This is a genomic window from Streptomyces sp. IBSNAI002 (assembly GCF_052244475.1).
Taxonomy (GTDB): domain Bacteria; phylum Actinomycetota; class Actinomycetes; order Streptomycetales; family Streptomycetaceae; genus Streptomyces.
The window spans coordinates 4721278-4765000 of record NZ_JBQPXG010000002.1 but is presented as its reverse complement, the minus strand read 5'-3'; the positions used below and the strand labels follow the sequence as shown (position 1 = coordinate 4765000).

Here is a 43723-nt window from a genome sequence, read left to right as displayed (position 1 = left end):
TGGCTCCACTGGTCGCGGACCTGGCTCCGGAGGGCTCCGTGGGCCAGTACAACTCGGCCTTCGCGCTGGTCAAGCAGATGGCGCTGGCGCTGGGTCCGCTCGGTGTGCCGCTCGGCGCCGGGATTCCGATGCTCTACATCGGCGTGTTCATCGCCGTCTCGCTCGGGATCGCCTGGCTGGCGCTGCGGCTCGGCCGACAGCTGACGCCGGTGCAGGACAACCCGTCGCTGTCGCGGGTCGTGGCGCAGGGCGGTCCGGCGGGCCCGGCCGTCGTGGCCAAGGCCGCCGAGCCCGTGCACGCGTAAGTACCTGTTGACGGTGGAAGGCCCCGGTCCGGTGGACCGGGGCCTTCCGTGTGTCCGTACGTCCGGGTGCCCCGGCGTCCGGGGGTGCCCGGCGTCCGGGGGTGCCCCGGTGTCCGGGTGTCCGTCGGTTACTTGTCCGGCAGTGCGAACTCGCACCAGACGGCCTTGCCGCCGCCGGGGGTCCGGCGGGTGCCCCAGGACGAGGCGATGGTCGCGACGATCGAGATGCCGCGGCCCGTCTCGTCGGCCGGTTCGGCGCGGCGGCGGCGCGGGAGGTGGTCGTCCCCGTCGGTGACCTCGATGATCAGGCGGCGGTCGGTGCGGCGCAGCCGCAGGCGCATGGGCGGGGTGCCGTGCTGGAGGGAGTTCGCGACGAGCTCGCTGGCGGCCAGGACGCCGAGGTCGCACAGCTCGACGGGGAAGCGCCAGGAGGTGAGCACCCCCTGGGCGAAGGCGCGGGCGCGCGGGGCGGCCTCGATGCCGCCGAGGAGTTCCAGGGCGGCGTTGTGGAAGAGCTCGGCGTCCGCGCCGGTGCGGGCGGGCTGCTGGAGGACCATCACGGCGACGTCGTCGTCGTGGTCGGCGTCCACGCCGAGGGCGCGCATGAGGCGGTCGCAGATGACGGCGGGGGTGCCCTGGGCGCCGGAGAGGGCGCGTTCCAGGGCGGCGACGCCTTCGTCGATGTCCTCGCCGCGCCGTTCGACCAGGCCGTCGGTGTAGAGGACGGCGGTGGAGCCGGGGCCGAGGGCGATGGTGCCCGAGGTGTGCAGCCAGCCGCCGGTGCCGAGCGGCGGGCCGGTGGGGTCGGCGGCCCTGCGTACGGTGCCGTCCTCGTCGCGGACCAGGATCGGGAGGTGGCCGGCGGAGGCGTACGCGAGCAGGCCCTCGTTGGGGTCGTGGACGGCGTAGACGCAGGTGGCGATCTGGCTGGCGTCGATTTCGGCGGCGAGGCCGTCGAGGAGCTGGAGGACCTCGTGGGGCGGGAGGTCGAGGCGGGCGTACGCGCGGACGGCGGTGCGCAGCTGGCCCATGACGGCGGCCGCGCGGACCCCGCGGCCCATGACGTCGCCGATGACGAGGGCGGTGCGGCCCGCGCCGAGGGTGATGACGTCGTACCAGTCGCCGCCGACGGCGGCTTCGGTGCCGCCGGGCTGGTAGGTGGCGGCGACGCGCAGGTCGTCGGGCTGTTCGAGTTCCTGTGGGAGGAGGGAGCGCTGGAGGGTGACGGCGGCCTCGCGCTGGCGGCGTTCGCTGGCGCGGAGGCGTTCGGCGGCTTCGGCGTGGTCGGTGACGTCGGCGAGGTGGATCAGGATGCCGGCGTGGTGGGGGTCCGTGTCGCCTTCGGCGGAATTGGGGAACTCGACCGGGGTGCAGGTGACGGTGTACGAGTGGGTGCCGCCCGGTGTGGTGCGGTTCTTGGCGGTACGGGGCTTTCCGCTGCGCTGGACCTGGTCGAGGAGCGGGAGGAGTCCGAGCTCGCCGAGTTCGGGGAGTGCCTGGTGGGCTGGGGCTCCGGGGGTGCGGGTGCCGAAGCCGGCCACGTAGGCGTCGTTGACGTAGGCGACGCGGTGTTCGGGGCCGTGGACGAGGGCGACCAGGGCGGGGAGCCGGCCGAGGACTTCGCGTACGGAGAGCTCGTCGGGGGAGGGCACCGCGGCGATGACGGCGGGCCGCCGGGTGGGGGCGACGGCCGGGATGGTGCCGGACCCGCTGCCGGAGCCGGAGACCGTGGGGTCGGCGGGGGAACCGGTGGCGGCGGGCGTGGACCGCTCGGTTCCGGGGTCGGCGCGGCCGCCGCGGGCTGCCGGGACGGAGCCTTCACCCCGCTTGGCCTGAGCGGCGGCGTGTTCGGACCGGGCGGCGGCGCGGCGCTGCGTTCCGGGAAACCGGGCGCTCCAGCGCGTGAAGTTCACTGCGTTCAAGCCTCGTGGTGTCGCAAGTGGTCGCTGTGTCGCTCGTGGTGAGTCGCTGACTGGACGTTGTCACTCTGTGCAGGTGTGAGCCCACCTATGGTCACACGTCCAGTGTGGCCGACCGCACTGACAACGTCAGCCCTGGCTGTCCTGCGGGGGGTTGGGGGCGGGGTTCGGCGGGGGTTCCTTGCGGCCGCCGCCTGCGGCGAGTTCGAATTCTGCCCTGGGGTGTTCGAGTGAGCCTAGGGAGACGATCTCCCGCTTGAAAAGACCTGAGAGGGTCCATTCCGCGAGGACGCGCATCTTGCGGTTGAAGGTGGGGACGCGGCTGAGGTGGTAGGCGCGGTGCATGAACCAGGCGGGGTAGCCCTTGAGCTTGCGGCCGTAGATGTGCGCGACGCCCTTGTGGAGGCCGAGGGAGGCGACGGAACCGGCGTACTTGTGGGCGTACTCGGTGAGGACCTCGCCGCGCAGGGCGGCGACGAGGTTGTCGGCGAGGGCCTTGGCCTGGCGGACGGCGTGCTGGGCGTTGGGGGCGCATTCGCGGCCGGGTTCGGGCGCGGTGATGTCGGGGACGGCGGCGGCGTCGCCGGCGGACCAGGCGTGCTCCACTCCTTCGACGGTGAGGAAGGAGGTGCAGGCCAGGCGGCCGCGCTCGTTCTTCGGCAGGTCGCAGGCGCTCAGCACCGGGTGCGGTTTGACGCCGGCGGTCCACACGACGGTGCGGGTGGGGAAGCGGGCGCCGTCGCTGAGGACGGCGACGCGGTTCTCGCAGGATTCGAGGCGGGTCTCGAGGCGGACGTCGATGTTGCGGCGGCGCAGTTCGCGGATCGTGTAGACGCCGAGCTCGGGGCCGACCTCGGGGAGGATGTGGTCGCCGGCCTCGACCAGCACCCACTTCATGTCCTCGGGCTTGATGTTGTGGTAGTACCGCGCCGCGTAGCGGGCCATGTCCTCGAGTTCGCCGAGGGCCTCGACGCCGGCGTAGCCGCCGCCGACGAAGACGAAGGTGAGCGCGGCGTCGCGGATCGCGGGGTCGCGGGTGGAGGAGGCGATGTCCATCTGTTCGATGACGTGGTTGCGCAGGCCGATGGCCTCTTCGACGGTCTTGAACCCGATGGCGTAGTCGGCGAGTCCCGGGATGGGCAGGGTGCGGGAGATGGAGCCGGGGGCGAGGACGAGTTCGTCGTACTCGATCTCGGTGGGGCCGGCGCCCTCCTCGTCGGTGGCGAGGGTGGTGACGGTGGCCGTGCGCTTGGAGTGGTCGATGCGCCGGGCCTCGCCGATGACGATGCGGCATCTGCCGAGGACGCGGCGCAGCGGGACCACGACGTGGCGGGGCGAGATCGAGCCCGCGGCTGCTTCGGGGAGGAAGGGCTGGTAGGTCATGTAGGGCTCGGGGGTGACCACCGTGACCTCGGCTTCTTCGGCTCTCAGCTTTCTCTGGAGCCGTAGGGCCGTGTACATGCCGACGTAACCGCCGCCGACGACCAGGATGCGGGTGCGGGGCGGGGTACCGGGGGCCGCGCCCCGGGAGTTAGCAGCCTTCACCATCCCATGACGCAACGTGGCCGGGAGTTTGTCCACAGGCCCGGCAGATTGTGTGACCGGCGGTGGGGGTGGGGTGGGGTGCAAGCGGACCTTGGGATCGGCTGGAGATGTGCAGGTCAGGGGCTGCGGAACGAGTGATTCCGAGGGCACGGAACGGAAAAGTGGGGGTGAATGCTCCGATCGGGCGGTGCTCCGTCCGGGGCTGCCTCTTCTGAATTGACTCTGGCTCAACTATGTTCGTATCTCGTCGAGGAGTAGGACCGGGCCCCATGACCGTGGCCCCCTCGGCGTGAAGGCGGGGAGTGTCTCCGGGGGGAGACAGATGATTACCGGGGGAAACATATGAACATTTCCGATTTCCATGGCTCTGCGACCGCGCTCTCGGTCGAGACCAACGGCCGCGGCATCGCGGGCGGCAGCACCACGCACGGCATAGGGCGGTCGACGCCGCTGCGCGTCGATGCCCAGCGCAATCTGGAGCACGTGCTGCGCGCGGCGCGCGAGGTCTTCGGCGAACTCGGCTACGGAGCTCCGATGGAGGACGTGGCGCGGCGCGCGCGGGTGGGCGTCGGCACGGTGTACCGGCGCTTCCCCAGCAAGGACGTGCTGGTCCGGCGGATAGCCGAGGAAGAGACGGCGCGGCTGACCGAGCAGGCCGAGGCCGCGCTGGGCCAGGAGGAGGAGCCGTGGCAGGCACTGTCGCGCTTCCTGCGCACCTCCGTGGCCTCGGGCGCGGGGCGGCTGCTGCCGCCGCAGGTGCTCCGGGTGGGCTCGGCGAGCGAGGACGGCGTCGAGGAGGCCGAGGCGGCGCGGGTTCCGCACCAGCGTCAGGCCGTCACCGCCGGCGGGGCTCCCGATCTGCGCGTGGTGGGCACGCGGTCCGCGAGCGAGGACGAGCCTTCGGAGGACGCGGGCGCCGGTGCGCTGCTCGAGGTCGTCGGCCGGCTGGTCGACCGTGCCCGGGAGGCCGGTGAGCTGCGGACCGACGTCACGGTGGCCGATGTCCTGCTGGTGATAGCGACGGCGGCGCCCGCGCTGCCCGACCCGGCGCAGCAGGCGGCGGCCTCGACCCGGCTGCTCGACATCCTGCTGGAGGGGCTGCGGTCCCGGACCGTGTGACGGGTGCCGGCCGTGTGACGGCCCGGGCCGTGTGACCGGTCCCGGCCGTCTGACGGGGTGACCGTCGCCTGGGTGCGGTGTTCGCGGGTGCCGGCTCGACCGGGCGTCAATCCGTGCGTCAGTACGGGGTTTCGTCGAATCGTGCCCGGATGAGTGGATGGCGTGCGGAGGGGTTCGACGCGTGGCCGCCGTGTGACACGCTTGATCGGTGTACCGGTTGAGTGTGTCGTGCGGGGGCTTCCGCGATGAGCGTTGACGGGCGTGAAGAGTCACTCGGTGGCACCGGCGGCGAGGTCGGGGCGGGCAGCCTGCCCGCCCGGCAGGTGCCCGCTCAGCGCGAACCCGGTGGCCGGCACGCCGCCTCGGCAGGCATCGGCGGTGAGCTGCCGCCCTCCGACGGGGACTTGATCGCCCGGATGCGCGGCGGCGACGACGGGGCGTACGAGGAACTGTTCCGCCGGCACGCCGATGCCGTACGCCGCTACGCGCGGACCTGCTGCCGGGACGGGCACACCGCCGACGACCTGACCGCCGAGGTGTTCGCACGCACCCTTCAGGCGGTACGGGGCGGGGCGGGGCCGGACCAGTCGGTGCGTGCCTACCTGCTCACCACCGTACGCAGGGTGGCCGCGGCCTGGTCGAAGACGGCCAGGCGGGAGCACCTCGTCGAGGACTTCGCCGTCTTCGCGGAGCAGGCGGCCACGGGGACCGAGGGCGGAGCCGGGCTGTCGGGCCTGTCCGGGGACGACACCCTCGAACTGGGCGCGGACGTCCGGGCGATGCACGAGGCCGAGCAGTCACTGGCCATGCAGGCGTTCCGGAGCCTGCCCGAGCGGTGGCAGGCCGTGCTGTGGCACACCACCGTCGAGGAGGCTTCGCCGAGCGCGATCGCGCCGCTGTTCGGGCTCAGCGCGAACGCGACCGCAGTGCTGGCCAGTCGCGCCCGCGAGGGGCTCAAGCAGGCGTACCTGCAGGCGCATGTGAGTTCGGCGCTGAGCGAGGGCGGCGACTGCGCGCGGTACGCGGACCGGCTGGGCGCCTATGCGCGCGGCGGGCTGCGGATGCGGGCGGAGCGGGGGCTGCGCAAGCACCTGGAGGAGTGCGCGAAGTGCCGGCTGGCCGCCGGGGAGCTCAAGGACGTCAACGCGGGCATTCCCGCGCTGCTTCCGGTCGCGGTCATCGGGTGGTTCGCCGCCGGGTACGCGGCCAAGGCGGCCGGGGTGGTGGCCGGTGGGGCCGTCGCCGCGGGCGGTGCCGGGGCCGCTGCGGCCGCCACCGGCGGGTCGACCGCGGGGGCCGGGGCCGCCGGCGGTGCTGCCGGAGCCGGTGCAGCTGGTGCCGCCGGCGGTGCTGCCGGGTCGGGTGCTGCCGGTGGGGCGAGCGCCGCGGGTGGGGTGGGAGGCGCCGCCGGTGGTGCTGCCGGTGGAGCCGGGTCGGGTGGCGGGGCCGGGGGCGCCGTGGTGTCCGAGGGGCTCGGGATGCCGGCCAAGGCCGCCATCGCCGCCGGGATCGCGGTCGCGGCCGCCGCCGGGGTGGTCTTCGCGCTGGCCGGGGACGACACCGAACCGCAGGCCCAGGCGAAGCCCGCGCCCAGCGTGGCGGCTCCCGTGGTGCCGAACGCTCCGTCCTCGCCCGCGCCGAGCCCGCCCGAGGAGGAACCGCCGCCCGCGCGGAGCCCCGTACCGCCGCCGTCGGCCAAGCCGTCGCCGTCCTCGCCCGCCCCGCCCGCTTCCGTCGCACCGCGCCCCTCGCCTTCCCCGTCGCCCAGCCGGGAGAAGCCCTCGCCCAGCCCGTCTCCGAGCCGGACCTCCCCGAAGCCCACCCCGCCGCCCGCGCCGAAGCCCGCAGAGGCGTTCCAGCTGGCCCGGCTCGGGCAGTCGGCGTACGGGGACCACGACGGCCCGGAGATCCAGACCTGGCGCAGCAGCTGGGTGTGGCAGCGGTGGGGCCTCCAGTTGGGCGACCGGAGGTTCGGGCAGGGGATCACCGTGAACTCCCGGTCCTCCGTGGAGATCACCCTCAACCGGCAGTGCACCGCCTTCTCGGCGCGCGCCGGGGTGGACGGCCTGTCGATGCCCACCTGGGGGTCGCCCTGGACGGAACCCGGGGGGAGTTCGGTGCGGTTCTCCGTCTACGCGGACGGGCAGCGGCTGTGGCAGTCCGCGGCCCTCGGGTACGGGGATCCGCCGACGGCCGTGAACGTGTCGCTGGCCGGGCGCAAGACGCTGCGCCTGGTGACGGAGAAGTCCGGTCCGGGCCGGCTGCCCGTGCTGGCGAGCTGGGCCGACTCGGTGATCAGCTGCCGCTGACCGGCCGAAGGCGGGCCGGGTGGCCGGGGCTCGGCGTGGGGCCCGGTCAGGACAGGGCCGGGCGGTGCACGGGGACTCCTTCCGGTACCGCGCGGCGGCGGGCCGCGGACGTGCCCGTCCAGCAGGTGCCGCGGCGGGCCAGGAGGCGGTGCAGCCACAGTTCCATGGAGACGAGTTCCGCCAGCCCGTCGAGCGGGACCGGTCGGCCCTCGGCCGCGTCGAGCAGGGCCTGCTGGACGACCCGGGCGTCGATCAGCCCGGCGTCCGCGAGCAGCGGTGCGGCGAACAGGGCGAGCAGCTCGGTCAGGGCGGCGCGCAGCCCGAGCCGGGTCGCCGTCTCGTTCGGGCTGTGTGCGGTGGCGCCCCAGCCGGGCGGGAGCTCGCGCACCCCGGTCGAGGACAGGACGGTGCGCAGGATCGCGGCGCGGGCCCCGGGCTGGACGCGCAGGGACTCGGGCAGGGCGCGGGCGGCCCGGACGACCTGGTTGTCCAGGAACGGGGCGTGCAGGCGCTGGCTGCGGACCTCCACGGCCTGTTCGAAGACCCGGTGGTCGGCGGCGTGCCGGGCGAGGACCGCGCGGGCCCGGGCCTCCCCCGGGCGCAGGGACAGCGGGGGGCGGCCGGCCGCGGCCGCGAGACGGATCGATACTTCCGCCAGGGCCTCGCCCGTCAGCCAGCCCGCCGCCGGGCCGGGCCGGGACCAGGTCAGGGCGGCGAGGGAGGCGTCCACCGGACCGGAGGCGCGCTCGGTGACCCCGCCCTCGCGGAGCCTGGTCGCGGCGGCTTCCATGCCCGCGCGGTACGTCGTACGGGCGAGTCTTCGGGCTGCGGAGTACACGGTCAGCGGGACCAGCAGGGATTCGCCGGAGGCTCCGGAGGCCGATGCCGAGCGGGCCAGCGCCGCCACCGGGCGCAGCAGGTGGCGGCGGCGGCGGTCCATCAGGAGGTCTGCCATGCGGGCGGGGTGCGCGTCGAGGACCTGCCGGGCGCCGTGGCCGGTGAAGTGGTCGGCCGAGCCGGCGGCCAGCCTGCGCCGCTCGCGGGCGGCGAAGACCAGGGAGGGGCCGGGTTCGTCGGTCAGCGGGCCGTCGAGTTCGGCGTACGGGAGGGCCTCCGCGGCGGCGGCGACCACGACGTGGTGCAGGCGCGGGTCGGCGGCGATGGCGTGGGCCCGCTGGAGTTCGTCCTCGCGGCCCTGCGGGGTGGCCAGGTCGTTGAAGGTGACCGCCAGCAGCCGGGCCCCGGCGGGGCTGGTGAGGGTGCCGGGGGCGCCGGGCAGTCCGGCCGCCAGCAGGGCCAGGGTCGCGGAGGCGCTGCCGCCGGAGAGGTCGGCGCCGACCCCGGGCACCGGGCCGCCGCGGGCCGCGCGCCGGTCGGCGGGGCCCATTCCGGGGACGGGGCCGGGATCGTACGGCGGCGCGGTGTCGGGGGCATGGCGCGGCGCCGTGAGCCGGGCGCGCACGGCATCCACCAAAGCTTCCCGTACGCCCTCCACCGCCCGGTCGGGATCCGCCTGCGGCCCGGCCACCGCGAGCGAGGCGACGGGCTCGTAGCCGGTGATCTCGCGGGAGCCCTCGCGCAGGATGAGCGCGTGCCCGGGCGGGATGCGGCGGACGCCGGAGTACGGTGTGCCGTCGCCCAGTGCCTCCGGGCTGTCGGGGCAGGCCAGCAGGGCCGCGAGATGGCCGATGTCGAGCTGCGCCTCGATGAGGTCGGCGAGCGGGAGGGCGGCCGTGGCGTACGCGGTGCCACTGGCCCAGGGGGTGTAGAAGACGGGCCGCGCGCCCGCGAGGTCGCCGACGATCGTGATCCTGCGGCCCACCTGGACCACGGCGGTGTAGCTGCCGGACCACTGGGTGAGGTGGCGCAGGGCTCCGCCGCGGGCAGCGTAGAGGGCGCGTCTCAGCTCGGCGTCGGTGGCGCCGCAGCAGCCGAGGACGGCGAGCCGGGTGAAGGGGTCGGCCGGGTCGGCGGTGAGGGTGCGGATCTCGTCGGGGCGCCAGTCACCGACGGCCCAGAGCGGGTCGGGGTCTCCCCAGAGCAGCTGGGAGCCGACGGGGTGGACGGTGCGCTCGGCGTCCGCGCCGGGGTCGTCCGCGTGGGCCGCGTCCGCGATGCCGCCGTGCGGCGGGGCACCGCCGCCCGGGTGGCCTGCATCGGGGTGAGCGCGTCGGCCGGAGCCGTGTTGGGGTCCCTGACCTGCGACGCGGCCGGCCGTGCCGAAGCTCGCGGCGATACTGCTCCAACCCACCAACCAGCGCACCGCCGCCTCCCCAGCCTGTGGGCACATGACCGGGGCACGGGCAGCACGGTCGGCGCTGAGGGCGCGGTCGGCGGGACCCCGGGTGGCTCGGGTCCATGCTGCCACGGGACAGGCGTGCGAGAGTGGTTAAAGGGGGCGCACATGCAAACGAACACGCCCCCGCCACGCGGTATTTAGCGTTCCGTTCCTCCCGCCCCATAGGTCGCTTTCAGCCATTCTTCGGCTGCCCTGAGAGGCATCGGAGGCCGCCGGCCCCGGACGCGCGGGCGCGGTCCGGGAGGCGGAATCCGCCCCCCGGCCCGTTCCGCCACCCGCGGGGATTGAGGTAGCGGCATCCCCCGGCCCGTCCGATCCGCGCAGCGGGCCGACCCACGCACCGCACATCGAATCGCCGGGCCCGCGGACCGGCCAGAGCGCACGGGCGGGCGCACGGCCACACGGGCGGAGCACGCGAGGAGACGTGCGCCCCGGACACCGGGCCGGGGCGGACTGTGCAAACGGACAACAATCCCGCCATACGGAAGTCGGGGCCTTAACGCTTGGGAGGCGGGGAACTACGCTGGGTTTACGAAATGCCGGGAGCCTATGCCCCGGCTGTGTATGCGTTGTATGCGTTCCGCGTGTGACGAGGGGTGGCGCATGTCCAGGGAGCTCCGCGAGCCCAATGAGAAGCTCGGCGCCGTCCTCGCCCTCGCGGGCATCAGCAACGCGGGGCTGGCCCGGCGGGTCAACGACCTCGGCGCGCAGCGCGGTCTGACGCTTCGGTACGACAAGACGTCGGTGGCCCGCTGGGTGTCGAAGGGCATGGTGCCGCAGGGCGCCGCTCCGCATCTGATCGCGGCCGCCATCGGCGCGAAGCTGGGGCGGCCGGTGCCGCTGCACGAGATCGGGCTGGCGGACGCGGATCCCGCGCCCGAGGTCGGGCTGGCGTTCCCGCGGGACGTGGGGGCGGCGGTGCGGTCGGCCACGGACCTCTACCGGCTCGACCTCGCCGGCCGGCGCGGGGGTGGCGGGATCTGGCAGTCCCTCGCCGGTTCGTTCTCGGTGGCCGCGTACGCGACGCCCGCCTCGCGCTGGCTGATATCTCCCGCCGACGGCTCGGTGGCGCGCGAGCCCTCGGGGACGGGCGGCTCGGTGCCCGCTCCCGCGGGGCCCCCGGCCGGGGCACCCTCGGCGGGCGCCTCCGTCCAGGACGCGCCGGTGCACGATCCTCCGGCGGGCGGCACGCCGGTACGCAGGGTGCCGGGGGCTCCGGGGCAGGCCGCCTCGCCGAGCACCGGTCAGGCCGCTGCACGGACCGCTGCACCGACCGCTGCACCGACCGCCGGCCTGACCTCTGGACAGCCCGCGGGGACCGCCGCCGGGCCGACGACCGGACCCGTGACAGGTGCGGCGGGGAGCCTGACGGCCCCGCCGTCCACCGTTGTGCCCGTACAGCACGGCGCCGAAACGCCCCGTGACCACGGCCAGCGCGTGGGCCACAGCGATGTCGCCAAGCTGCGCGAGGCCGCCGAGGACGCCCGCCGCTGGGACTCCAAGTACGGCGGCGGGGACTGGCGTTCGTCGATGGTGCCCGAGTGCCTCCGGGTGGACGCGGCGCCCCTGCTGCTCGGCTCCTACACCGACGAGGTGGGCCGCGCCCTGTTCGGCGCGACCGCCGAGCTGACCCGGCTCGCCGGATGGATGGCCTTCGACACCGGCCAGCAGGAGGCGGCCCAGCGCTACTACATCCAGGCGCTGCGCCTGGCCCGGGCGGCCGCGGACGTACCGCTCGGGGGGTACGTGCTGGCGTCGATGTCCCTGCAGGCGACCTACCGCGACTTCCCCGACGAGGGCGTGGACCTCGCGCAGGCCGCCGTCGAGCGCAACCGGGGCCTGGCCACCGCCCGCACCATGAGCTTCTTCCGGCTCGTCGAGGCCCGGGCGCACGCGAAGGCGGGCGACTCCTCGGCCGCGGGAGCCGCGCTGCGGGCGGCGGAGGGCTGGCTGGAGCGGGCCCGGGAGGGCGATCCGGATCCGACCTGGCTCGGCTTCTACTCGTACGACCGCTTCGCGGCGGATGCGGCGGAGTGCTACCGGGACCTGAAACTCCCGCGCCAGGTACGGCGGTTCACCGAACAGGCCCTGTCCCGGCCCACCGAGGAGTATGTACGGTCACATGGGCTGCGCCTGGTGGTGAGCGCGGTCGCCGAGCTGGAGTCGGGCAACCTCGACGCGGCCTGCGCGGCGGGCACCCGGGCGGTGGAGGTGGCGGGCCGGATCTCCTCGGCGCGGACGACCGAATACGTGCGGGACCTGCTGCACCGCCTGGAACCGTACGGGGACGAGCCGCGGGTGGCGGAGCTGCGCGAGCGGGCGCGGCCGCTGCTGGTGGCGCAGGTGTAGGGGCCGCGTGGCCGCGTTGTCGGTGGCGGGGTGCAGTATGCAGGGGTGGGAGGTGTCAGCGTGGGCGGCGGCGTGGACTGCGATGTGCTGGTGATCGGTGGCGGGATCGTCGGCCTGTCGACGGCTCATGCCCTGTCACGGCTGGCTCCGGGGACCAGGGTGATCGTCCTGGAGAAGGAGGCCGGCCCGGCCCGGCACCAGACGGGGCGCAACAGCGGGGTGATCCACAGCGGGATCTACTACCGTCCCGGATCGCTCAAGGCGCGCTTCGCGGTGCGCGGTGCGGCCGAGATGGTCAAGTTCTGCGCGGAGCACGGTATTCCGCACGAGGTGACGGGCAAGCTGATCGTCGCCACGGAGCGCGAGGAGCTGCCACGGCTGCACGCGCTGGTGCAGCGCGGCCGGGAGAACGGCATTCCGGTGCGCGAGCTCGGCCCGGCGCAGATCTCGGAGTACGAGCCGGAGGTGCAGGGCCTGGCCGCGATCCACGTGGGCAGCACCGGCATCGCGGACTACGGCCGGGTGACGGCCCAGCTGGCCGAGTCCTCGGGCGCGGAGATCGTCTACGGCGGCGCGGTCGACCTGATCTCCCGCCGCCCCTCGGCGGTCGCGGTCCGCACCAGCTCCGGGCTGGTGGTCCGCGCCCGGGTGCTGGTGAACTGCGCGGGGCTGCAATGCGACCGGATCGCCCGCCTGGCCGGGGACGACCCGGGCATGCGGATCATCCCGTTCCGCGGCGAGTACTACGACCTGGCCCGGCCCGAGCTGGTCCGCGGGCTCGTCTATCCGGTGCCCGACCCCGCCTTCCCCTTCCTGGGCGTCCACCTGACCCGGGGCATCGCGGGCGGCGTCCACGTCGGCCCGAACGCCGTGCCCGCGCTGGCCCGCGAAGGCTACGACTGGTCCACCGTCCGCCCGCGCGACATCGGCTCCGAGCTGGCCTGGCCCGGATCCTGGCGGATGGCCGCCCGGCACTGGCGGTACGGGATGGGCGAGATCCACCGCTCGCTGTCGAAGCAGGCCTTCACCCAGGCGGTACGGCGCCTCCTGCCGGCCGTGACCGCGGCGGACCTCACTCCCGCCCCGGCCGGGGTCCGCGCGCAGGCCGTCCTGCGGGACGGCACCCTGGTGGACGACTTCCTGATCCAGGACGCCCCGCGCACGGTGCACGTGCTGAACGCCCCGTCGCCGGCCGCCACCGCCTCCCTCCCCATCGGCCGCGAGATCGCCACCCGCGCCTTGCGGACCCTCGGCTCGGCCTGAGCGGGCCGAGGGCGGCCTGGGGCCGGGAGGCGGCCGGGAGGCGGCCGGGGCGGGACGCGGGCCGGGGCGGCCCCCGGGGCAGCGAACGAGTCGCCGGAGCCGTGGGCAGGCCCGCCACGGGCCCCCGTCGTAGAATCTCGGCATTGTGTCTGAGTCCCTGAACCCCCAGCCGCCCAGCCTCCCGGACGCCGCGTCCGCACCCGCGCCGGAGGCGAACGCGTACGTGCCGCCCAAGTGGCGGACCGAGCCCCGCTTCCCCGACGGGCCCTCCCCGGACCCGGCCGGCTCGCACCACGAGCGGCGCATCCGCAGCTTCCAGCCCCGCCGCAGCCGGGTCACCACCGGACAGGGCGAGGCCCTGAAGCGCCTGTGGGGCACCTGGGGCCTGGACATCGACGGCCACGAGGTCATCGACCTGAAGGCCCTCTTCGACGGCCTGCCCGTGGTCCTGGAGATCGGCTTCGGCATGGGCGAGGCCACCGCCCAGATGGCCGCCGCCGACCCCGGCACCGGCATCCTCGCGGCCGACGTGCACACCCCCGGCCAGGGCAACCTCCTCGCCCTGGCCGAACGCGGCGGCATGACCAACGTCCGGGTGGCCAACGGCGACGCCATCATCCTGCTCCGCGAGATGCTGCCGCCCGACTCCCTGGCCGGGATCCGCGTGTACTTCCCGGACCCCTGGCCCAAGGCCCGCCACCACAAGCGCCGGCTGATCCAGCCCGAGTTCCTCACGCTGGCGGCGACCCGCCTGGCCCCCGGGGCCGTGCTGCACTGCGCGACCGACTGGGAGCCGTACGCCGAGCAGATGCTCGAAGTTCTCAGCGCGCACCCGGACTTCGAGAACACCCAGGCCGACGGCGGCTATGCGCCGCGCCCCGGCTTCCGGCCGCTCACCCGCTTCGAGGGCCAGGGCCTCGACAAGGGCCACCTCGTACACGACTTGCTGTTCCGGCGCCGGGAGAACTGACAACGTCACCGCGCGTGTCAGACCGGCTCTGTAGGGTCATGGTGTGTACCGAGCGCTCTCCGCTGTGCTCGCACGCACGCCGGGCCCGGTCCGCACGTGCGTGCTCCTCGTTCTGCTCGCCGCCACCGGGATCGCGATCCTCGAACTCGTGCGGGAGCAGACGGGCACCCCCGGCTTCTTCGTCGGCCTGGGTCTGGCCCTGCTGCCGGTGCCGCTGCTCATGGCGGCCTTCCGGTGGCTGGGCCGGGCCGCGCCCGCGCCCTGGCCGCAGCTGCTGTTCTGCTTCGGCTGGGGTGCCTGCACCGCGGCGCTGATCGCGATACTGGCCAACAGCTTCGCCACCGAGTGGATAGCCGCGGCCACCGCGGACCCCTCCGATGCCGACCAGCTCGGTTCGGTGGCGATCGCGCCGGTGGTGGAGGAGAGCGCCAAGGCGGCGGCCCTGCTCCTCGTGTTCGTCTTCCGCAGACGGCAGTTCACCGGCCCCGCCGACGGTTTCGTGGTGGCCGGCTTCACCGCCACCGGATTCGCCTTCACCGAGAACATCCTCTACCTCGGCAACGCCTTCGACGAGGACCTGGCCAAGGGCACCGGCATGCTCAACTCCGTCACGGCCGCGACCTTCTTCGTCCGCATAGTGGTGTCGCCGTTCGCGCACCCGCTGTTCACGGTGCTCACCGGGCTCGGTTTCGGCGCGGCCGCGCTCAGCACCGGCCGGTGGCGCAGGATCGGCCTGCCCCTGCTCGGGCTGGCGCTCGCCATGGGCCTGCACGCGCTGTGGAACAGCTCGTCGCGGCTCGGGGAGTACGGCTTCTACGTGGTCTACGGCTGCGTGATGGTCCCGCTGTTCGGGCTGCTGCTGTGGCTGGCGGTGCGGATAAGGCGTCGTCGCCTGCGGGCCGTCGCCGGGGAGCTCGCGGTGTACGCGGCCGCCGGCTGGCTCGGTCCGGCCGAGGTCCCCGCCCTGGCTTCGATGCCCGCCCGGTCACTGGCCCGCAGCCTGGCCCGGCGCAGCGGCGGCCGGGCCGCGGGGCGGGCGGTCGCCCGGTACCAGGCGGACGCCGCGGCCCTGGCCCTGCTGCGGAACCGGGCGCGCCGCGGCGGCCCGGGCGGCGAGCCCGATTTCGCCGGACGGGAGCGGGAGTTGCTGGACCGGCTCTGGATGCGCCGGGCGACGGCGGGTCCCGCGCTGGCCCGGGCGGCGGTCATGGAGGAGCTTCTTCCGCCGTGGTTCGATCCCCTGCCTCGGCCCGCCGTGGTGCCCGGGGCGGTGCTGACCGGCATGCCGGCGCCGCGACGGGCGGGCGATGCCGAGGGGCCGGGCCTCAGACGTTCAGGCCCTTGGAGGTCAGCCACGCCAGCGGGTCCACCGTCGAGCCGCCCTTGCGCACTTCCAGGTGGAGATGGGGTCCGGTGACGTTGCCGGTGGCGCCGACGCGGCCGATGGTCTCGCCCGGGGCGACCGAGCCGGAGGTCACCGACATGGAGGACAGGTGGCAGTACCAGACCTCCGTGCCGTCCTCGAGCTCCAGCACGATCCGGTAGCCGTACGCGCCGGACCAGCCGGCGGAGGTGATCTTCCCGGCGGCCACGGCCTTGGCCGGGGTGCCGGTGGGGGCCGCGAAGTCGAGGCCGGTGTGGTGGCCGGAGGACCACATGGAGCCGGCGACCCCGTAGTGCGAGGTGAGGGTGTAGGCGGAGGTGGGCAGGGAGTAGCTGCCGGCCAGTTTGGCGACGCGCTCCTGCTCGGCCTTGGCCGCGGCGGCCTGCTCGGCGGCCTTGGCCTCCTGTGCGGCCTTCGCCTCGGACGCCGCCTTCGCCTCCTCGGCGGCAGTGCGCGCGGCCTCGAGCTTGTCCTTGGCCTCCTGGGCGGCGGTCTCCCGGGCGGCCCGTTCGGCCTCGGCCCGGGCCTGGCTGACCGCGGCCGCCTGCTGGGAGTCGGCCTGCTGGAGGATGCGGTTGCGCAGTACTTCGCCGGGGTCGGCACGGCGGTCGGACTGCTGCGGGATGATCCCGGTCCTTGGCGCCGCCCCGGCCGCCTCCCCGGAACCGCCTTCCGCCTGCCGGACGTTGTCCCCGGTCATCCCGGCGGAGTCGCCGGGCACCATGTCGGGCAGCGAGGGCAGGGATATCGCGACCTGGGGCCGGTCCTGGGCGGTGGCGATGCCGCTCGCACCGACCGCCGCGATGACGCCGACGCCGAGCACGGTGGAACTGCGGGCCAGTCCGCCGCGCTGCTTGGCCACCCGGTGTTTGCCACGGACCGAACGGACCGAATCCTCGGTGGGATTCCACTCGCCCCAGGCGCCCGCGGTCGGCGGCTCCTGGTTCTCGATGCCTTCGGGGGCAGGCAAGTTGGAGGCCACCGGGGCACACTCCTCATTGACGCGATCGCGCACGGCGCCGTCTCTTGCGACGGCTGGGACGACCGCGCTGCGTTATCGAAAGGTAATAGACGGAGGGGAGTGATTCCAAGCTGTTGCGATGGATCGTTCATGCCAATCGGCCACTCCCTGACCTGCTCTGGCCAGGGCTTTTCACCTGAAACCCGGATCGACTCCGGCAAAATTCAAGTGATTCCGATATCACTTCAGCCACAACTGGATCATGACGATCCGTCAGCCACCTTGCAGAGAGCGGCCTGTCGCTCACCCACCGTCACGACCCCTCGTCCCGGGGCACCACTGGCACGGTCAGCCGCCGCTCCGGCTCCCCCTCTCCGGGCCGGCCCACCGCGAGCAGCGCCATGTCGTCCGTAGCCCCGCCCCCGGTATGCCGGCGCACATCGCTGCTGAGCGCGCCGAGCAGCGCCTCCGGCCCGGGGAACACCCGCCCGCGCAGCCGGTCCGCCGGATCGTAGAAGACGCCTGCCCGGTCACGGGCCTCGGTGACCCCGTCCGTGTACAGCAGCAGCGTGGAGCCCGCCGGGAAGGCCCACTCCTCGACCAGGCCCGGCCGCCCGTCGAGTTCCCCCAGGCCGAGCGGCACGGCGGGCTCCCTCGGCCCGAGCGCCACCAGCTCCCCGTCGGCGTGCAGCAGCAGCGGCTCGGGGTGGCCGCGGTTCAGCAGCCGCAGCATGTGCGCCTCCGGCGGGACCTCCCCGAGCACGCACGTCGTGAAGCCCTCCACCGCGTCCAGGCTGTCGCGCCGGATGCCCTCCCGGGCCAGGGCCCGTTCCAGCCGCTGCGCCAGCTCCACCAGCGTCGGCTCGGTCTCCGCCGCCTCCCGGAAGGCCCCCAGGACCACCGCCACCGCCTCCACCGCGCCCAGCCCCTTGCCCCGTACGTCACCCACCGCCAGCCGCACTCCGTACGGGGTCTCCTGGACGGCGTACAGGTCCCCGCCGATGAAGGCGTCCGCCTGCGCGGCCTCGTACCGGGCGGAGACGTGCAGGCCCCCGATGCGCTCGGCCGGCGTGGGCAGAACCGCCCGCTGCGCGGCCTCGGCGATGCCGCGCGCGGAGGCGAGCCGCTCGCCGCTGCGCCGCACCACGCGGTTGATCAGGAGCGCCAGGCCGGACACGGTCAGGACGGTGACCAGCTCGGTCAGCGCCTCCACCTTCCAGGTGGTGCCGTGGTACAGGTGCAGCAGGACCACCACGAGCGAGGCCAGCGCACCGGTCACGGCCGTGGCCCGGAAGCTGAACAGCGGGGCGGCGATCAGCGGGGCCGCCGAGAAGAAGGGCGATCCGGTGAAGTTGGGCGGGGTCAGCAGGTCGAAGACCAGCCCGACGACGATCAGCACGGCCGGCAGCACCCGGACCACCTGCCGGGCCAGTCCGCTGCCGGCACCGTCCGCGCCCTCGTGCCCGCCGTTGTCCCGCCGGCCCAGCCCCACCACGCTGCTCTCCTGCCGCCCGGTCGCTCGCACAGGTGCGGGCTGGCCACCGCCTCGCCCCTCAAGGGTGGCGCCAGGGGGACCCGTACGGCGACCCGGCTGCGGCCGATCGGGTGACGGGGCGTGAGACGACGGGCCGGAACACGACGAAGGCCCGGTTCCAGGGGAACCGGGCCTTCGTACTGAGTAGCGGGGACAGGATTTGAACCTGCGACCTCTGGGTTATGAGCCCAGCGAGCTACCGAGCTGCTCCACCCCGCGTCGGTAAACACAACTCTACGCCATCCGGGGAGACCCCTTCGCCAATTAACCGCCGCACCACCCCCGCGACTTCCATAACCCCAGGTCAGAGCGGGTAAATCGACCCAGAACCGGGCATGGCGAAGCGAAGATCATCTCTGTTGCACGCCGGTGACACAGCGGGGATCGTTCCGGGATCGGCCGCGGGCGAGGATTCACCTGTCGCCAAGGCCGCGGGGAACACGCACCGGCCGGAAGCACCCACCACACCGACCGGCTCGGCGCTCTGCCGATGCCCTTGTGATTCCCGGGGGGAGTCCACCATGTCCGTTCGCACCGCAGCCGCCATCGCAGTCGTCGCCGGCGTTGTCACCACTCTGCTGCCGCTCTCGGCAGCCGCCGCGTCCGCCGCACCCGCCGCCGACGGCAGTGCCGTGCTGCGCACGGAGATGGGCACCCCCGTCCCGAACGGTCCGCTGACCCGCGGCGGGGCCACCGAGACCTTCGACCTGACGGTGAAGAACCCGACCGGCAAGGCCGTCACGTACAAGCCGTGGATGCTCCTGGACCCGACCGGCCCGAGCCGGCTCCAGGACTCCGACGTCGTCTTCAAGGTCGACGCGGTGGACGCCCCGGCGACCAAGTCCTCGATCGGCCGGCAGGACGGCGAGTGGCAGGGCATGTTCTACCCGGCGTCCGGCGACGAGGGCGGCCAGGGCGGCTTCGACATCCCGGCGAACGGCAAGATGACCTGGAAGGTCACCCTCGGCCTCGGTGTGGACTACCCCACCAACAACGGGGACTTCAACCTCCGGGCCGCCAGCTACAACAACTCGGTCGCCGCCGACGGCATGGGCGCCCACCTCTTCAAGGTCGGCCCGCAGATCACGACGGGCGAGCTGAAGACCTCGTTCAAGCAGGGCCTCGCCGACATGGGTGGCCAGGAGCACCGCGCGTACTGGGACCTGAACTACCAGGCCACCGGCGAGGGCACGTTCGCCACCGGTCTCGCGAGCACCCTGAGCCTGTCGCACCCGGGCGAGGAGAAGGCCGACTTCCGCGTGCAGGCCATGATCGACGGCCGCTGGCAGGACCTGAAGGCCGAGGACGGCCGCTACGCGCTGCCCGAGATCCCCAAGGGCTTCGGCGCGGCGTCCGGTGTCCGCACCCTGCCGCTGCGGGTCAACCTGGGCCAGGACACCAAGATCAAGAAGAAGGCCACCGTCACGATGGAGGTCGAGGTCTCCCACGCCGCGGGCAACACCTTCCCGATCAAGTTCGGTTACGTGCAGTTCCCGCTCACCCCGATCACCGAGCCGGCGCCCGCGCCGTCGGGCACCCCGACCACGTCCCCGTCCCCGTCGGGCGCGCCCACCAAGGCCCCGGGCACCTCCACGGCAGTCCAGCCGGCCGCGGCCACCTCCTCCTCGGCCGCCGCCGCGGGCAACGCCCGCACGACCACCACGGGTTCGGGCTCGCTGGCCGCCACCGGCTCCTCGTCCACGGGCCTGTACGCCGGCCTCGCCGGAGTCCTGGTCGCGCTCGGCGCGGCCGCCGCCTGGCTCGGCGCCCGCCGCCGCCGGGTCACCTCCGCCTGACCGGCACACACCCCGCGTACGACGAAGCGCCCCGCCCGATCGATCCGGGCGGGGCGCTTCGTCGTACGGGCCACCGGGGTTGTCCCCCGCGGGCCCTGAGCAGTAGGCCATGTCGGACTCGAACCGACAACCAACGGATTAAAAGTCCGCTGCTCTGCCAATTGAGCTAATGGCCCTCGGCGTGCTCACCCCAGAGCATAGCCGGACAGCGCCCGTCAGCCGATCGGGTATCGGCTGACCGGCCTGTCGGGTTCAGCCTGCCGGGGGGCGCACCACGCGGGACGGGATGCCGGTGACCTTCACCGAGCCGCTCGTGCGCAGCTCAGGGGTCTGGCCGTCGGCCGGGCGGGCCGTCAGGGTCCACTCGTATTCGCCGGTGTAGAGGTAGCCGCCCGACTGGTTCTTGCCGTCCCAGGCAGGCGTGATCAGGCCACGCGCCTCGCCGCCGGAGCGGACCACCGTCGAAATGCCGGAGGTCTTGTTGCGGACCGTCAGCTTCCAGGAGGAGACCGGCTTGGACAGCCACCAGCGCGAGGACCAGCTCTTGGCCGTCTTGAAGTCCACCGTGGCCGGGATGTCCTGGTCGATGACGGCGAGCGGGGACGCGTTGCCGGACACGCCGAGGGCGTGCACGGTCTCCTTCGCGTCCGTGTAGGCCAGCCGTCCGCCGAAGCGGTCGACGGTCCAGTCGCTTCCGTACCTCTTCAGGGGCTGCGCGATCTCGCGCTCCCGCACCGGGGCGCCGGAGCGCAGGTTGTGGACCTCCAGGCCGGTGTCCGTCTGGTTCACGACGTACCCGTCGCCGAGCCGTACGCCGTCGCGGGCGCCGGTGAAGGGCAGCGGGATCCGCTTCTTGGACGGCAGGTGGAAGGCGGAGGCGCCGGCCCCGTTGGAGGAGCAGGAGAAGTACAGCCAGTCGCCGCTCGCCTGGAGCTCGTGCGGGCTGCAGCCGAGGTCGGCCCGCTGGGTGACCTGGCCGGTGCGCAGGTCGGTGCCGGCCACCACGGTGTTGTCCTCCCGGTCCCACAGCGTGGAACCCCACAGCGTGGCGGCCTGGGAGGGTTTGGCGTCCAGGAGCTTCCCGGCGTCGATGTCGGCCACCAGGGTCCGGATGATCTTGCTCGTGCCCTTGGTCTCCGTGGCGGTGAAGATGACGTACCGGCCCGAGGCGCTGTCGATCAGGTACGGCTCCAGCGCCTCGGTGCCCGCCAGGTGCGCCTGGCGGAACGTTCCGCCTGGGCGGGTCTCCCGTACGTTGACCACGGCCCCGCAGATCATGGTGCCGCAGGAGCCCTGGCCCATGGACGAGAGCGAGACGATCCGTCCGTCGCCGGTCGCGGTGGTCCAGCCGGGGATGTCACCGCGGGGCGCGCAGAGCCTGCTGTCGGTCGGCTCGTCACAGCTCCAGTCGGGTGTCTGGCTCGCCGGGGAGGTCCCGGTCAGCGGCAGCGCGTAGCCCTGCATGCTGCGGACGGGGTCCTCCTGGCCCGCGATGAGCCGGCCCTGGGCGAGGCTGAGCGTCACCCGGTCCGCGGGGTCCGGCGGCAGGTCCAGCACCGGCGTCGGCGCCGGGGCGCCGTCGGGGCCGGGCTTGATCCGGTACATCGCCCAGTGGCTGGAGTCGGTGCCTCCGGCCACATACGCGGAGCCGTCTGTTCCGGTCTTCATGCCGCGGTCGGCGGACCGGGCGAGCAGGGTGCGGGGGGCACCCCCGGCGACGGGCACCGCGGTGACCCCGCCGGTCGAGCTCTGGGTGTCCTGCGTGACCAGCCAGTCGCCCACGGGCTGGAGGTACCCGCGCGCGGGGACGGTGACGGTGCGGCTCACGGCCAGGTCGGCGCGCGAGTACACGGTCGCCTTGGTGGATCCGCTCTTGCGCACCGAGACCCACTCGGTGCCGAGGGCGACGTCGGCGAAGGTCGGGTCCGCCGCGTCGGCCGGCAGCGCCAACGGCGTCAGCGTCGCCGTCGCGAAGTCGAGCACGGCGAGGGTGTCCCGGTCGGCGCCGGGAGACCGGTAGGCGATCAGCGCGCCCTTCTCGTCGGAGGTGTACACCCAGAGCCGGTGGGACGCGATGCGCTCCGGCGCGGTGACTCGGACGTCCTTGCGCGGTTCGTTCTCACGGCCGATCAGGTGCAGGGTGATTTCGCCCGGCTCGTTCGGCGCGATGGCCAGGACCTGCGTCGGCGAGAAGGTGCTGGTCCAGGACCAGCCGGAGGTCGGGGCGGGGAGCGTCTCCCGGTGGCCCGTCGCCTGGTCGTGGAGGGTCAGCGGCCCGGCGGTGGAGCCGGGCTCGGGGCGGTAGTCGCAGCCGATGGTGTCGCCGAGGGTCATCCACTTGCCGTACTTCCCCGACGCGCAGTCCGCCTGCGGCAGTTCGCTGCCGTCCGAGAAGCGCTTCCAATACATCCCGCCGCCGGGCCGGGCGAACGTCGCACCGTGCGGGCCGGCCGCGAAGACCGGCTCGTGCGCCGGCTTCTGGTGCGGCAGCGGAGCGATCGTCAGTTCGTCGGCCGCCGTGGGTCCTGCGGCGGCCGGTCCGGCTGCCAGGGCGCCGATCCCCGTGGCCAGTGCGAGCGCGGCGGCGCCCAGCATGCGTGACCGTTTCATGTACTACCCCCCATACGAAGCGCCGGGGGGAGGCCGCGGTTCCGCGGTGCCGTGTCCCCGGCGCAAAGTCCGGATCGTAGCAAAACGCGACAGGGCCCCCACGGCCCGCTCGGATACGAGCAGTCGTGGGGGCCCTGTCACCCCTGTCAGGAGGGGTAGCTCAGCTGCCGTCAGCCGTTGCGCTTCCAGCGCGGCTTGTCGTCGCGGCGGCCGCCGAAGCCACCGGTGGAACCGGAGCCGGACGGACGGTGGTCGTCGCGGCGGCCGTAGGGACGGTCGCCGGCGCCGCCGGAGCGGAAGCCGCCGGAGGGACGGTCGTCACGACGGTCGCGGTTGAACGGACGGTCGCCGCCACCGGAGCGGAAGCCGCCGGAGGTGCGGTCGTCACGGTTGTACGTGCCGTTGCCCGTGGCCGGACGGTCGCCACCGGAACGGAAGCCACCGGACGGACGGTCGTCACGGCGGAAGCCGCCACGGTCGCCACCACGGTCATCGCGGTTGAAGCCACCGGAGGGACGGTCGTCACGACGGAAGCCACCACCGGCCGGACGGTCGCCACCGGAACGGAACCCGCCCGACGGACGGTCGTCACGACGGAAGCCGCCACGGTCGCCACCACGGTCATCGCGGTTGAAGCCACCGGAGGGACGGTCGTCACGACGGAAGCCACCACCGGCCGGACGGTCGCCACCGGAACGGAACCCGCCCGACGGACGGTCGTCACGACGGAAGCCGCCACGGTCGCCGCGGTCGCCACCACGGTCGTCGCGGTTGAAGCCACCGGACGGACGGCCGCCGCGGTCGCCGCGGTCATCACGGCGGAAGCCGCCACGGTCACCACCGCGGTCGCCGCCGCGGTTGTCGCGACGCTCGAAGTTGCCGCGGTCGTCGCGCTGGGCGCGCTGCTCCTCGCGGCGCTCCTGCGCGGCCAGTTCGGCGGCAGCGGCGGCGGCAGCAGCCGCGACCTCGGCCTCGGCGGCCTCGGCCACCTCGGCGACAGCGGCCTCCGGGTCCTCGCCGCGCTCACGCGCGGAACGGGCGACGAGGCGGTCGGCCTCTTCGCGCAGCTCCACGGCACGGCGCGACAGGCGCTCCAGCTGCTTGGTGAGCTCGGCGACCTCGCGCTCGGCCTGCTTCGCGGCGTTGTTCGCGGAGTCGGCCTGGACCTCGGTCAGCGAGCGGGCACCGGTGATCTCGGCGACCTCGGGCTCGAAGGCGCCGGCGCCCTGGACGATGTGGCGCGAGGCGTCGACGCCCGCGTCCTCCATCAGGCGGAAGATCTGGCGGCGCTGGTGCGGCAGGGCCAGGGAGACCACGACGCCGGACTTGCCCGCGCGGGCGGTACGGCCCGAGCGGTGCAGGTAGTCCTTGTGGTCGCCGGCCGGGTCCACGTTCAGGACCAGGTCGATGCCGTCGACGTGGATGCCGCGGGCGGCGACGTCGGTGGCGACGAGCGCGTTGACGTAGCCGTCCTTGAAGTCGGCGAGGACGCGGGTACGGGCACCCTGCGTCATGCCGCCGTGCAGCGCGTCGGCCTTCACGCCGGCCTCGACGAGCTGCTCGGCGATGCGGTCGGCGCCCAGCTGGGTGCGGACGAAGATGATGGTGCGGCCCTTGCGGGCGGCGATGGCGGCCGTGACCGGCGCCTTGTCCTTCGGCTTCACGACGAGCACGTGGTGCGTCATGGTCGTGACGTTGCCCTGCGCGCTGTCGACCTCGTGCGTGACGGGGTTGGACAGGTAGCGCTTGACCAGGGTGCCGATCTCGTTCTCCATGGTGGCGGAGAAGAGCATGCGCTGGCCGCCGCCGGGGATCTGGTCGAGCAGCTCGGTGACCTCGGGCAGGAAGCCCAGGTCGGCCATCTGGTCGGCCTCGTCGAGGACCGCGACCGAGACGTTCTCCAGGGAGCAGGCGCCGCGGTTGATGATGTCGCGCAGACGGCCCGGCGTGGCGACGAGGACGTCGACGCCGCGCTCGAGGGCGTAGATCTGGTTGCTCATCGAGGTGCCGCCGCAGACGACCTTCATCTTCAGGCCGAGCACGTCGCCGTAGGGCTGGAGGGCGTCCGCGACCTGCATCGCGAGCTCACGGGTCGGCGTGAGGATGATCGCGCGGGGCTTCTTCTTCTCGGTGAAGCCGCCGGCCAGCGTGGCCAGGGTCGGCAGACCGAAGGAGAGGGTCTTGCCGGAGCCGGTGCGGCCACGGCCGAGGATGTCCTTGCCGGCCAGGGCGTCCGGGATGGTCGCGGCCTGGATCGGGAAGGGGGTGGTGACGCCGTTCTGCGCGAGCTTGCGCACGACGCCCTCGGGCAGACCGAGGTCCGCGAAGGTGATCGTGGGCTCGGCGTCGGCGTCGGACTCGTCGTCGCCCTCGGCGTCGACGGAGTCGATGGACTGGTCGGTCGTCACGTCGGCCTCAAGGGCCTCGATGGCCTCGTCGACCACAAGGGTCTCTACTGCGTCGACGAGCTCGTTCGAGTCGTTCTCGGGCATGACGGCACGGTCAGAACTGGAAATGGACATGCGAAATGCGAAACCTTCCGGAGTCTCGGCACGCGCCCAAACTCCGTGAATCGCAAATCGACCGCCTCAATGCGGTCAGCCACGGCTAGGGAGAGTACGCGCCACACGGCGCTCTTCGGATTCGGCGCCGGGCAATGGGATCAAACGATCTATAACCATACGCACCCTCCCCCGGGTCTGGCAAGTCACTCCGGCAGAAACCACTCTGACCTGCGGAGATGACCGGAGCCCGGGGACGGGTCGGAGCAGGGGACGGAACGAGGACAGCGCGAGGAGGAGACGGGGACGGCACGGGGACGGAGCCTGGCGACGCACCCCGGAAAGGCCCCGGGCTACGAGCCAGGCGCGGTGCTCGGCTCCGGCTGCTGGCTCGGCGGCGGCGTGGGTTCCGTCACAGGAGGAGGCGTCGTGGCCGGCGGCTCCGGAGTCGGGCTCTGCGACGGCTGAGCGCCTCCCGGGCCGCCCGAGCCGCCCGCTCCGCCCGAGCCCCCGGATCCTCCCGAGCCGCCCGCACCTCCCGAACCGCCCCCGGAGGGCTCCTGCGGCCCCTGGCCGCCCGCCCCGCCGCCCGGTCCCGCCGACGGCGAGGGCATGCCCGGATGGCCGCTCGGCGCTCCCGGGCTCGGCGAGCCCCCGGTCGCACCGGACGCCTTGCCGTCCTCCTTGGGCCTGCCGTCCTGGCTCCCCGTACCGTCCTTCGTGCCGTGCCCGTTGCCGTGCACCCCGGAGCCCCGTCCGGTCGTGGACGCCCCGCCCGCCGCGCCGCGGCCGTCGGACGAGGAGGAGGGCCCGGGCTTCGCCGAGTCCTCGCCGACACTCATGCAGCCCGCCGTCGCCGCGACCGCGAGCGCGGTGACGGCCAGTCGGAGGGAAGCGGACAACTGGCGCACGAGGGCACCTCCGAGCCTGTGGGATGAGCGGTCCGCATGAGCGGGTCAAACAGCCCAACTCCCTTTGACCCGTATGGGACACGCCCTCAGCCGAACAGCTGCCGCGCCACCTGCGACCCGAGGTGCACGGCGCCCAGCCCGACCAGCACCGATGCCGCCACGTTCGCCGCCGCGAGGAACGTCAGGCCGCGCTCGGCCAGGCGCAGCGTCTCGTACGAGAACGTCGAGTACGTGCTCAGCGCCCCGCACAGCCCCGTCCCGATCAGCAGCTCCAGCCGGCCGTTCGAGCCGCCGGCCAGCAGCGCCCCGGTCAGCGCGCCCAGCAGCAGGCAGGCGGCCGCGTTGACCGCGAACGTGCCCCAGGGGAAGGGCGAGTCGTGGCGCGCCTGCACCGCACGGTCCGTCAGGTACCGCAGCGGCGCCCCGACCACCGCGCCCGCCACCACCAGCAGCCAGTTCACCGCGGCTCCCCGCCGCCACGGCCCGCGCCGGCCCGGGCCGCCCGGGCCCTGACCGCCCGGCGCGTCAGCGAGGCCGCCGCCCACACCGCGCCGAGCGCCGCGGCCACGGTGAGCCCCGCGTACGCCAGCGCGGTGCCCGCCTCCCCCTCGTCCAGGAGCCGCGAGAAGTCCAGCGCGTACGTCGAGAAGGTGGTGAAGCCGCCCAGGATCCCGACCCCGGCGAAGGGCCGCAGCAGCGGATGGGGCGACGTCCTGCCGCCCTCGCTGATCAGGACCATCAGTACGCCGATCAGCGCGCTGCCGACCGCGTTGATCACCAGGGTCGCCCACGGGAACGCCCCCGGCCCGGCCGGCCAGAGCAGGGCGATCCCGTACCGCGCCGAAGCCCCGACCGCCCCGCCCGCCGCCACCGCGGCGAGCACCCGGCCCTGCGGCTCGGCGGCCTGCGCGGGCACGTGCAGGTCGACGTCCGGGTCGATGGCCTCGCCGCCGGGGACGGCCGGCCGGGTCATCCGTAGCCCAGCGCGTGCAGCCGCTCGTCGTCGATCCCGAAGTGGTGGGCGATCTCGTGCACGCAGGAACACCCGCCAGACACCTTGTCCGACCACGGATTTAGGCTGGTCAGCGGGGTAAGGGGAGGTTTGTATGTCACCACGAGAGCCATTCTCGCGCGCCGCCGCCATCCTGCGCGCGATCCTGTACCTGCGGATCTCGGATCTCACGGACACGTCCACGTCCATTCCCCGCCAGGAGAAGGCGGGCCGGGGCCGGGCCGAGGACCTGGGCGCGGAAGTGACCAAGGTCTTCAAGGACGAGGACAAGTCCGGGTTCCACACCTACGTGAACCGGCCCGACTGGGAAGCCGCCCTCACCATGCTCCGCGAGCGCCTGGCGGACGTGTTGATCGTCTTCAAGGTGGACCGCGCGACGCGCCAGGGCATCCCGCAGGCATCGGAGATCATCCGGATCGTCTACGAGACCGGGTGCCGCTTCATCTCCATCGCGGACGGGATCGACTCGAACAACGAGGGCTGGGAGATCCAGCTCACATTGGCCGCGCACCAGGCCCACAAGGAATCCAAGAACACGTCCATCCGGGTCACGGACCTGCGGGCGGACGAGCGGGACGAGGGCCGCTGGATGGGCAGCCGCCCGTACGGCTTCGTCGTCACGCCGGAACGGAAGCTCACCCCTCACCCGGAGGAGTCGGAGATCATCCGCGCCGTGGTCGCGAAGCTCCTGGACGGCCAGTCCCTGCGCTCCGTCGCGAAGTGGATGAACGACCAGGGCTACGACTCCCCGCGCTGGGCGAGCCGGAAGCAACGCATCGCCCAGCTCGAAGCCAAGGGCGAACCTCTCAAGGCGCAGAAGCTCCGCGAGAAGCCGATCAAGACCCCGAACTCATGGTCGTGGCCCGTCGTCCGACAGCTTGTGATCTCGCCCACCCTGGCCGGGTACCTGCCTCACAAGGGTGAAGTCCACCGTCACACCGTGACCGGCGAGATGGTCCGGGTCAGCGAGGAGATCATCAGTTTCGCGGATCACACACGCCTGCGGTCGATGTTCGGCAGCCGGGTCCCCGTCCACTGGACCCGGGAGGCCACGCCCGGCAGCAAGTCCAAGGAGACGGGCCGGGCGGTCACCGGTCTCATGTCGGATTACCTCTACTGCGGCGAGTGCGGGTCCCGTATGTCCTACGACACAGCGTTCGTACGGAAGGGTGAAGTCTGGCCCCGCTACCGCTGCATCCGCCGACACTTCAGCGGACGATGCCCCGGCGTACTGATCAGCGGCACCCATGCCGATGCCCTGGTGACCGAAGCGATGATCAACCGCCTCGGCGCCCTCGATGACGACGACCCGGCGATCCTGGCCATCGCTCAGCGCTGGGCCGACATGAAGCACCCGGACCGCAAGGCCCGCCGATCCCAGCTTGAGGCCCTGATCCGGGAAGAGGAACAGTTCCTCGACCGCTTGGAGGACGAGAAACTGAACGGCCTCTTCCAGGGCACGCGCGGCGAAGCCCGCTTCAAGCGCCGCTACGACGTGAGCAACGGGCGGCTGGACGGGTACGAGAAGGAGCTGAGGGAGCTCCCAGAAGGACAGGCACTCGACATCACGTTCCTGCGGGACACGGAGCTCTTCAAGGAAGCGTGGGCGAACTGGCCGCTGGCCGAGCGCCGCGAGACCGTCGGTCTCGTGCTGGAACGCGCCTGGGTCTTCAAGGCCCGCAAGACCGGCGTCCGCCCGTCCTTCGACCGCCTCCGCTTCTGGTGGGTCGGGGAGGAACGCCCCGAAGGTCTGACGTTCCCCACAACGCTCGCTGAGGCTGCGGCCAAGCCGACGCCCGCCTAGCCGCTCAGAGGCCCCCGGCCGAGCGCACAGCCCCGGATGGTCCCCGCGGACCACCGGGGCTGTCTTGTGCCCACAGACAGGCGTAGGGGCGTTCCGTGGCTTTTCGCCTGCGAGCCCCACCGGCTCGGGGCGGCCCAACAGCGGGGCGAGAGGTGTTGGAGTGACGGTTACAACCGATTTTTTAGAACACACAGAAAAAATAAGAAAGAAGAGAGAACGGCGTCCCGAACAGCACTGCGCCACTGGCAGCCCGTCGGGCGCCCCTTGCGCTCCTCAACAAGTGGGGAGGCGGAGGAGAACCCTGAACACCGATGCGGCCTGGCAGGGTCCGGGAAACCTCCGGCTTCCACTATGGCAAACCCAAAAACCAACCGGACCCCCCGCGCGCAGGGCGGGCAAGGGTTGCTCTCCACTACTACGGAGAGAGAAACCGGCACGGCCCCGCGTACTGCGAGGGCGGGCAAGGGTTGCTCTCTACAGAGACCGGAGCAAGAGCGGCCAACCCCACTCCGGTGAGGCGCGGCAAGGCTTGCTCTCCACTACTTCCGAGACCGGGATTACCGCGCGCCCACCCAACACGGGGGACTCGGCGGACAGAGCGCCCGCTCTCGGAATCAACGTTGCCCGTGCACCACGCACCCTCCCGTTACGGGGGTGGCCGCTGGGGTCGTGAGGCAACGTGCGGGGACCGCACCGCCCATGAGTAACCACCCTGCGGGGTGCCGAAAGGGGGTGTAAGCGCGTGCGGTCCCCACCCTGTCCGGACCGGCCCCGAGCCGGCGAGGACATCGAGGACCAGGACCACGGCGAGCACCAGGGGGCCGCACATGCGCTGTATCGACTGCACCGAGCCCGCGACCCATCGGGGACGCTGTACGGCTCATCACGGCGCGTACGAGGGACGACCGAGTGTCCGTTCCCGACGAGCGCGGAGCCGGCGCCGAGCGGCCCGGTACGACGCTGCTGCCCGACTCCGCAGACGTGTGCAGGAACGGGGCTCGGCCTGGTGCGACTGGTGCCTGTCCGACTTTCCCGCGGACGGGGTGGACGTGGACCATGTGCGACCGCTGTCCCTCGGTGGCGAGGACACAGACAGCAACGTGCAGGTGCTGTGTCACGGCTGCCACCAGCTCAAGACGAGCACCGAGTTCGGGGGCGCGTCCTAGTGGTCGCCGGGGTCGTTCTGCTCGCCGTTCTGGGAAGTTCGCCAATTCGACAGTGCACAGACAGCCAGCACCCCGAGGACACAGGCTCCCGCCGTGCGGATGATCGACAGTTGGACCCGCTCGGACACGTTCGCGCCCCGTACGTGCAGTCCGTCCTTCCCGGCGTTCAATTCGAACGTCGTGCTCGCCGGGGTGGGTTCCGCGTCATCGGCACTGACCAGTTCAGACATGGGGGTAGGACACCGCATCCCCGGGGGCACGTCAAACCTGCATGTCCCTTGTCTGCGGAAGGTACCCCTCATGCCCCGACGACCCCGCCCACCGTGCTCGGTACCCGGGTGCCCGGAGTTGGCCGCCCGTGGTGGCCGCTGAAGACGTGAAACATGTGCGCCCGTTGCCCCTTGGTAGCGAGGACACAGACGGCAACGTGCAGGTCCTTTGTCACTGCTGCCACCGGCTCAAAACAGCAATCGAGTTCGGGGGTGCGGGCGCTCCGCTCTAGCGCTGCTCCAGCTACTCAGCGTCTCCGCCACTTGCCGGGCGGGACCAACGAGGCATCGGCCCGTAGTTGTTTAAATAGGGCCTTATCTGCCTCATCGGCTACTTTCTTTGCCTGTTCAAGAAGCTGCCAGGCGGCTGCCCTAGCCGCTTCCTGTTCCGATTCTTCGGTCGTGGATCCGATTACCGCCCAATTCCAAAGCGCCCTGACCCACTTGTCGTACGCCTTAGTGGAGGCATCATTGGCCGCGAGGAGTTCTGGCGACGCGTATAGCGCTAGCTTTGTTGAGAGTAGACGCGCGTGATCCTCATGGACCGAAGTGTCTCGGTCCGACGAACTCGATCCCGTGCTAGACAGCCGATCCCGGTGCCTCTGCCGCGCCAGTGTTACGCGGTGGGTCTCTTCGAGTGCGTCGGCCCGGCGTTCCCATACTTTGTGATCCCGTTCCCGCGCACGGGTGGCCTTTTGAGTGATCCATTGGCCGCCGATCGTAGCCAGGGCGCCAAGTACCCCGCCAAGCATGGTGGCTATCACCGGTGTGATCGTCATGGCGGCAGAGCTTAGGGCTAGCGGGCTCGGCTGCGTAGACCCCGACCGTGTGCGCTCCTCGCCCCTGGAGGCCCCCCATGCCCCGACGACCCCGCCCCCCTTGCTCAGTACCCGGGTGCCCCGAGCCGACTGCCCGTGGTGGCCGCTGCGCCGCTCATGAGCGCGAGGCGACTGCACAGCGGGTCACACCAGGAACGAGCGCGTACGGGCCTCGCTGGCCCTACATCCGCCGCACGTACCTGTATCGGAACCCGTGGTGCGTGCTGTGCGGGAAGCCCGCCACGGTTGCGGACCACTTCCCCGAGTCGCGCCGGTCGCTGGTGGCTCGGGGTGTTGCCGATCCGGACGTTGCCTCTCGTCTGCGTCCGCTGTGCCTGTCGTGCCACAGCAGGGAGACCGCGAGGCACCAGCCGGGTGGATTCGCTGCGGAAGCACGGTCACGGCGTGAGTCGCTGGAGCGTCCGCCGTTCTGACCCAGGGGGGTGCCCCCTGCCCCTCCCGAGACTGCACGGCAGGGAGGCAAAAAACTCGCATGGCTCATTAGAGCCTTCTTGTGGAGCGACACCGAGTTCACGGTTTCGCTCCTTTTCTGTATCCGCTATCTCTATTGGAGAATTCAATGACGCTTACTCTGGCCGAATCCGCCAAGCTGTCGCAGGACCAGTTGCAGCGCGGTGTCATCGAGACGTTCGTACAGGAATCGCCGATCCTGGACCGTCTTCCGCTACTGAAGATCGCTGGCAATGCCTACCGATACAACGAGGAGTCCACCCTTCCCGGCGTCTCCTTCCGTGCGGTCAACGAGGCGTACCCGGAGAGCACCGGCACGCTCAACCAGAAGATCGAGACGCTCGCCATCCTGGGTGGTGACGCGGACGTGGACAAGTTCATCGCGCAGACCCGCGGCAACCTCAACGATCAGCGGGCGGTTCAGATCATGATGAAGGTCAAGGCGGCATCCGTTCACTTCTCGGATCAGTTCTTCAACGGTGACGTGCTGGTGGACCCCAAGGGGTTCGATGGTCTGCGTAAGCGGCTCTTCGGCACTCAGGTGGTCGACGCCAAGGGGCTCGGACCGGTGGCGAACGGCTACGAGTTCTTCGATGCGCTGGACACTCTGACCGCGCGTGTCCGCGGCATCAACGGTGCCAACGGCGCGCTCTACATGAACGCCGACATCCGGGCCAAGATCGCGTCAGGGTTCCGCCGGCTCGGCGGTTCCGAACTGCTGACGTCGGAGATCGCGGGTAGGCGTGCCGTGATGTGGAACGGGATCCCGATGCTCGACGCGGGCCAGAAGCTCGACGGTACGGATGTCCTGCCCCTGACGACTGGGACCGGAGGCAAGCAGACCGGCGACATCTACGCGGTCCGCTTCGGGTCCACCGAAGCGGATGCAGGAGTCACCGGACTGACCAACGGTGGCGTGCAGGCCACCGACCTCGGCGAGTCCCACGACAAGCCCGTCTACCGGACCCGCATCGACTTCTACTGCGGCCTCGCGCTGTTCGGAGGGAAGGCAGCCGCCCGTCTGACCAACGTGCTGAACGGCTGATCGACCCACAGAGCCCCCGTGCTCGTCTCCCTTCACAGGGCGGCGGGTGCGGGGGCTTCTTTGCGTTCTCGCCCTAGGATCGCTGATCTTCCCCGCGTACCGCCCGGACGAGCAGCGTGCCAATCGTGCGCTTCTCATGGGCCGGGGCGGGGATCACGGCCGCCGTCGTTTCCACGAACCCGTACTCCTTGAGGAGCGCGCACCAGATGTCGGGTTCGTAGTCCCAACGCTTCACGATGGCGGGGTCCTGGTCGTCCCCTCGCGGGATGTACGAGGCCTGGCATCCGTAGCAGCCTTCCACTGGGGGCCGCTGTGAGAGGGCGAATACGCCCCCCGGCTTCAGCCCGGCGTGAACCTGCGGGATCAGCGAGCTGGGATCGGTGAACCAGGCCGCTCCGAACACGCTGTAGACCGCGTCGAAGACTGTGTACGTCGTGCTCAGGTAGGCGATGGCATCGCCTCGGTTCAGCTCCATGCCCTCCACGTCCGGCCAGCGCTCACGAGCTTTGGTGAGCTGAGCCGGGGACAGATCGATACCTACGGCCCTGATCCCCGTGGAGGCGAGATGGGCGAGGTTGCCGCCGGACCCGCAGCCCAGGTCGAGTACCGATTCCCCGGGCTTGACCGAGAGGACTTCGGCTCCGGGGCCGTGGTCCGCGTACTGGGTCCAGTTGAACCACGTGGTTTCACCCCTGGCGTTGGTCTGCCTCCTCTGGGGCTTGCTCTGCGAGTACGTGTCCCAGGCGGCACTGCGGGCGTCAGTCATTGCGTGTCCGTTCTCGTTCACGACAGCAGCCGCCCGGCACGGTACCGGGCGGCTGCGGCGCTCATGTGGCGGTTCGAGGGGTTGCTACTTCTTGCCACCGTTCGGGCTGTCGGTGCAGCCCGCGTGGCACTGCGAGCAGTCGGCGGCGCCCTCGTGGGGCCAGAACTCGGCGTCAATGGCGAACCCGGACGCGCGGATCACGGCGGTGGTCGCCGCCATGGCAGCCCGGCCCGCTTCGGGGTCGGCCCCGGTCGCTTCGTCCTCCGGGACGTGGTGGATGTAGTCGGCGCCGAGGGCTCGGGAGAACGCGACGTACGGCACGCTCCGCTGCACGAACGCGTGCCAGAACAGGTCCACTCGAAGTGACGGAGTCAGCGCCGCGTCCGTCTGGACGGAGGCAGCCAGGTAAGCCGCCATCTGGGCCACGCCGCGGGTGCCCATGTCGTCCGACAGGTCGGGCCAGGTCTTGCGCACGTCCTGGATGAGGCGGGCCCGGAGATCGGGGCTGATGAGGTTGAGAACCTCGGAGGGGTTCAGTCGGGTGATCGTCACGTCTGTGCCTTCCTTGTCAGGAGATCGGCTGAGCAGGCGACGGTGCAGGAGAGGGGGCGCAGCGGGAGCAGTCACACGGTGGCCAGCGTGCGGAGGCTGCCGGTGACAGGGGCTTCTCTGTAATGGCGCTGGGGTAGCTGACTTCGGCTCCCCAGGTCCGCCCAGAATCGCGGGAGACCCGGATGGTCAGGCTCACCGGGTGTTCCTGTGGTGCTGGTGGCTGCGGATCCTCACGTTCGCGTCCGAGACTGCGGAGTGGTCACCCCGCTTGAAGGCGGCACTGCGCAGTACGGCCTGCTCCCCGCAGATCTCGCAGCCCTCCACCGGGGTCGGGTGCAGTTCCGGCATGGACAGGGTCACGGCCCTGCCGACGCTGCCCCCAGGGAGCCCCTGCTTGTAGCCGGCCATCCACTCACGCCCTCTCGTCCGGTTGCCGTGTCCGTGCACCGATGTTCCCGCCGACGGAAGGACAGAACGACGGCATATCGGGCGTCGTCGGGGCGTCACTCGACGGGGCGTCAATGACGTCTGCGGGGGCGTCAAACCGGTGTCATTCGGAGGCTGTTCGTTCTAGCTTTGACGTCATGACGACAACCGCCGTGGTGCCGAATGATGTGCTGCGGGCCGTTCGAATCGGCCTGCGATTAAGCCAGGACGACTTCGCCAAGGCCCTTCGCCGAGCCGGCGAGGAGCTGGGCGAGCCCAACGAGGCGTCCAAGCGACTGGTGCAGCGCTGGGAATCAGGTACGAGCAAGACGCCCCGTGGCGTGTACGCGAGGGCGCTGGAGCGGGTCACGGGGCGTCCCGTGGAAGCTCTCGGGTTCTCCCTGCCGGTACCGACGGCACGGGTGCACGCGGACGGGATGGGAGGACATGACATGGACGCCGGGACGGAAGGGATCGCCGTGGCCACCGGGAGCCCGCTGGCAGCGCACGCGACCGAAGAGACGTTCTCGGGTGTGTGGCTCAGCCGGTACGAGTTCTACTCGTCGAGCCGGGACACCACCTACGAGTGCAAGCACTACGTGGTGATCGTGCAGCACGGGAACCGGCTCACCGCCCAGAGCCCGCCGGGCGCGAGCAGCAACCCCGAGAGCCCTCTCTCGCTGGACCTGACCGTGGACCGCAACGTGGTCACCGGATCGTGGGTGGAGCAGACCGCCTCGGACGGCTACTACAACGGCGCCCGGTACCACGGAGCCCTGCAAATGCTGATCGAGCCGACGGGCCGACGCATGGCCGGGAAGTGGGTCGGGTTCGGCAAGGATTTCGACGTGAACACCGGACCGTGGGAGCTTCGGCTGGTCGACCGGTCCACCAGCAAGGCGACCCTGGAGCAGTACGCCCGAGCGCCGGAGTGATCGTGTACTCGCAGTAACAGCAGAGCCCCCACCCGCGTGCCTGTCCGGTCCGCTGGTGGGGGCTTTCTTCATGCGGCTTGTGGTGAGAGCGGGAGATCGCCCGTTCTCGCACCACGACGAACATATGTGATGTGGGCCACTCTGGTGCCCTCCAGCGGCAGCGGGCAGAGCAGCCGAGCGGGGTTCTCTGCGCCCGCCCCACTCGGGAGTGACGGTCGTCACGGAGAATGGCCGTGTGCTGGAGATGACGCGAGACGCCTTCGAAGAGCTGGTGGCCGAAGCCCTGGACTCGATCCCGCCTGAGCTGACGCGGGTCATGGACAACGTGGCGGTCTTCGTGGAGGACGAGCCGCCGGCCGACGACCCCGAGCTTCTGGGGCTCTACGAGGGGACTCCGCTCACGGAGCGGGGCGAGTGGTACGCCGGGGTCCTCCCGGACCGCATCTCGATCTACATGGGGCCGACGCTCCGGATGTGCGAGAGCCCCGAAGACGTGGTTCACGAGGTCGCCGTGACCGTGGTCCATGAGATCGCCCACCACTTCGGCATCGACGACGAGCGCCTTCACGAACTCGGCTGGGGCTGATCCAGAACGGCCAGCTCAGGCCGCGACAGTCACCTGAACAGGGGAAACCTCACCCGAAGAGGTGTACGACGGGATACCGTGCACCACGGTGACCTCCGTCTCGGCGACCACGCTCTCCCGGTCCTCGCACATCCGCAACGTGGGGTTCCGGTAGATCGTGATCCGGTCCGGCAGCACCCCGGCGTACCACTCGCCGCGGTCCGTCAGCGGGGTCCCCTCGTACAGACCGAGCAGCTCGGGGTCGTCGGCGGGAGGTTCGTCCTCGACGAACACCGCCACGTTGTCCATCAGCCGCGTCAGCTCCGGCGGGATCCGGTCCAGGGCCTCTGCGACGAGCTCTTCGAACTCCTCGCGCGTCATCTCCAGCACCGGGTCATTGTCCCCCCGGTGGGGGCCCCTTCCGCTTGCCGGGGGAAACCGTTTTGGCGATAGCTCCCCGGATCCCATATGCTTCTCACGTCCCCGACGCGCTGGAAAGTGCCCGGCGGGCCTTTAGCCCTCATCGTCTAGTGGCCCAGGACGCCGCCCTTTCAAGGCGGTAGCACGGGTTCGAATCCCGTTGGGGGTACGCATTACCGTGTGCAAGACTTGTCTCGCACACTGCAAGGACCTGTGGAGCAGTTGGTTAGCTCGCCACCCTGTCAAGGTGGAGGTCGCGGGTTCAAGTCCCGTCAGGTTCGCTGAAGCCGGAAACGGCTTCGTGGCTGGGTAGCTCAGTTGGTACGAGCGATCGCCTGAAAAGCGATAGGTCGCCGGTTCGACCCCGGCCCCAGCCACCATCAAGAAGGCCCCGTCTCCGGACGGGGCCTTCCGTGGTTACTCCGTCTCCGTCCCCGTCTCCGGCTCCGCCGTGCGGGCCCTGCGGCGCCACTGCGCCAGCCCGACGGCCGCCGCCCCCGCCGCGACCAGGCCCAGCAGCGCCCAGTCCGGGACCCCGTCGGCCACCGACCGGACCCGCTCCTCCACCGTGAACGAGTCGTCCACGTCCAGCAGCCCCGGCAGGGCGCTCGCCCCGTCGAAGACGAGGAACATCGCGCCCAGGGCGATGAAGAACAGCCCGGACAGCAGCGAGGTGGTGTGCAGTTCGAAACGGCCCACCGTGAAGGCCCGTCCGCGCAGCCAGCGCCGCCCGCCGAGGTCGAACCGCTCCCACAGCAGGGCCAGCAGGAACAGCGGCACGGCCATCCCCAGGGCGTAGACCGCCAGCAGCAGGCCCCCGTAGACCGGGCTGCCGCTGACCGCCGCCACGGTCAGCACGCTGCCCAGGATCGGGCCCGCGCAGAAGCCGGCCAGTCCGTAGACCGCGCCGAGGGCGTACACCGACAGGGCGGTCGTCGGCCGGATCCGCCCCGACAGTTCGGCGGCGCGCTTCGAGGCGAAGCCCAGTCCGAGGATCTGGGCGAGCCCGAGCGCGATGATCAGCCAGCCGCCGGCGAGGACCAGCGCGTCGCGGTTGCCGTGGAAGAACCGCCCGGCGTACGAGCCGGCCGCCCCCAGCGGTACGAGGGTGGTCGCGAGGCCCGCGTAGAAGATCCCGGTGCGTGCCAGCAGCCGGGACGTGGAGTCGATCGAGTACGCGAAGAAGGCGGGCAGCAGCAGGGCGCTGCACGGGCTGAGCAGCGCGAGCAGGCCGCCCAGCAGGGCGGCCAGGTATCCGATGTCGGTCACGGCCGGGCCGCCGCCTCGGCCTTGGCGATCGCGGCGGTGAAGGCGTCGAGGGGCTGGGCACCCGCGATGGGCTGCCCGTTGACCAGGAACGACGGGGTGGAGGTCACGCCGATGCGGTAGCCCTCGTCCTGGTCCTTCTTCAGGGCCGCCGCGGCCTGCTCGCCGGCCATGTCCTTCTTGAAGCGCTCCAGGTCCGGGACGCCCGCCTGCCCGGCCAGCTCCACGAGGCGGGCCTCGCCGAAGCCCTTCTCCTTGGCCCCGTCGGCGTACGCGGCCGCGTGGAAGGCGGCGAACCGGTCCTGTTGCCCGGCGGCCCAGGCGGCCTTGGCGGCGGCCTCGGAGTCCGCGCCGAAGATCGGGAAGTTGCGCCACTCGATGCGCAGGGTGCCGTTCTCGACGTACTTCTTCACCAGGGCGGGCTCGGTGTCCCGGGCGAACTTGCCGCAGTAGCCGCACTTGAAGTCGGAGTACTCGATCAGCACGACGGGGGCGTCGGCGCGGCCGACGGCGAGCTTGTCGGCGGAGTCGCGGCGGGCCAGCGCCTTCAGCTCGGCGGCGGGATCGGTACGGGGCGCGGCGGAGGCGCCGGCTCCGGCGCCCGCTGCGGGCTTGTCGGTGGTGGCGGTGGAGGCCTGCCAGGAGACGAGGCCGAGGGTGAGCGCGGCGATGGCGACGCCGGCGGCGATGTGCAGGGGCTTCTGGGAGGCCTTGCCGGGCTTCCCGGGCTTGGCTGAGTTTCCGGGCTTCCCGGGCTTGGCGGACTTGGCGGTGGTGCCGGACGTGCCGGGCTTGGACGTGGACATGCGTGCTCCAGGGCTGCGGGTGGTGGGGCGGACCGGTGGGGTGACCGGCCCTCCTAGACCCGCATCACGGACAGCTCCACAGGGCCGGGCGCCGGCTGGTCGGGCCCGCGGACGAGGATCCGTACGGGTATCGCCCGGCAGTCCCCGGCCTGGTCCGCCGAGAGCCGCCCGGCGGCCGGGGCCTGGCCGTGGGCCGGATCTCCGGCGCGCGGCGGAACGGCCGGCGGGCGGCCGTGGTCCCCGGGCCCGGGGGCGCAGGACGGGCCGCCGCTCTCGTGCACGGCGTGGACCGGGGCGGCCGGCGGCGCGGGCGCCTGCGCCGCGGCGGCCGGCAGCGCGCACCCCGCCAGCAGGGCCAGTACGGCGCCGAGCAGGCACCACACACGGCTGCGGCGGGACAAGGTGGGCTGCCTCTCACTCGTTCGGCCGGGGGACTCGTCCCGAAATGGTACGGGTCCGCCCCACAAATGCGTTCGCCACCCGGCGGCCCCGGGTGAGATCCTCGACCAGGTATGTCTACTTCCTTCGCCGCCCTGCAGACGCTTCTCGGTGAGATCTCCCTCCGCGACGCGCACCGCCTTGGCCGCCGCCTCGAGGGCGCCCGCCGAATCCGCAAGCCCGAGGCCAGGCAGGCCGTGCTCGACGAGATCGCCGCGGAGGCCTCGAAGGCCGCCGGGCGGCTGGCCGGCCGTGCCTCGCGGATGCCCGAGGTCACCTATCCCGAGAACCTGCCCGTCAGCCAGAAGAAGGACGAGATCGCCGAGGCGATACGCGACCACCAGGTCGTGATCGTCGCGGGCGAGACCGGCTCCGGCAAGACCACGCAGATCCCCAAGATCTGCATGGAGCTGGGCCGCGGGGTCCGGGGCATGATCGGGCACACCCAGCCCCGCCGGATCGCCGCCCGCACGGTCGCGGAACGCATCGCCGAGGAACTGAAGTCCGAGATCGGCCAGACGGTCGGCTGGAAGGTCCGCTTCACCGACCAGGTGGACCAGGACGCGACCTTCGTGAAGCTGATGACGGACGGCATCCTGCTCGCCGAGATCCAGACGGACCGCGAGCTGCGCGCGTACGACACGATCATCATCGACGAGGCGCACGAGCGGTCGCTCAACATCGACTTCCTGCTCGGCTACCTGGCCACGCTGCTGCCCAAGCGCCCCGACCTCAAGGTGATCATCACCTCCGCCACCATCGACCCGGAGCGGTTCTCCCGGCACTTCGGGGACGCGCCGATCGTCGAGGTCAGCGGTCGGACGTATCCGGTGGAGGTCCGCTACCGGCCGCTCCTGGAGGAGGACTCCGAGGAGAGCGACCGGGACCAGATCACCGCGATCTGCGAGGCCGTGGACGAGCTCCAGTCCGAGGGCGCCGGCGACATCCTGGTCTTCCTCTCCGGAGAGCGCGAGATCCGCGACACCGCCGACGCGCTGAACAAACGGAATCTGCGCTTCACCGAGGTGCTCCCCCTGTACGCGCGGCTCTCGCACGCCGAGCAGCACCGGGTCTTCCAGCAGCACACCGGCCGCCGGATCGTCCTCGCGACGAACGTCGCCGAGACCTCCCTCACCGTCCCGGGCATCAAGTACGTGATCGACCCCGGGACCGCCCGGATCTCCCGCTACAGCCACCGCACCAAGGTCCAGCGCCTGCCCATCGAGCGGATCTCGCAGGCCAGCGCCAACCAGCGCAAGGGCCGCTGCGGCCGCACCAGTGACGGCATCTGCATCCGGCTCTACTCCGAGGACGACTTCAACGGCCGCCCGGAGTTCACGGACGCGGAGATCCTGCGCACCAACCTGGCCTCCGTCATCCTCCAGATGACCGCCGCCGGGCTGGGCGAGATCGAGAAGTTCCCCTTCATCGACCCGCCGGACCACCGCAACATCCGCGACGGCGTGCAGCTGCTCCAGGAGCTCGGGGCGCTCGACCCGGCGGAGAAGGACCCGAAGAAGCGGCTCACGCAGATGGGGCGCCAGCTCTCCCAGCTGCCCGTGGACCCCCGGCTGGCCCGCATGGTCGTGGAGGCGGACAAGAACAACTGCGTCCGCGAGGTCATGGTCATCGCGGCGGCCCTTTCGATCCAGGATCCGCGCGAGCGGCCCTCGGACAAGCAGACCCAGGCCGACCAGAACCACGCCCGCTTCAAGGACGAGACCAGCGACTTCCTCTCGTTCCTCAACATGTGGCGCTACGTGCGCGAACAGCAGAAGGAGCGCGGCTCGTCCTCCTTCCGCCGGATGTGCAAGCAGGAGTACCTGAACTTCCTGCGGATCCGCGAGTGGCAGGACATCTACTCGCAGCTGCGCACGGTCGCCAAGACGATGGGGATCCACGTCAACGAGGCCGACGCGCCCGAGACGAGCATCCACATCTCGCTGCTGGCCGGCCTGCTCTCGCACATCGGGCTCAAGGACACCGACAAGAACGAGTACCTGGGGGCCCGGTCCGCCAAGTTCGCGATCTTCCCGGGCTCGGCGCTCTTCAAGAAGCAGCCGAAGTTCCTGATGTCGGCGGAGCTGGTGGAGACCTCGCGGCTGTGGGCCCGGGTCAACGCCAAGGTGGAGCCCGAGTGGGTCGAGCCCCTCGCCCAGCACCTGATCAAGCGCACCTACAGCGAGCCGCACTGGGAGAAGGACCAGGCCGCCGTGATGGCCTACGAGAAGGTCACGCTGTACGGCGTGCCGATCGTGGCCCAGCGAAAGATCAACTACGGCCGGATCGACCCCGCGGTCTCGCGCGAACTGTTCATCCGCAACGCCCTGGTCGAGGGCGACTGGCGCACGCACCACAAGTTCTACGCGGACAACCGCAAGCTCCTCACCGAGGTGGAGGAGCTGGAGAACCGCGCCCGGCGCCGCGACATCGTGGTGGACGACGAGACCCTCTTCGACTTCTACGACCAGAAGATCCCCGAGCACGTGGTCTCCGGGGCCCACTTCGACTCCTGGTGGAAGCACAAGAAGCGCGAGGAGCCCGAACTCCTCGACTTCGAGCGGGAGATGCTGCTGACCGAGAAGGCGGCCGGGGTCACCAAGGCCGACTACCCGGACTCCTGGCGGCAGGGGCAGCTGAAGTTCCGGGTGACCTACCAGTTCGAGCCGGGCGCGGACGCGGACGGCGTGACCGTGCACATCCCGCTCCAGGTGCTGAACCAGGTCACCGACGAGGGCTTCGACTGGCAGATCCCGGGCCTGCGGGAGGAGGTCGTCACCGAGCTGATCCGCTCGCTGCCGAAGCCGATCCGCCGGCACTACGTCCCGGCGCCGAACTTCGCCGGCCGCTTCCTGGACACGGCGGTGCCCCTCCAGGAGCCGCTGCCGGTCACCCTCGCCCGCGAACTCCAGCGGATGGTGGGCGTCCCGGTCTCGGCCGAGGACTTCGACCTGAGCCGGATCCCGGACCACCTGAAGATCACCTTCCGGATCGTCGACGAGCGCCGCAAGAACCTCGCCGAGGACAAGGACCTGGAGACCCTGCGGCTACGGCTGAAGCCGAAGGCCCGCCAGGCCCTCTCCAAGGCCGCCGCGGCCACCGCCGAGCGGGCGGGCGGGGAGTCCGTGGAGCGCACCGGGCTGACGGACTGGACCATCGGGACGCTGACCAAGGTCTTCGAGACCCGTCGGGCCGGCCAGCCGGTGAAGGCGTATCCGGCGCTGGTGGACCAGGGCTCGACCGTCTCCGTACGGCTCTTCGACACCGAGGCCGAGCAACAGCAGGCGATGTGGCTGGGCACCCGGCGGCTGATCCTGCTGAACATCCCCGTGAACCCGGCGAAGTTCGCCTCGGACCACCTGACCAACCAGCAGAAGCTGGCCCTGTCCAGGAACCCGCACGGCTCCATCCAGGTGCTGTTCGACGACTGCGCGACCGCCGCGACGGACCGGCTGATCGCCGCCCACGGCGGCCCCGCCTGGGACGAGGCGGGCTTCCGCAAGCTCTACGAGGCCGTCCGCGCCGACCTGGTGGACACGACGGTGCGCACCGTCGAGCAGGTGCAGCAGGTGCTGGCCGCCTGGCAGGCCTGCGAACGCCGCCTGAAGGCCACCGGCAGCCTCGCGCTCGTCGCCAACCTCCAGGACGTGAAGACGCAGCTGGCGGCCCTCATGCCGGCCGGCTTCGTGACGCTCACCGGGCTGCGCAGGCTGCCGGACCTGATGCGCTACCTGGTGGCGGTGGACCGGCGGCTCCAGCAGATGCCCACGGGCGTCCAGCGCGACACCACGCGCATGGAGAAGGTGCACGAGATGCAGGACGAGTACGCCTGGCTGCTGGAGCAGTTGCCCAAGGGCCGGCCCGTGCCCGCGGCGGTCACCGACATCCGCTGGATGATCGAGGAACTGCGCGTCAGCTACTTCGCGCACGCCCTCGGGACGGCCTACCCGATCTCCGACAAGCGGATCGTGAAGGCGGTGGACGCGGCGGCTCCGTGACCTGCCGCGTGATCCGGTTCGACTGCACCCCCTGAGCTGCGGTACAGTCTGATTCGCAGCCGCCGAGCGGCCGCAAATCAAGGACCTGTGGAGCAGTTGGTTAGCTCGCCACCCTGTCAAGGTGGAGGTCGCGGGTTCAAGTCCCGTCAGGTTCGCAGAAACGTCAGGGCCCGTATCCTCCAGGGGATACGGGCCCTGACGCGTTGGCGGGCGAATCCGCCTTGGGCGCCTGGGCCACCCGGCTGAGCCCCCTTGGTCACCTTCGGGCGCTGCTGGGACGCACGGGCACTTCCGGGGCTCCCGCGGCCCGCCGCGGGGCCGCCACGCGTCCGCTGACGCCCTTCGCGACCCTCCCGCGCCCGTTCCGGCCTCCAGGGCGGCCCTGACGGCCGCTACGCCCCGCCCAGGCCCAGCCTGCCCCGCCCGGGCCCACCCGGGCCCGGGGGGCCCGGTTCGCCGCGCTGCGGCCCTGCTCAGGCCCCGCTCAGGCCCCCTCACCGCCAGAATCCCCCGTTCGCGTGACGCGCTCCGTAGCCGGCGCCCCCCTACGGGGTGCATTCCCGTGAATACAAGAGTGATCATCTGTGACGGGAGTCACCGCATGAGTTTTTGAGATGTGTACTTTTATCGCACCCATACACGTGCTCGATTTAATATGTGCAATGGCACCCACCTCGCCGGCATCCGCACACCAGCCCGATACCGCCCCGACCAGGGCATAAAAAGATCGCGCTGGACCCGGCGGAGTCCAGCGCGATCGACGACTTATGAACCTGTTGGGGCAGGCTCAGCCGTATCAAGCCATGTGGGTTTCATCGGATTGGGGGACCCGATGGAAACCCGTTAAAGCAGGGGTGCTTGCGCGACCTCAGGCCTCGCTGCGCTGCTGCGGAATTCCCGCGAGCAGTGCGCGAACCTCGGCCTCGCGATAACGGCGGTGTCCACCCAGGGTGCGGATGGACGTGAGCTTGCCAGCCTTGGCCCAGCGGGTGACCGTCTTCGGGTCCACGCGAAACATCGTGGCAACCTCAGCCGGGGTCAGCAGCGGCTCGGCATCAGGGGTGCGAGCGGTCATGAGCGGCCTCCTCGGGAGAACCGAACCATCTCGGTTCTTTCCTCTAAATTCTGCACCTTGGCCCGCGTTGCCCGAAATGGACATACGCGGGCCGAGTCGGTTATAGGACGAACGGC

33 protein-coding genes, 6 tRNA genes and 1 pseudogene (1 of these 40 cut by a window edge) are annotated in these 43723 nt (G+C 71.7%); 18 read left to right on the top strand and 22 right to left on the bottom strand.

Annotation, left to right across the window (positions count from 1 at the left end; all coding sequences use genetic code 11):
- Nucleotides 1-305: the end of an MFS transporter gene (locus ACTVZO_RS23095; protein ID WP_443303247.1), read on the top strand. 988 nt of this gene lie to the left of the window's left edge; 305 of the gene's 1293 nt are visible here — the last part of the coding sequence; its start codon lies off the left edge, out of view; it ends in the stop codon at nt 303-305.
- Nucleotides 306-433: 128 nt separating this feature from the next.
- Here ACTVZO_RS23095 and ACTVZO_RS23090 read toward each other — a convergent pair whose 3' ends face one another.
- On the bottom strand, nt 434-2218 hold the full coding sequence (locus tag ACTVZO_RS23090) for an ATP-binding SpoIIE family protein phosphatase (RefSeq protein WP_443303246.1): 1785 nt from the start codon (nt 2216-2218) through the stop codon (nt 434-436).
- 135 nt (nt 2219-2353) lie between these two features.
- Nucleotides 2354-3772, bottom strand: a complete 1419-nt coding sequence (locus ACTVZO_RS23085) for an NAD(P)/FAD-dependent oxidoreductase (protein ID WP_443300201.1) — start codon at nt 3770-3772, stop codon at nt 2354-2356.
- Between the two features lie 339 nt (nt 3773-4111).
- On the opposite strand from ACTVZO_RS23085, the gene ACTVZO_RS23080 reads away from it, so the two are divergent.
- Both ACTVZO_RS23080 and ACTVZO_RS23075 read left to right on the top strand, forming a co-directional pair.
- On the top strand, nt 4112-4888 hold the full coding sequence (locus ACTVZO_RS23080) for a TetR/AcrR family transcriptional regulator (RefSeq protein ID WP_443300200.1): 777 nt from the start codon (nt 4112-4114) through the stop codon (nt 4886-4888).
- Nucleotides 4889-5133: 245 nt separating this feature from the next.
- Nucleotides 5134-7197: a sigma-70 family RNA polymerase sigma factor gene (locus ACTVZO_RS23075; protein WP_443300199.1), complete on the top strand. Its 2064-nt coding sequence runs from the start codon at nt 5134-5136 to the stop codon at nt 7195-7197.
- Nucleotides 7198-7243: 46 nt separating this feature from the next.
- On the opposite strand, the gene ACTVZO_RS23070 is transcribed toward ACTVZO_RS23075, so the two are convergent.
- Complete coding sequence (locus ACTVZO_RS23070) at nt 7244-9460, bottom strand: asparagine synthase-related protein (protein ID WP_443300198.1); 2217 nt, start codon at nt 9458-9460, stop codon at nt 7244-7246.
- 639 nt (nt 9461-10099) lie between these two features.
- Here ACTVZO_RS23070 and ACTVZO_RS23065 point away from each other — a divergent pair.
- The 4 genes from ACTVZO_RS23065 to ACTVZO_RS23050 all read left to right on the top strand — a co-directional run bounded on the left by ACTVZO_RS23065 (nt 10100) and on the right by ACTVZO_RS23050 (nt 15495).
- Nucleotides 10100-11845 (top strand): sporulation protein, encoded by a 1746-nt coding sequence (locus tag ACTVZO_RS23065; protein ID WP_443300197.1) that lies wholly within the window; start codon nt 10100-10102, stop codon nt 11843-11845.
- Nucleotides 11846-11875: 30 nt separating this feature from the next.
- On the top strand, nt 11876-13108 hold the full coding sequence (lhgO, locus tag ACTVZO_RS23060; RefSeq protein ID WP_443300196.1) for an L-2-hydroxyglutarate oxidase: 1233 nt from the start codon (nt 11876-11878) through the stop codon (nt 13106-13108).
- 145 nt (nt 13109-13253) lie between these two features.
- On the top strand, nt 13254-14078 hold the full coding sequence (gene trmB / locus ACTVZO_RS23055) for a tRNA (guanosine(46)-N7)-methyltransferase TrmB (protein ID WP_443300195.1): 825 nt from the start codon (nt 13254-13256) through the stop codon (nt 14076-14078).
- Between the two features lie 43 nt (nt 14079-14121).
- The gene (locus tag ACTVZO_RS23050) at nt 14122-15495 is read left to right on the top strand and encodes a PrsW family intramembrane metalloprotease (protein WP_443300194.1); all 1374 of its coding nucleotides are present in this window, start codon (nt 14122-14124) and stop codon (nt 15493-15495) included.
- Here ACTVZO_RS23050 and ACTVZO_RS23045 read toward each other — a convergent pair.
- From ACTVZO_RS23045 to ACTVZO_RS23035, 3 genes are all read right to left on the bottom strand, one after another.
- Nucleotides 15404-16444, bottom strand: coding sequence for a M23 family metallopeptidase (locus ACTVZO_RS23045; RefSeq protein WP_443300193.1), 1041 nt, complete (start codon nt 16442-16444; stop codon nt 15404-15406). The two genes, ACTVZO_RS23050 and ACTVZO_RS23045, sit on opposite strands and share 92 nt — an antisense overlap.
- Before the next feature lie 292 nt (nt 16445-16736).
- Entirely contained in the window at nt 16737-17909 is a 1173-nt protein-coding gene (locus ACTVZO_RS23040; protein ID WP_443303245.1) for a PP2C family protein-serine/threonine phosphatase, read from the bottom strand.
- 193 nt (nt 17910-18102) lie between these two features.
- A tRNA-Met gene (locus tag ACTVZO_RS23035) sits at nt 18103-18176 on the bottom strand.
- Between the two features lie 302 nt (nt 18177-18478).
- On the opposite strand from ACTVZO_RS23035, the gene ACTVZO_RS23030 reads away from it, so the two are divergent.
- The gene (locus ACTVZO_RS23030) at nt 18479-19753 is read left to right on the top strand and encodes a hypothetical protein (protein WP_443300192.1); all 1275 of its coding nucleotides are present in this window, start codon (nt 18479-18481) and stop codon (nt 19751-19753) included.
- 103 nt (nt 19754-19856) lie between these two features.
- On the opposite strand, the gene ACTVZO_RS23025 is transcribed toward ACTVZO_RS23030, so the two are convergent.
- From ACTVZO_RS23025 to ACTVZO_RS22995, 7 genes and pseudogenes are all read right to left on the bottom strand, one after another.
- A tRNA-Lys gene (locus ACTVZO_RS23025) sits at nt 19857-19929 on the bottom strand.
- Between the two features lie 76 nt (nt 19930-20005).
- Complete coding sequence (locus ACTVZO_RS23020; protein ID WP_443300191.1) at nt 20006-22363, bottom strand: hypothetical protein; 2358 nt, start codon at nt 22361-22363, stop codon at nt 20006-20008.
- A gap of 170 nt (nt 22364-22533) precedes the next feature.
- On the bottom strand, nt 22534-24855 hold the full coding sequence (locus ACTVZO_RS23015; RefSeq protein ID WP_443300190.1) for a DEAD/DEAH box helicase: 2322 nt from the start codon (nt 24853-24855) through the stop codon (nt 22534-22536).
- Nucleotides 24856-25217: 362 nt separating this feature from the next.
- A complete protein-coding gene (locus ACTVZO_RS23010; RefSeq protein ID WP_443300189.1) occupies nt 25218-25775 on the bottom strand; it encodes a hypothetical protein in 558 nt (185 codons plus the stop codon).
- A gap of 86 nt (nt 25776-25861) precedes the next feature.
- Entirely contained in the window at nt 25862-26236 is a 375-nt protein-coding gene (locus tag ACTVZO_RS23005; protein WP_443300188.1) for a fluoride efflux transporter FluC, read from the bottom strand.
- Nucleotides 26233-26748: a fluoride efflux transporter FluC gene (locus ACTVZO_RS23000; RefSeq protein ID WP_443300187.1), complete on the bottom strand. Its 516-nt coding sequence runs from the start codon at nt 26746-26748 to the stop codon at nt 26233-26235. Before ACTVZO_RS23000 ends, ACTVZO_RS23005 begins: the two co-directional genes overlap by 4 nt.
- A pseudogene (locus tag ACTVZO_RS22995) lies at nt 26745-26810 on the bottom strand (metallopeptidase family protein); the annotation flags it as partial. The pseudogene ACTVZO_RS22995 and the gene ACTVZO_RS23000, both read right to left, overlap by 4 nt.
- Nucleotides 26811-26881: 71 nt before the next feature.
- Here ACTVZO_RS22995 and ACTVZO_RS22990 point away from each other — a divergent pair.
- Nucleotides 26882-28591: a recombinase family protein gene (locus ACTVZO_RS22990; RefSeq protein ID WP_443300186.1), complete on the top strand. Its 1710-nt coding sequence runs from the start codon at nt 26882-26884 to the stop codon at nt 28589-28591.
- Between the two features lie 827 nt (nt 28592-29418).
- On the top strand, nt 29419-29757 hold the full coding sequence (locus tag ACTVZO_RS22985) for an HNH endonuclease (RefSeq protein ID WP_443300185.1): 339 nt from the start codon (nt 29419-29421) through the stop codon (nt 29755-29757).
- Here ACTVZO_RS22985 and ACTVZO_RS22980 read toward each other — a convergent pair.
- Nucleotides 29754-29987, bottom strand: coding sequence for a hypothetical protein (locus ACTVZO_RS22980; protein WP_443300184.1), 234 nt, complete (start codon nt 29985-29987; stop codon nt 29754-29756). The genes ACTVZO_RS22985 and ACTVZO_RS22980 overlap by 4 nt on opposite strands.
- Before the next feature lie 1425 nt (nt 29988-31412).
- On the opposite strand from ACTVZO_RS22980, the gene ACTVZO_RS22975 reads away from it, so the two are divergent.
- The gene (locus tag ACTVZO_RS22975; RefSeq protein ID WP_443300183.1) at nt 31413-32360 is read left to right on the top strand and encodes a major capsid protein; all 948 of its coding nucleotides are present in this window, start codon (nt 31413-31415) and stop codon (nt 32358-32360) included.
- Between the two features lie 73 nt (nt 32361-32433).
- Here the strand turns inward: ACTVZO_RS22975 and ACTVZO_RS22970 are convergent, their stop codons facing one another.
- From ACTVZO_RS22970 to ACTVZO_RS22960, 3 genes are all read right to left on the bottom strand, one after another.
- Complete coding sequence (locus ACTVZO_RS22970) at nt 32434-33126, bottom strand: class I SAM-dependent methyltransferase (protein ID WP_443300182.1); 693 nt, start codon at nt 33124-33126, stop codon at nt 32434-32436.
- Between the two features lie 84 nt (nt 33127-33210).
- Nucleotides 33211-33678 carry a hypothetical protein gene (locus ACTVZO_RS22965; RefSeq protein ID WP_443300181.1) on the bottom strand — a complete coding sequence of 156 codons (468 nt, stop codon included), beginning with the start codon at nt 33676-33678 and terminating at the stop codon, nt 33211-33213.
- A gap of 192 nt (nt 33679-33870) precedes the next feature.
- A complete protein-coding gene (locus tag ACTVZO_RS22960) occupies nt 33871-34086 on the bottom strand; it encodes a hypothetical protein (RefSeq protein ID WP_443300180.1) in 216 nt (71 codons plus the stop codon).
- Nucleotides 34087-34262: 176 nt separating this feature from the next.
- Here ACTVZO_RS22960 and ACTVZO_RS22955 point away from each other — a divergent pair, with 176 nt between their 5' ends.
- Both ACTVZO_RS22955 and ACTVZO_RS22950 read left to right on the top strand, forming a co-directional pair.
- Nucleotides 34263-35039 (top strand): helix-turn-helix domain-containing protein, encoded by a 777-nt coding sequence (locus tag ACTVZO_RS22955; RefSeq protein ID WP_443300179.1) that lies wholly within the window; start codon nt 34263-34265, stop codon nt 35037-35039.
- Between the two features lie 235 nt (nt 35040-35274).
- Nucleotides 35275-35625, top strand: a complete 351-nt coding sequence (locus ACTVZO_RS22950; protein ID WP_266352419.1) for a metallopeptidase family protein — start codon at nt 35275-35277, stop codon at nt 35623-35625.
- A gap of 15 nt (nt 35626-35640) precedes the next feature.
- Here the strand turns inward: ACTVZO_RS22950 and ACTVZO_RS22945 are convergent, their stop codons facing one another.
- Nucleotides 35641-35994: a metallopeptidase family protein gene (locus tag ACTVZO_RS22945; protein WP_401622980.1), complete on the bottom strand. Its 354-nt coding sequence runs from the start codon at nt 35992-35994 to the stop codon at nt 35641-35643.
- Between the two features lie 126 nt (nt 35995-36120).
- On the opposite strand from ACTVZO_RS22945, the gene ACTVZO_RS22940 reads away from it, so the two are divergent.
- The 3 genes from ACTVZO_RS22940 to ACTVZO_RS22930 all read left to right on the top strand — a co-directional run bounded on the left by ACTVZO_RS22940 (nt 36121) and on the right by ACTVZO_RS22930 (nt 36404).
- Nucleotides 36121-36193: transfer RNA gene (locus ACTVZO_RS22940), tRNA-Glu, on the top strand.
- 38 nt (nt 36194-36231) lie between these two features.
- A tRNA-Asp gene (locus tag ACTVZO_RS22935) sits at nt 36232-36305 on the top strand.
- A gap of 22 nt (nt 36306-36327) precedes the next feature.
- Nucleotides 36328-36404: transfer RNA gene (locus ACTVZO_RS22930), tRNA-Phe, on the top strand.
- 37 nt (nt 36405-36441) lie between these two features.
- On the opposite strand, the gene ACTVZO_RS22925 is transcribed toward ACTVZO_RS22930, so the two are convergent.
- From ACTVZO_RS22925 to ACTVZO_RS22915, 3 genes are read right to left on the bottom strand one after another with little or no spacing between them, the layout of a single operon-like run.
- Nucleotides 36442-37293, bottom strand: coding sequence for a cytochrome c biogenesis CcdA family protein (locus ACTVZO_RS22925; protein WP_443300178.1), 852 nt, complete (start codon nt 37291-37293; stop codon nt 36442-36444).
- Nucleotides 37290-38096, bottom strand: coding sequence for a DsbA family protein (locus tag ACTVZO_RS22920; protein ID WP_443300177.1), 807 nt, complete (start codon nt 38094-38096; stop codon nt 37290-37292). Before ACTVZO_RS22920 ends, ACTVZO_RS22925 begins: the two co-directional genes overlap by 4 nt.
- A gap of 53 nt (nt 38097-38149) precedes the next feature.
- Nucleotides 38150-38497 (bottom strand): hypothetical protein, encoded by a 348-nt coding sequence (locus tag ACTVZO_RS22915; RefSeq protein WP_443300176.1) that lies wholly within the window; start codon nt 38495-38497, stop codon nt 38150-38152.
- Between the two features lie 111 nt (nt 38498-38608).
- Here ACTVZO_RS22915 and hrpA point away from each other — a divergent pair, with 111 nt between their 5' ends.
- Together hrpA and ACTVZO_RS22905 are read left to right on the top strand one after the other, a co-directional pair.
- Entirely contained in the window at nt 38609-42532 is a 3924-nt protein-coding gene (gene hrpA, locus ACTVZO_RS22910; protein ID WP_443300175.1) for an ATP-dependent RNA helicase HrpA, read from the top strand.
- An 81-nt stretch (nt 42533-42613) separates the two neighbouring features.
- A tRNA-Asp gene (locus ACTVZO_RS22905) sits at nt 42614-42687 on the top strand.
- 713 nt (nt 42688-43400) lie between these two features.
- Here ACTVZO_RS22905 and bldC read toward each other — a convergent pair.
- Entirely contained in the window at nt 43401-43607 is a 207-nt protein-coding gene (gene bldC, locus ACTVZO_RS22900; RefSeq protein WP_003949541.1) for a developmental transcriptional regulator BldC, read from the bottom strand.
- Between the last annotated feature and the right edge of the window lie 116 nt (nt 43608-43723).

Coding starts and splice junctions, on each gene's coding strand:
- ACTVZO_RS23085 (WP_443300201.1), bottom strand. CDS start 3,772: ATGGTGAAGGCTGCTAACTCCCGGGGCGCGGCCCCCGGTACCCCGCCC.
- ACTVZO_RS23080 (WP_443300200.1), top strand. CDS start 4,112: ATGAACATTTCCGATTTCCATGGCTCTGCGACCGCGCTCTCGGTCGAG.
- ACTVZO_RS23075 (WP_443300199.1), top strand. CDS start 5,134: ATGAGCGTTGACGGGCGTGAAGAGTCACTCGGTGGCACCGGCGGCGAG.
- ACTVZO_RS23065 (WP_443300197.1), top strand. CDS start 10,100: ATGTCCAGGGAGCTCCGCGAGCCCAATGAGAAGCTCGGCGCCGTCCTC.
- ACTVZO_RS23030 (WP_443300192.1), top strand. CDS start 18,479: ATGTCCGTTCGCACCGCAGCCGCCATCGCAGTCGTCGCCGGCGTTGTC.
- ACTVZO_RS23020 (WP_443300191.1), bottom strand. CDS start 22,363: ATGAAACGGTCACGCATGCTGGGCGCCGCCGCGCTCGCACTGGCCACG.
- ACTVZO_RS23015 (WP_443300190.1), bottom strand. CDS start 24,855: ATGCCCGAGAACGACTCGAACGAGCTCGTCGACGCAGTAGAGACCCTT.
- ACTVZO_RS23000 (WP_443300187.1), bottom strand. CDS start 26,748: ATGACCCGGCCGGCCGTCCCCGGCGGCGAGGCCATCGACCCGGACGTC.
- ACTVZO_RS22990 (WP_443300186.1), top strand. CDS start 26,882: ATGTCACCACGAGAGCCATTCTCGCGCGCCGCCGCCATCCTGCGCGCG.
- ACTVZO_RS22985 (WP_443300185.1), top strand. CDS start 29,419: ATGCGCTGTATCGACTGCACCGAGCCCGCGACCCATCGGGGACGCTGT.
- ACTVZO_RS22980 (WP_443300184.1), bottom strand. CDS start 29,987: ATGTCTGAACTGGTCAGTGCCGATGACGCGGAACCCACCCCGGCGAGC.
- ACTVZO_RS22970 (WP_443300182.1), bottom strand. CDS start 33,126: ATGACTGACGCCCGCAGTGCCGCCTGGGACACGTACTCGCAGAGCAAG.
- ACTVZO_RS22960 (WP_443300180.1), bottom strand. CDS start 34,086: ATGGCCGGCTACAAGCAGGGGCTCCCTGGGGGCAGCGTCGGCAGGGCC.
- ACTVZO_RS22955 (WP_443300179.1), top strand. CDS start 34,263: ATGACGACAACCGCCGTGGTGCCGAATGATGTGCTGCGGGCCGTTCGA.
- ACTVZO_RS22920 (WP_443300177.1), bottom strand. CDS start 38,096: ATGTCCACGTCCAAGCCCGGCACGTCCGGCACCACCGCCAAGTCCGCC.
- hrpA (WP_443300175.1), top strand. CDS start 38,609: ATGTCTACTTCCTTCGCCGCCCTGCAGACGCTTCTCGGTGAGATCTCC.
- bldC (WP_003949541.1), bottom strand. CDS start 43,607: ATGACCGCTCGCACCCCTGATGCCGAGCCGCTGCTGACCCCGGCTGAG.